Source organism: Bacillus sp. BSL6 (assembly GCF_052928345.1).
Window position 1 is genome coordinate 744,034 of the sequence record NZ_JAVGCW010000001.1, and the last position, 55,821, is coordinate 799,854.

Annotated in this window: 63 protein-coding genes, 1 pseudogene and 2 riboswitches (2 of these 66 cut by a window edge); of the genes and pseudogenes, 42 read left to right on the forward strand and 22 right to left on the reverse strand. The window is 34.9% G+C overall.

Translation table 11 applies throughout. From position 1 onward, the window contains the following. The 3 genes from RCJ96_RS04185 to RCJ96_RS04195 form a co-directional block, all read left to right on the forward strand. A protein-coding gene (locus RCJ96_RS04185; protein ID WP_001254415.1) for a stage V sporulation protein AE crosses the window boundary here: on the forward strand, nucleotides 1-371 show its 3' portion. It extends 199 nt beyond the left edge of the window; only the last 371 of its 570 coding nucleotides appear in the window; its start codon lies off the left edge, out of view; it ends in the stop codon at nucleotides 369-371. Next, complete coding sequence (gene spoVAF / locus RCJ96_RS04190) at nucleotides 358-1,830, forward strand: spore germination protein SpoVAF (RefSeq protein ID WP_000165582.1); 1,473 nt, start codon at nucleotides 358-360, stop codon at nucleotides 1,828-1,830. The genes RCJ96_RS04185 and spoVAF overlap by 14 nt, the downstream gene beginning before the upstream one ends. 96 nt (nucleotides 1,831-1,926) lie before the next feature. Continuing rightward, nucleotides 1,927-2,730, forward strand: a complete 804-nt coding sequence (locus tag RCJ96_RS04195; RefSeq protein ID WP_002022291.1) for a Cof-type HAD-IIB family hydrolase — start codon at nucleotides 1,927-1,929, stop codon at nucleotides 2,728-2,730. A 30-nt stretch (nucleotides 2,731-2,760) separates the two neighbouring features. Here RCJ96_RS04195 and RCJ96_RS04200 read toward each other — a convergent pair whose 3' ends face one another. Then, a complete protein-coding gene (locus RCJ96_RS04200; RefSeq protein ID WP_000850502.1) occupies nucleotides 2,761-3,627 on the reverse strand; it encodes a DUF1002 domain-containing protein in 867 nt (288 codons plus the stop codon). 187 nt (nucleotides 3,628-3,814) lie between these two features. On the opposite strand from RCJ96_RS04200, the gene RCJ96_RS04205 reads away from it, so the two are divergent. From RCJ96_RS04205 to ribT, 3 genes are all read left to right on the forward strand, one after another. Further along, nucleotides 3,815-4,252 (forward strand): peptidylprolyl isomerase, encoded by a 438-nt coding sequence (locus RCJ96_RS04205; protein WP_000853792.1) that lies wholly within the window; start codon nucleotides 3,815-3,817, stop codon nucleotides 4,250-4,252. A 212-nt stretch (nucleotides 4,253-4,464) separates the two neighbouring features. After that, entirely contained in the window at nucleotides 4,465-4,647 is a 183-nt protein-coding gene (locus RCJ96_RS04210) for a hypothetical protein (protein WP_041184137.1), read from the forward strand. Between the two features lie 68 nt (nucleotides 4,648-4,715). Continuing rightward, complete coding sequence (gene ribT / locus RCJ96_RS04215) at nucleotides 4,716-5,084, forward strand: GNAT family N-acetyltransferase RibT (protein ID WP_000908397.1); 369 nt, start codon at nucleotides 4,716-4,718, stop codon at nucleotides 5,082-5,084. 20 nt (nucleotides 5,085-5,104) lie between these two features. Here ribT and RCJ96_RS04220 read toward each other — a convergent pair whose 3' ends face one another. Next, nucleotides 5,105-5,623 carry a DUF309 domain-containing protein gene (locus RCJ96_RS04220; RefSeq protein ID WP_316150463.1) on the reverse strand — a complete coding sequence of 173 codons (519 nt, stop codon included), beginning with the start codon at nucleotides 5,621-5,623 and terminating at the stop codon, nucleotides 5,105-5,107. 99 nt (nucleotides 5,624-5,722) lie between these two features. Then, nucleotides 5,723-5,818, reverse strand: coding sequence for a YjcZ family sporulation protein (locus RCJ96_RS04225; RefSeq protein WP_000510194.1), 96 nt, complete (start codon nucleotides 5,816-5,818; stop codon nucleotides 5,723-5,725). A gap of 169 nt (nucleotides 5,819-5,987) precedes the next feature. Between RCJ96_RS04225 and scpA the strand changes: the two genes are divergently transcribed. From scpA to phnF, 6 genes are all read left to right on the forward strand, one after another. Beyond that, complete coding sequence (gene scpA, locus RCJ96_RS04230; protein WP_001199762.1) at nucleotides 5,988-6,731, forward strand: segregation/condensation protein A; 744 nt, start codon at nucleotides 5,988-5,990, stop codon at nucleotides 6,729-6,731. Nucleotides 6,732-6,889: 158 nt separating this feature from the next. After that, the gene (gene scpB, locus RCJ96_RS04235; protein ID WP_000376224.1) at nucleotides 6,890-7,462 is read left to right on the forward strand and encodes a segregation/condensation protein ScpB; all 573 of its coding nucleotides are present in this window, start codon (nucleotides 6,890-6,892) and stop codon (nucleotides 7,460-7,462) included. 78 nt (nucleotides 7,463-7,540) lie between these two features. Continuing rightward, entirely contained in the window at nucleotides 7,541-8,443 is a 903-nt protein-coding gene (locus tag RCJ96_RS04240) for a ComEC/Rec2 family competence protein (protein ID WP_074606890.1), read from the forward strand. Nucleotides 8,444-8,651: 208 nt separating this feature from the next. Further along, nucleotides 8,652-9,794, forward strand: coding sequence for an N-acetylglucosamine-6-phosphate deacetylase (nagA, locus tag RCJ96_RS04245; RefSeq protein WP_016086448.1), 1,143 nt, complete (start codon nucleotides 8,652-8,654; stop codon nucleotides 9,792-9,794). Between the two features lie 4 nt (nucleotides 9,795-9,798). Beyond that, nucleotides 9,799-10,587: a glucosamine-6-phosphate deaminase gene (gene nagB, locus RCJ96_RS04250; protein WP_001024206.1), complete on the forward strand. Its 789-nt coding sequence runs from the start codon at nucleotides 9,799-9,801 to the stop codon at nucleotides 10,585-10,587. After that, a complete protein-coding gene (gene phnF, locus RCJ96_RS04255; protein WP_002194085.1) occupies nucleotides 10,517-11,248 on the forward strand; it encodes a phosphonate metabolism transcriptional regulator PhnF in 732 nt (243 codons plus the stop codon). Before nagB ends, phnF begins: the two co-directional genes overlap by 71 nt. Nucleotides 11,249-11,318: 70 nt before the next feature. Here phnF and RCJ96_RS04260 read toward each other — a convergent pair whose 3' ends face one another. Next, nucleotides 11,319-12,125, reverse strand: coding sequence for a Cof-type HAD-IIB family hydrolase (locus RCJ96_RS04260; RefSeq protein ID WP_000594235.1), 807 nt, complete (start codon nucleotides 12,123-12,125; stop codon nucleotides 11,319-11,321). A gap of 165 nt (nucleotides 12,126-12,290) precedes the next feature. On the opposite strand from RCJ96_RS04260, the gene glcT reads away from it, so the two are divergent. The 4 genes from glcT (at nucleotide 12,291) to ptsP (ending at nucleotide 17,654) form a co-directional block, all read left to right on the forward strand. Beyond that, nucleotides 12,291-13,139, forward strand: coding sequence for a glucose PTS transporter transcription antiterminator GlcT (gene glcT / locus RCJ96_RS04265; protein WP_000073863.1), 849 nt, complete (start codon nucleotides 12,291-12,293; stop codon nucleotides 13,137-13,139). Nucleotides 13,140-13,478: 339 nt separating this feature from the next. Further along, nucleotides 13,479-15,542, forward strand: coding sequence for a PTS glucose transporter subunit IIABC (gene ptsG, locus RCJ96_RS04270; RefSeq protein WP_044793864.1), 2,064 nt, complete (start codon nucleotides 13,479-13,481; stop codon nucleotides 15,540-15,542). A gap of 136 nt (nucleotides 15,543-15,678) precedes the next feature. Further along, nucleotides 15,679-15,942, forward strand: a complete 264-nt coding sequence (gene ptsH, locus RCJ96_RS04275; RefSeq protein ID WP_000411079.1) for a phosphocarrier protein HPr — start codon at nucleotides 15,679-15,681, stop codon at nucleotides 15,940-15,942. Next, nucleotides 15,942-17,654: a phosphoenolpyruvate--protein phosphotransferase gene (ptsP, locus tag RCJ96_RS04280; protein ID WP_000174221.1), complete on the forward strand. Its 1,713-nt coding sequence runs from the start codon at nucleotides 15,942-15,944 to the stop codon at nucleotides 17,652-17,654. The genes ptsH and ptsP overlap by 1 nt, the downstream gene beginning before the upstream one ends. Before the next feature lie 97 nt (nucleotides 17,655-17,751). Here ptsP and RCJ96_RS04285 read toward each other — a convergent pair whose 3' ends face one another. The 3 genes from RCJ96_RS04285 to RCJ96_RS04295 all read right to left on the reverse strand — a co-directional run bounded on the left by RCJ96_RS04285 (nucleotide 17,752) and on the right by RCJ96_RS04295 (nucleotide 19,391). Beyond that, the gene (locus RCJ96_RS04285; protein WP_000468012.1) at nucleotides 17,752-18,123 is read right to left on the reverse strand and encodes a DUF3915 domain-containing protein; all 372 of its coding nucleotides are present in this window, start codon (nucleotides 18,121-18,123) and stop codon (nucleotides 17,752-17,754) included. Between the two features lie 196 nt (nucleotides 18,124-18,319). Beyond that, complete coding sequence (locus RCJ96_RS04290) at nucleotides 18,320-18,538, reverse strand: hypothetical protein (protein WP_000100487.1); 219 nt, start codon at nucleotides 18,536-18,538, stop codon at nucleotides 18,320-18,322. A gap of 235 nt (nucleotides 18,539-18,773) precedes the next feature. Beyond that, on the reverse strand, nucleotides 18,774-19,391 hold the full coding sequence (locus tag RCJ96_RS04295) for a nitroreductase family protein (protein WP_000180604.1): 618 nt from the start codon (nucleotides 19,389-19,391) through the stop codon (nucleotides 18,774-18,776). A 332-nt stretch (nucleotides 19,392-19,723) separates the two neighbouring features. Between RCJ96_RS04295 and RCJ96_RS04300 the strand changes: the two genes are divergently transcribed. From RCJ96_RS04300 to RCJ96_RS04315, 4 genes are all read left to right on the forward strand, one after another. Beyond that, the gene (locus tag RCJ96_RS04300) at nucleotides 19,724-21,016 is read left to right on the forward strand and encodes a GGDEF domain-containing protein (RefSeq protein ID WP_001023204.1); all 1,293 of its coding nucleotides are present in this window, start codon (nucleotides 19,724-19,726) and stop codon (nucleotides 21,014-21,016) included. A gap of 90 nt (nucleotides 21,017-21,106) precedes the next feature. After that, complete coding sequence (locus RCJ96_RS04305) at nucleotides 21,107-22,243, forward strand: serine hydrolase domain-containing protein (RefSeq protein WP_074606888.1); 1,137 nt, start codon at nucleotides 21,107-21,109, stop codon at nucleotides 22,241-22,243. Nucleotides 22,244-22,247: 4 nt separating this feature from the next. After that, a complete protein-coding gene (locus RCJ96_RS04310) occupies nucleotides 22,248-23,129 on the forward strand; it encodes an NAD(P)-dependent oxidoreductase (RefSeq protein WP_074606886.1) in 882 nt (293 codons plus the stop codon). Nucleotide 23,130: 1 nt separating this feature from the next. Next, on the forward strand, nucleotides 23,131-23,463 hold the full coding sequence (locus RCJ96_RS04315; protein WP_074606885.1) for a DUF3909 family protein: 333 nt from the start codon (nucleotides 23,131-23,133) through the stop codon (nucleotides 23,461-23,463). A 50-nt stretch (nucleotides 23,464-23,513) separates the two neighbouring features. Here the strand turns inward: RCJ96_RS04315 and RCJ96_RS04320 are convergent, their stop codons facing one another. The 6 genes from RCJ96_RS04320 to RCJ96_RS04345 all read right to left on the reverse strand — a co-directional run bounded on the left by RCJ96_RS04320 (nucleotide 23,514) and on the right by RCJ96_RS04345 (nucleotide 28,536). Next, complete coding sequence (locus tag RCJ96_RS04320) at nucleotides 23,514-23,789, reverse strand: hypothetical protein (protein WP_000054668.1); 276 nt, start codon at nucleotides 23,787-23,789, stop codon at nucleotides 23,514-23,516. A 308-nt stretch (nucleotides 23,790-24,097) separates the two neighbouring features. Then, on the reverse strand, nucleotides 24,098-24,610 hold the full coding sequence (locus RCJ96_RS04325; RefSeq protein ID WP_000057309.1) for a 1,2-dihydroxy-3-keto-5-methylthiopentene dioxygenase: 513 nt from the start codon (nucleotides 24,608-24,610) through the stop codon (nucleotides 24,098-24,100). Next, complete coding sequence (locus tag RCJ96_RS04330) at nucleotides 24,588-25,226, reverse strand: methylthioribulose 1-phosphate dehydratase (protein WP_047957113.1); 639 nt, start codon at nucleotides 25,224-25,226, stop codon at nucleotides 24,588-24,590. The genes RCJ96_RS04325 and RCJ96_RS04330 overlap by 23 nt, the downstream gene beginning before the upstream one ends. Beyond that, nucleotides 25,223-25,882, reverse strand: a complete 660-nt coding sequence (mtnX, locus tag RCJ96_RS04335) for a 2-hydroxy-3-keto-5-methylthiopentenyl-1-phosphate phosphatase (RefSeq protein ID WP_316150441.1) — start codon at nucleotides 25,880-25,882, stop codon at nucleotides 25,223-25,225. The genes RCJ96_RS04330 and mtnX overlap by 4 nt, the downstream gene beginning before the upstream one ends. Next, a complete protein-coding gene (mtnW, locus tag RCJ96_RS04340) occupies nucleotides 25,879-27,123 on the reverse strand; it encodes a 2,3-diketo-5-methylthiopentyl-1-phosphate enolase (RefSeq protein ID WP_000014189.1) in 1,245 nt (414 codons plus the stop codon). The genes mtnX and mtnW overlap by 4 nt, the downstream gene beginning before the upstream one ends. Before the next feature lie 64 nt (nucleotides 27,124-27,187). After that, a riboswitch (SAM riboswitch) is annotated at nucleotides 27,188-27,293 on the reverse strand. Nucleotides 27,294-27,357: 64 nt separating this feature from the next. After that, entirely contained in the window at nucleotides 27,358-28,536 is a 1,179-nt protein-coding gene (locus tag RCJ96_RS04345; protein ID WP_316150438.1) for a pyridoxal phosphate-dependent aminotransferase, read from the reverse strand. Nucleotides 28,537-28,550: 14 nt separating this feature from the next. Here RCJ96_RS04345 and RCJ96_RS04350 point away from each other — a divergent pair, with 14 nt between their 5' ends. The 4 genes from RCJ96_RS04350 (at nucleotide 28,551) to RCJ96_RS04365 (ending at nucleotide 32,189) form a co-directional block, all read left to right on the forward strand. Further along, nucleotides 28,551-29,414 carry a carbon-nitrogen family hydrolase gene (locus RCJ96_RS04350; protein WP_316150436.1) on the forward strand — a complete coding sequence of 288 codons (864 nt, stop codon included), beginning with the start codon at nucleotides 28,551-28,553 and terminating at the stop codon, nucleotides 29,412-29,414. A 72-nt stretch (nucleotides 29,415-29,486) separates the two neighbouring features. Then, nucleotides 29,487-29,628, forward strand: a riboswitch (SAM riboswitch). Nucleotides 29,629-29,718: 90 nt separating this feature from the next. Further along, entirely contained in the window at nucleotides 29,719-30,900 is a 1,182-nt protein-coding gene (mtnK, locus tag RCJ96_RS04355) for an S-methyl-5-thioribose kinase (RefSeq protein ID WP_074606881.1), read from the forward strand. Continuing rightward, nucleotides 30,897-31,952 carry an S-methyl-5-thioribose-1-phosphate isomerase gene (gene mtnA, locus RCJ96_RS04360; RefSeq protein ID WP_000109056.1) on the forward strand — a complete coding sequence of 352 codons (1,056 nt, stop codon included), beginning with the start codon at nucleotides 30,897-30,899 and terminating at the stop codon, nucleotides 31,950-31,952. The genes mtnK and mtnA overlap by 4 nt, the downstream gene beginning before the upstream one ends. 75 nt (nucleotides 31,953-32,027) lie before the next feature. After that, the gene (locus tag RCJ96_RS04365; RefSeq protein WP_000393329.1) at nucleotides 32,028-32,189 is read left to right on the forward strand and encodes a YvrJ family protein; all 162 of its coding nucleotides are present in this window, start codon (nucleotides 32,028-32,030) and stop codon (nucleotides 32,187-32,189) included. Nucleotides 32,190-32,219: 30 nt separating this feature from the next. On the opposite strand, the gene RCJ96_RS04370 is transcribed toward RCJ96_RS04365, so the two are convergent. After that, entirely contained in the window at nucleotides 32,220-32,996 is a 777-nt protein-coding gene (locus RCJ96_RS04370; RefSeq protein ID WP_000258436.1) for a 3-hydroxybutyrate dehydrogenase, read from the reverse strand. A gap of 195 nt (nucleotides 32,997-33,191) precedes the next feature. Here RCJ96_RS04370 and RCJ96_RS04375 point away from each other — a divergent pair, with 195 nt between their 5' ends. The 4 genes and pseudogenes from RCJ96_RS04375 (at nucleotide 33,192) to RCJ96_RS04390 (ending at nucleotide 35,331) form a co-directional block, all read left to right on the forward strand. Further along, nucleotides 33,192-33,524 (forward strand): PadR family transcriptional regulator, encoded by a 333-nt coding sequence (locus RCJ96_RS04375; RefSeq protein WP_000107964.1) that lies wholly within the window; start codon nucleotides 33,192-33,194, stop codon nucleotides 33,522-33,524. Further along, the gene (locus tag RCJ96_RS04380) at nucleotides 33,524-34,288 is read left to right on the forward strand and encodes a DUF1129 domain-containing protein (protein WP_316150429.1); all 765 of its coding nucleotides are present in this window, start codon (nucleotides 33,524-33,526) and stop codon (nucleotides 34,286-34,288) included. The genes RCJ96_RS04375 and RCJ96_RS04380 overlap by 1 nt, the downstream gene beginning before the upstream one ends. Nucleotides 34,289-34,304: 16 nt before the next feature. Further along, nucleotides 34,305-35,066 (forward strand): DUF1129 domain-containing protein, encoded by a 762-nt coding sequence (locus RCJ96_RS04385; protein ID WP_074606877.1) that lies wholly within the window; start codon nucleotides 34,305-34,307, stop codon nucleotides 35,064-35,066. Between the two features lie 55 nt (nucleotides 35,067-35,121). Further along, nucleotides 35,122-35,331: pseudogene (locus RCJ96_RS04390) on the forward strand (DNA-binding protein). A 15-nt stretch (nucleotides 35,332-35,346) separates the two neighbouring features. Here the strand turns inward: RCJ96_RS04390 and RCJ96_RS04395 are convergent. Further along, the gene (locus RCJ96_RS04395; RefSeq protein WP_000371613.1) at nucleotides 35,347-35,964 is read right to left on the reverse strand and encodes an ImmA/IrrE family metallo-endopeptidase; all 618 of its coding nucleotides are present in this window, start codon (nucleotides 35,962-35,964) and stop codon (nucleotides 35,347-35,349) included. 160 nt (nucleotides 35,965-36,124) lie between these two features. On the opposite strand from RCJ96_RS04395, the gene RCJ96_RS04400 reads away from it, so the two are divergent. The 3 genes from RCJ96_RS04400 (at nucleotide 36,125) to RCJ96_RS04410 (ending at nucleotide 38,291) form a co-directional block, all read left to right on the forward strand. Further along, on the forward strand, nucleotides 36,125-36,418 hold the full coding sequence (locus RCJ96_RS04400) for a DUF3928 family protein (protein WP_000288327.1): 294 nt from the start codon (nucleotides 36,125-36,127) through the stop codon (nucleotides 36,416-36,418). 108 nt (nucleotides 36,419-36,526) lie between these two features. Beyond that, a complete protein-coding gene (locus tag RCJ96_RS04405) occupies nucleotides 36,527-36,976 on the forward strand; it encodes an NUDIX hydrolase (RefSeq protein WP_000540524.1) in 450 nt (149 codons plus the stop codon). A 139-nt stretch (nucleotides 36,977-37,115) separates the two neighbouring features. Continuing rightward, nucleotides 37,116-38,291, forward strand: coding sequence for an acetyl-CoA C-acetyltransferase (locus RCJ96_RS04410; RefSeq protein ID WP_000552088.1), 1,176 nt, complete (start codon nucleotides 37,116-37,118; stop codon nucleotides 38,289-38,291). Between the two features lie 29 nt (nucleotides 38,292-38,320). Here RCJ96_RS04410 and RCJ96_RS04415 read toward each other — a convergent pair whose 3' ends face one another. Together RCJ96_RS04415 and RCJ96_RS04420 are read right to left on the reverse strand one after the other, a co-directional pair. Further along, complete coding sequence (locus RCJ96_RS04415; protein ID WP_074606873.1) at nucleotides 38,321-39,073, reverse strand: AAA family ATPase; 753 nt, start codon at nucleotides 39,071-39,073, stop codon at nucleotides 38,321-38,323. A gap of 10 nt (nucleotides 39,074-39,083) precedes the next feature. Next, on the reverse strand, nucleotides 39,084-39,353 hold the full coding sequence (locus RCJ96_RS04420; protein ID WP_000059970.1) for a hypothetical protein: 270 nt from the start codon (nucleotides 39,351-39,353) through the stop codon (nucleotides 39,084-39,086). Nucleotides 39,354-39,501: 148 nt separating this feature from the next. Here RCJ96_RS04420 and RCJ96_RS04425 point away from each other — a divergent pair, with 148 nt between their 5' ends. Continuing rightward, a complete protein-coding gene (locus RCJ96_RS04425; protein ID WP_416503931.1) occupies nucleotides 39,502-40,230 on the forward strand; it encodes a DUF4184 family protein in 729 nt (242 codons plus the stop codon). A 36-nt stretch (nucleotides 40,231-40,266) separates the two neighbouring features. Next, the gene (locus RCJ96_RS04430; protein WP_074606869.1) at nucleotides 40,267-41,031 is read left to right on the forward strand and encodes a hypothetical protein; all 765 of its coding nucleotides are present in this window, start codon (nucleotides 40,267-40,269) and stop codon (nucleotides 41,029-41,031) included. 46 nt (nucleotides 41,032-41,077) lie between these two features. Here RCJ96_RS04430 and RCJ96_RS04435 read toward each other — a convergent pair whose 3' ends face one another. Further along, nucleotides 41,078-41,509: a DUF3997 domain-containing protein gene (locus RCJ96_RS04435; RefSeq protein WP_416503930.1), complete on the reverse strand. Its 432-nt coding sequence runs from the start codon at nucleotides 41,507-41,509 to the stop codon at nucleotides 41,078-41,080. Nucleotides 41,510-41,641: 132 nt separating this feature from the next. Between RCJ96_RS04435 and RCJ96_RS04440 the strand changes: the two genes are divergently transcribed. The 3 genes from RCJ96_RS04440 (at nucleotide 41,642) to RCJ96_RS04450 (ending at nucleotide 42,944) form a co-directional block, all read left to right on the forward strand. Then, nucleotides 41,642-42,097, forward strand: a complete 456-nt coding sequence (locus RCJ96_RS04440; protein ID WP_000769088.1) for an RDD family protein — start codon at nucleotides 41,642-41,644, stop codon at nucleotides 42,095-42,097. A gap of 174 nt (nucleotides 42,098-42,271) precedes the next feature. Then, nucleotides 42,272-42,370: a hypothetical protein gene (locus RCJ96_RS04445; protein ID WP_000145657.1), complete on the forward strand. Its 99-nt coding sequence runs from the start codon at nucleotides 42,272-42,274 to the stop codon at nucleotides 42,368-42,370. A 64-nt stretch (nucleotides 42,371-42,434) separates the two neighbouring features. After that, a complete protein-coding gene (locus RCJ96_RS04450) occupies nucleotides 42,435-42,944 on the forward strand; it encodes an SDR family NAD(P)-dependent oxidoreductase (protein WP_000218426.1) in 510 nt (169 codons plus the stop codon). A gap of 55 nt (nucleotides 42,945-42,999) precedes the next feature. Here the strand turns inward: RCJ96_RS04450 and RCJ96_RS04455 are convergent, their stop codons facing one another. After that, complete coding sequence (locus RCJ96_RS04455) at nucleotides 43,000-44,100, reverse strand: ABC transporter ATP-binding protein (RefSeq protein WP_000818923.1); 1,101 nt, start codon at nucleotides 44,098-44,100, stop codon at nucleotides 43,000-43,002. 262 nt (nucleotides 44,101-44,362) lie between these two features. On the opposite strand from RCJ96_RS04455, the gene malL reads away from it, so the two are divergent. Further along, nucleotides 44,363-46,039 (forward strand): oligo-1,6-glucosidase, encoded by a 1,677-nt coding sequence (gene malL, locus RCJ96_RS04460; RefSeq protein ID WP_074606865.1) that lies wholly within the window; start codon nucleotides 44,363-44,365, stop codon nucleotides 46,037-46,039. Between the two features lie 40 nt (nucleotides 46,040-46,079). Here the strand turns inward: malL and RCJ96_RS04465 are convergent, their stop codons facing one another. Next, nucleotides 46,080-47,840, reverse strand: a complete 1,761-nt coding sequence (locus RCJ96_RS04465; RefSeq protein ID WP_074606863.1) for an alpha-glycosidase — start codon at nucleotides 47,838-47,840, stop codon at nucleotides 46,080-46,082. 324 nt (nucleotides 47,841-48,164) lie between these two features. Between RCJ96_RS04465 and RCJ96_RS04470 the strand changes: the two genes are divergently transcribed. From RCJ96_RS04470 to malR, 4 genes are all read left to right on the forward strand, one after another. Continuing rightward, nucleotides 48,165-49,424, forward strand: a complete 1,260-nt coding sequence (locus tag RCJ96_RS04470; protein ID WP_000709918.1) for an extracellular solute-binding protein — start codon at nucleotides 48,165-48,167, stop codon at nucleotides 49,422-49,424. 65 nt (nucleotides 49,425-49,489) lie between these two features. Next, entirely contained in the window at nucleotides 49,490-50,791 is a 1,302-nt protein-coding gene (gene malC / locus RCJ96_RS04475; protein ID WP_416503929.1) for a maltosaccharide ABC transporter permease MalC, read from the forward strand. Beyond that, nucleotides 50,792-51,634 (forward strand): maltosaccharide ABC transporter permease MalD, encoded by an 843-nt coding sequence (gene malD, locus RCJ96_RS04480; protein ID WP_001022608.1) that lies wholly within the window; start codon nucleotides 50,792-50,794, stop codon nucleotides 51,632-51,634. A gap of 280 nt (nucleotides 51,635-51,914) precedes the next feature. Next, nucleotides 51,915-52,946: a maltose operon transcriptional repressor MalR gene (malR, locus tag RCJ96_RS04485; RefSeq protein WP_416503928.1), complete on the forward strand. Its 1,032-nt coding sequence runs from the start codon at nucleotides 51,915-51,917 to the stop codon at nucleotides 52,944-52,946. A 4-nt stretch (nucleotides 52,947-52,950) separates the two neighbouring features. On the opposite strand, the gene RCJ96_RS04490 is transcribed toward malR, so the two are convergent. Beyond that, nucleotides 52,951-54,114: an aminotransferase A gene (locus tag RCJ96_RS04490; protein WP_416503927.1), complete on the reverse strand. Its 1,164-nt coding sequence runs from the start codon at nucleotides 54,112-54,114 to the stop codon at nucleotides 52,951-52,953. Between the two features lie 122 nt (nucleotides 54,115-54,236). Next, the gene (locus RCJ96_RS04495; RefSeq protein ID WP_000929281.1) at nucleotides 54,237-54,437 is read right to left on the reverse strand and encodes a hypothetical protein; all 201 of its coding nucleotides are present in this window, start codon (nucleotides 54,435-54,437) and stop codon (nucleotides 54,237-54,239) included. Nucleotides 54,438-54,746: 309 nt separating this feature from the next. On the opposite strand from RCJ96_RS04495, the gene kinB reads away from it, so the two are divergent. After that, nucleotides 54,747-55,821: the 5' portion of a sporulation sensor histidine kinase KinB gene (gene kinB, locus RCJ96_RS04500; protein WP_446699723.1), read on the forward strand. The gene runs 200 nt beyond the window's last position; the window shows 1,075 of its 1,275 coding nt (coding positions 1-1,075); its start codon is at nucleotides 54,747-54,749; its stop codon lies off the right edge, out of view.

Consider the following 55,821-nt stretch of genomic DNA (forward strand, 5'->3'; position numbering starts at 1 on the left):
TTATTGGAGAAGGATCTGGTGAAAAAGCTTTAAAATATGTAGCCACGCATAAACAAATTGATGTACTTGGGATTTTGGCAGTAGCGTCTAATACACACCATTGGGAATGGGCACGTGTAGATGTAAGTGTAGATCGGAACGGGAATTTAACGGAATATGGTGTTGATAAATTTGGACTTCCAGATGGTGAAATTGGCAGAATTAGCGGAGATACAATTTATTGTTTAGATGATTTGAATGTTCCCGTCATTGTTGGTGTTGGTGATATTGGTAAGATGTGTGGAAACGATGAATGGGAGAGAGGCTCACCAATTACGAAAAAAGCAATTCAGTTAATTTTGGAAAGGAGTGGATTTTATGACGAAGCCTAAAAAAATAGATATTCCGATTTCAACTTTCATAAGTGACAATGAAAATTATTTAAAACAAACGGCTGGATTAGGCGTCACATTTGATGTTGGTATTCGTAAATTTCAAATTTTGAATAAAGAAATTGCAGTGTTATTCGTAAATGGACTTTGTGATACAAATTATATTATTCCTATTTTAGAAGAAGCTGTGGATACGAATGAAATAAGGGATGTTGAAGAAGATACTGTAAAGCTTTTAGAGAATCGTTTAATTCATCAGCAAGTAAGTAAAGTGAAAACGATGGATGAAGTAATGCTTCAAGCGTTATCAGGGCTTATTGTTATATTTGTGGAAGGCGAAACAGAAGCGTTCGTGATAGATGTTCGTAGCTATCCAGGACGAACACCGACAGAGCCAGATACTGAAAAAGTAGTACGCGGTGCGAGGGATGGATTTGTTGAAAATATCGTTGTAAATACAGCGTTAATTCGTAGAAGAATTCGAGATCCACGTCTTCGAAATGAAATTATTCGAGTAGGGGATAGATCGCAAACGGATATTTGTATTACATATGTACAAGATGTTGCAAATCCAGATTTAGTAAAGATTATAAAACAAGAATTAAATAACATCGATGTCGATGGCATTACGATGGCGGATAAAACAGTGGAAGAATTTGTTGTAAAGCAAAGCTATAATCCATTCCCGCTTATTCGATATACAGAAAGACCGGATGTAGCAGCTAATCATTTATTAGAAGGACATGTTCTAGTACTAGTTGATACATCACCGAGTGCTATGATTACGCCAACAACATATTTTCATCATTTACAGCATGCAGAAGAGTTTAGACAAAATCCAGCTGTCGGAACATTTTTACGTTGGGTACGTTTTTTAGGTGTTTTATTCTCCTTGTTTTTATTACCATTTTGGTTAGTGTTTGTATTTGACCCAACTCTTTTACCAGAAAATCTTGCTTTTATTGGACCGACTAAGATGACACATTTACCAATTTTATTACAGGTGATAATGGCAGAAGTAGGACTTGAATTTTTAAGGATGGCAGCCATTCATACTCCAACGCCGTTATCGTCAGCAGCAGGATTAATTTCTGCCATATTAATTGGTCAAATAGCAATCGATGTAGGTTTGTTTGTACCAGAAGTTATTTTGTATGTAGCAGTTTCTATGATCGGTGCTTATGCAACACCGAGCTATGAATTAGGGCTAGGGAATAAGGTTGGAAAATTATTTGTTATTATTTTAACAGGTCTCTTCCATGAGATGGGCTTTGTAATTGGTATGACGATATTGATTTTATTTTTAACGTCTATAAAAAGTTTGCAAACCCCTTATTTATGGCCGTTTTTACCATTTGATTGGGGCGCATTAACAAAAATTCTACTCCGTCCGACGATGTCTAGTTTAAAAGTACGACCAAGTATTGTAAGACCTCAAAATGTAAAAAGACAAAAATAAACGGGATTATACACCCGTTTATTTTTTTAGCAAAAATTTATTGTTTTTTAACAAAAATCAAACATTTTTTGTGTACACTTAGAGTAGATATTGTGTATGGAAGGGGAAGAGGACATGATTAAATTATTTGTAAGTGATTTAGACGACACGCTCGTTTACAATGTAAATCATATGCAAAAAGAAGATGAACGTGCAATTTGTTGGTTAGCTGAAAAAGGGACAAATATTTGTTTTGCCTCAGGCCGCTTTACTCATCGAATTGATGAAGTCGTAAATAGGTTTGAATTCCCATATTACACAACTGGCTTAAATGGAGCGACAATGTTACTTCCGGATGGGAATTTATTTTATGAATCGAGTTTTGAAAATACGGTTGCCCAGGAAATATATCGATATATACATAAAAAAGGACTAGCGGATATTGTTTGTGCAAATGAGCAGCGATATACAAAAAGGAAGAATGAACATCACCATAATTTTGAAGCGTATATGGGCGTGCATATCGCTGAAATTGAAGCGTTAGAAGAGGAATTTGGTAAAACTGTACATCCTGCGAAATTGTTTGTTTTTGGGGAAGAAGAGACAATTGAAGCATTAGATCAAGAATTACGAGATACATTTCAGAACGAAGCGGAAGTTTTTATGTCTGGTAAACGCTATGTTGACATTATGCCAAGGGGAGTAAGTAAAGGGAGTGCTTTAAGACGACTAATGGAACATTTGCAAATTGAAGCAAATGAAGTTGCATGCATTGGAGATTCTTTTAATGATATTTCTATGTTTGAAGTAACCCCGCATTCATTTACTCTGCACCATGCTCATCCATATGTGAAGGAGAAAGCGAATCATATTGTTCGTTCGGTTGAAGAAGCTATTATGAAATTGCCGTTACTTGTATAAAAAAGAAGCTCGCTACTAGCGAGCTTCTTTTTACTTGAATAACGATTTAACAAAATCAATGATACTTGAGAAGAAATCTTTCACTTTATCTAGGAAACTTTGCCCTTCTTCAGATCCTAAAAAGGCAGAAACGTGTTCTTTTGCTTTATTTAACTGACTGCCAACTTGATTCCAATCAATGTTAAGATTTTTCATTTTATCAAATAGAGCAACTAAGTTATCTAACTGTTCATCCGTTAATGTAATACCAAGTTGATCCGCAATTTTTTTAATTAATGAACGTAAATCTTCAGTCGTTTTTGGCTGCTCTTTGGCAATTTCTTCTTTAATTTTCGCAACAAGTTGAACTGCTTTTTCTTCACCAATTTTATCGCCGAGCTGGGATGTTTGCACCATTTCTTCATTGGCTACTTTTTTTACTTCCTCAGGAATTGCTTTGTTTGATGTTGTTTCATAGGCTTTCATTAAACCAGTTAAAGCAGCAGTTCCAGAAACTTTAAATGGTGCAGTAATTTGAATTTCTGCATCTTTCACACCTGCTGTAATAAGTGCGTTTGTGTACATTGCATCTGTTATTGAATTAATGTTTTTTGAACGTACAATGAGACCAGAACCTGGCTTTGTGTATGTGATCATAGAAGAGGAAATTGCTCTCGTACCAATTTGCGCTTTTGGAACAATCCCTTCTAGAAATTTATGTTCTTCCGCATTAGACACAGTAATAATTGTAGCATCTTTTGGTGCTTTCATTTCTTTTAACAGATCTTGTTTTTGTTGTTCAGACAAGTTTTCTCCTAGTGTAACAATTGATTCTCCTTCGATGATGTCTGCAAACGAAGCTGTTGGCATAATAAATACTGCTACAGCTAATAGCAGAGCTAGTAATTTCGTTTTCACGAAAAATCGCTCCCTTTCTCTTTCTAAAATTTTCGGGCAACACAGTTATTATAGTATATATTTCTTATTTGTCACCTAGCTTTTTCCACATTTCAAAAAAGAAGTATGTAGATTGTCGGATTCTTTTTGTTTCTAGTCATGAATGTGGTAATATAGTGCTGAGATAGTTGAAAGGAGACATATACGTATGAAAACTTTAGGATACATAGTAATGGAAAATGGTGAAAAAATCGATTTGGAATTTTTCCCAGAAGAGGCACCAAAAACAGTAGAAAACTTTAAAAAACTAGCAGAGCAAGGATTTTATGATGGTGTGACATTCCACCGCGTTATTCCTGGCTTCGTAAGCCAAGGTGGAGACCCAACAGGAACAGGTGCGGGTGGCCCAGGTTACTCTATCCCATGTGAAACTGATGGAAATCCTCATAGACACCTTGTAGGATCACTTTCTATGGCTCATGCTGGCCGTAACACAGGCGGTAGCCAATTCTTTATCGTTCATGAGCCACAGCCACACTTAGATGGTGTACATACTGTATTCGGTAAAGTAACAAGCGGTATTGAAACAGTATTAAACATGCGTCAAGGTGATGTAATGAAAGAAGTTAAAGTTTGGGAAGAATAAGTGAATGAGAAAAGAGAGCTATTGCTCTCTTTTTTTAATAGGAATGGGTATTTCGTTTACGGTACATGATACAAGTAGTAATGTGATTGTAGTGAAATAAGTCGCTTATGAGAACAAAATATTAACAAATTACATAGAATACATTAGATTACACATTTTAATAAAAGTTGTTTATTACATTCATTTTGCTAGAATTCATCTGCTCTAAGGTGATGAATAGTGAAGTGATAATGAGCGGTGGATGTTTCTTTTCACTTTCATATAACAGTGTTTCTTCTTTTATCTACTTAACAAAAATAGTAATGAAACGTATATTTGACTTTCTTCTTTTCGCTTTGTATGATTATCAAGTTGTTTTAAGCTCTTCTCACTCTGTTGAAAATATTGTAAAATGAATGTGATATGAAAAGAGTGATTGAGGGGATTTAATAGTTTGTAACTTTTGTAAGAAGGGATAAGGGTTATGTTAATTCGTTTTAAAAAAAGTTATGAAAAGATTGCAATGGGGCTTCTTTCATTTATGCCAACTGAAAAAGATGTGAAAACATTACAATTGACTATGAAAGATTATGAAGCAAAGGATGATTGGCAATTGTATTTGTGGAAACAAAACGAAGATTTTGTTGGGATAATGGGGATTGTAAAAAAAGAGAATCAAGTTTTGGAAATTCAGCATTTGAGTGTGAATCCATCTCACCGTCATATGGGTATTGGGACGAAGATGGTTCAAGAGTTAAAGAGTAAATTTCTTGAATTTACAATTTGCGGAAATGAGCAAACAGCAAGTTTTTGCAAAAAGTGTAAAGGGCTTGAACAAAATATACATTCGTGAAAGCAGAGATAAGTAGTTTATTATCTCTGCTTTCTTTTTTGTAATTGTTCGTTTCGTTCAGCGATGACTTCTGTTCGATCACGTAATGTGTGCTTATGTATTATAAATTCATTAGAAGTAGCATTCACGTCTTTCCAAGGAAGGTTTTGTTTCTGACATAATTCTATGCAGTACTTTTCTAATGTTGTATCCGCCAATGGTAAAAATAACGGTGTAAAACTTTCTTCTTTCTGGATAGATTGCAATTTATCTTTGAGTAAGAACAGAAGTTGTGCCTCATCTATTCCTAAACGAAGTAAATGTGCACTGTTTTTTTCTAAAATCGTTATGGCGCTTTTCATCATCTTCTCTGCGCCATTCCAGTTAGAGCGTCTGTGATGGTATAAAGAAACTGCAATTTGAATGAGGCCGACTAAATAATGATCCCGATTTCCTCTCGGTTTTGTTTTCCAATATTCTTCCAGTATTTCGTGGCATTCAAAATAATCATAATCTCCGTGAAAATGAATTAAAAACTGTATGTATTCCGTAGGATACATTTTCTTCGCCCCTATCTAACGGTTATAAGTATAAGTTTATCATAGAAATATGAACAATAAACGACTAGGGAATTTCTCCCTAGTCGTTTATTGTTCATATTAGCAGAAGCAAGCCGCCCCTACAATAATTAGTAAAATAAACAATACAACAAGTAATGCGAACCCACCGCTAAAACCACAATCAACGTGACCCATAGTTTTTTGACCTCCTACATTGTTCTTACTACACTGTTATCATATGAAGTGGTGGGCATGATGACATAGGCATCGGTCTATTTTTAATTAAATTTCTTAAAAAGGTTGGATAGAACATGAGTATGCTCTATACTTATGTTGTTATAGAAAAAATGTGGTGGGATGCTTTGTGCAGTATAATTTTAAAGTAGAGGCTTTTGAAGGGCCTTTAGATTTATTGTTACATTTAATACATCGTTATGAAATTGATATATATAATATTCCTGTAGCGGAAATTACAGAGCAATATTTATCTTATGTTCATACGATGAAAGAACTACAATTAGATGTTGCAAGTGAGTATTTAGTAATGGCTGCAACGTTATTACAAATTAAAAGTAAAATGTTGTTGCCGAAACATGAAGAAGATGTACTTGATAACGGTGATGACTTTATAGATGATCCTCGTCAGGAATTGATGGAGAGATTAATTGAATATAAGAAATATAAGCAAGTTGCTACTGAACTAAAAGAAAGAGAACAAGAAAGAGCACAGCTATATACACGTCCGCCAATTGATTTTACATCGTTGCAACAAGAAGAGGAGACAAGCTTGCCTCTTGATGTTACGTTATATGATATGCTAGCGGCATTTCAAAAATTAATGCGCCGTAAAAAAGCAAAGAAACCTGTGACAACACGTATTACTCGTCAAGAAATACCAATTGAACAGCGTATGACGGATATTTTAAAGCAGTTAGAAATACAAGGTGGTCGTCAAAGTTTTTATGATTTGTTTGTTGATGATGAACGGGAAATAATGGTTGTAACATTTTTAGCGGTTCTTGAGCTTATGAAAAATCAACAAATCGTAATTGAACAAGAACATAATTTTGATGAAATTTTCGTATCAAGCTATACTAAATCTGCATAGAGTTAGTATGGAAAATGGGATAGAAATAGTATATCTCATGCTAGGTTTGAATGTATCGTTTGGAACAAGAGAAAAAATATTGAACCGAACGCATTGATTGTGATTCGGTTTTTTGATGTGTATTTTTATGGAGAAAATAGGAGGAAGGAGCTCGTAAGATGGATAGAACAGAACAGAAATCAATCATTGAAGGGCTTTTATTTGTTTCTGGTGATGAAGGGATTTATCCTGAACAAATAGCAAAAGTCCTTGAAATTGAAGGAAACGAAGTAATCGATATTTTAGAAGAAATGCAAAAAGAATGTGAAGGTGCACACCGCGGTTTGCAAATTGTACAGTATGCAAAAGTGTATCGTTTTGCTACAAAGAAAGAACATGCGTCGTACTATCAAAAACTAATAGATATCCCAACAGCTGCTTCACTCTCTCAGGCCGCTCTAGAAACGTTAGCGATTGTTGCATATCGTCAACCAATTACAAGAACTGAAATGGAAGAGATTAGAGGGGTAAAAACCGATAAGGCGTTACAAACGTTAGTATCACACTTACTTATAAAAGAAATGGGAAGAGCAGAAGGACCTGGGCGTCCGATTTTATATGGAACGACGAAAGAATTTTTGGACACGTTTGGATTAAAAACATTAGATGATTTACCTCCGCTTTCTGAAGAAAACGAACAAATGAATGAAGCGGATTTATTCTTCGGTTCTTTACAAGAGATATCGAAATAAAAGCTTAGCATTTTGCTAAGCTTTTTTTGTATATCAATTATATACCGTGCCATACTAATTGAAAAAAGGAGACGAGTTATGAGAGGTATACGAAGTGTTTTATTATTAGTTTCTGTTTTGTTATGCTTTTCTTTAAATAGTGCATCGGCAAAAAGGTATATGATGTCTATTCATACTGCGTCTCCTTTACATATGCAGCGGCAACATTTTGGTAAAATGAAAGTGAGTTTCTTAAAAGTTGGACAAGGTGATGCAACACTTATTACATTGCCAAATGGACAAACGATGTTAATTGATGGAGGGCCTTATGAAGCTGGTGAGGTTATTATCCAAAAGCTAATTGAAAAAGGAATTAACCATTTAGATGCTATCGTCAGTACTCATCCTGATATGGATCACATTGGGGGACTCATTCCAATTGTAGAGCAAATGCCAGTATCACTTATATTAGATAGTGGAAAAACATATAGTTCTCTTACTTATCATACGTATCGAAATCATATAAAGAAAAGGGGAATCCCTTTCATTTCAGTAAAAGAGGGCCAATACATACCGCTAGATCCGCATGTTTCCATACAAGTATTAAACAATGGGAAGTCCAAAGATGAAAATAATGAATCTTCAATTGTATTAAAGATTCGGTATGGTAAGGCAGATTTTTTACTAATGGGTGATGCTGATGTGCGGACGGAAACGGAAATATTAAAGCGATTTGATGTACATGCAGATGTGTTAAAGGTGGGACATCATGGCTCGTACACTTCAACAAGTGAAAGGTTTATAAAGAAGGTAGAACCACAGTTCGCGATTCTTTCTTATGGTAGCAGAAATCCGTATGGACATCCGCATCAAAGTGTAGTGAGACGATTAAAACAGCATGGTATAATGATGTATGGAACAAATAAGCGTACAGTAGAAATGGAAACAGACGGCGAACATATTACAATTGGGTCTAGCGGATTAATGCCATTACTTAAGTGATTCATACAATAGATGATATTGTTCCTTTTTGGAAAAAATGAATAACATATATTATAATTGCGAGAGACGTACTAAGTTTCCTTTTTGTTAAACAAAGAGGAAATTTCATTAGAATGTATAGACAACTACTCGTGCATATATTAAGATGGAATTAGGCGAATAAGGTAATAATAACAAGTAGGTATTTCATGGGAAAGGATCGATGAAAATGAAAACGCAAGTTGTCATCAATGCCAAAATTTATACAGGTCAAGAAGTAGTGGAAAACGGATTTATTCGTTACGCAGAAACAATTAAAGAAATTGGTTTGATGGCTCAATATGTATCACAAGAAAATGAAGCGGTTTTAGATGCGGCAGGGAAAATTGTGATTCCAGGTATGATTGATGTTCATATTCATGGTGGATACGATATTGATGCGATGGATGCAAATAGCGATGGGTTAGTAACTCTAGGTAAAGAAATGTTAAAAGAAGGAGTTACAACTTACTTCCCAACAACAATGACACAAGCTCCAGAAGCAATCGAAGCAGCACTACATGCTGCGAAGGAAGCGAAAGAAAAAGGAGCGCATTTCGAATATATTCACTTAGAAGGACCGTATGTTTCAAAAAAACGTGCAGGTGCACAACCACTTGAACATATTGTTCCTGCGAATATTGAACAATTTAAACAATGGCAGGAAGCAAGCGGAAATTTAATTAAATTAGTAACATATGCACCTGAAGAAGAAGGTGCGTTAGAGTTTGAGCAGTATCTTGCTGAAACTGGTGTTGTCGGCACAATGGGGCATACAGATGCAATTGATGCGCAACTAAAAAACAGAAACATTACACATGCAACGCATTTATACAATCAAATGCGTGGATTACATCACCGTGAACCAGGAGTTGTTGGTCATGTGTTATTAAATCCAGATGTAATGGTTGAAGTAATTACAGATGGTATTCACATTCACCCGGATATGGTGAAATTAGCATATAAATTAAAAGGACCGAAAAAAGTAAGTGTTATTACTGATGCAATGCGTGCAAAAGGTCTTGAAGATGGATTATATGAGCTTGGCGGACAGCCAGTACATGTAAAAGATGGTAGTGCTCGATTAGAAGATGGAACGTTAGCTGGTAGTATTCTAAAAATGGATCAAGCTTTCCGAAATGTAATTGAATTTACAGGTTGTTCAATCGAAGATGCAGTACTAATGACATCAGTGAACCAAGCAGAAGAGTTTGGATTAAATAATAAAGGTGCATTAGCGGTAGGAAAAGATGCAGACTTTGTTGTGATGAATGAAGATTTACATGTATATGATACGGTTCGTTTAGGAATTCATATGAAGGAAGGGAAGTAATGAAATGAATATTCTTGTTGTAAAAACTCCAGAAGAACTAGCAGAAGCAGGTTATAAATTAATTGAAGAGGTTGTAAAAACAAAAGAAAATCCAACATTAGGAATGGCTACAGGAAGCTCTCCATTAGGTATTTATGCAGAAATGCGAAAAAATAAACTTGATACAAGCCGTGTAACCACTGTAAACTTAGATGAGTACGTAAATTTACCACATGAAGATAAAAACAGCTATCACTATTTCATGCAAGAACAGTTGTTTGATCATCTTCCATTTAAACAAACTTATGTACCAAACGGGATGGCAAGTGATTTAGAGGAAGAGTGCAAACGTTACGAGGGCATTCTAGCTGCTAACCCAGTTGACCTACAGATTCTTGGAATCGGTGAAAACGGTCACATCGGATTTAACGAACCAGGAACACCGTTTAATTCTCCAACAAACATTGTTGAATTAACAGAATCTACACGCCAAGCAAACCTTCGCTTCTTCGAAAAAGAAGAAGATGTGCCAACTCATGCAATTACAATGGGAATTGGAAGCATTATGAAAGCGAAACAAATTCTACTTGTTGCTATGGGTTCTAAAAAGGCAGAAGCTGTTAAAGAATTATTGCAAGGTGCATATAGTGAAGCGTGTCCTGCTACAGTTTTACAACGTCATCCGAATGTAACCGTAATCGCTGATCAAGAAGCTCTATCTTTATGCAGTGAGGCGATTGCTGATGAACATCGACAAGTATTCACCATTTCCGATCTATTATCAGATTCAAGAGTGGGTGAAACAGCTAATTGAGGACGGCGAATGGAAGCCGGGAGATAAAATCCCATCTGAGAATGAACTTTGCGATAAGTTCGAAGTAAGTCGTATGACAATCAGACAGGCGATTAATAATTTAGTGGAACAAGGTTATTTATATCGGAAACGTGGAATCGGTACGTTTGTCCAACTTCCGAAAGTGGAACAAAAACTGCAAGGAATGACAGGATTCACGGAAGATATGATTTCTCGTGGGATGAACCCAAGTAGTCAATTATTAAGTTTCCGCCTAGTTCCAGCTACTGCGAAAATAGCAGACCGGCTGAGAATACAGGAGGGAGAGTCGGTTTATGAAGTGAGGCGTATTCGCTTAGCTGACGATGAACCGATTGCTTTTGAGACGACATATTTGTCGCCAGCTCTTGTAAAAGATATTAACGAAGAAATATTGCAACAATCTTTATATGAACATTTAGAGAAAAAACTGGGCTTCAAACTTGTTAGCGCTACTCAATCAATTGAAGCTTCAATTGCAACGGATAATGAAGCGGAACATCTGCATATTCCTAAAAAGGCGCCAGTGCTTGTCATGCGTCAATGGTCATATTCAGAAGGTGAAGTACCGTTAGAGTATGTGAAATGTATTTATCGTGGAGATCGTTATAAGTTTATTACAAACATCGCACGTAACAAATAATATATTTCAGTTTGTGAAGTACAGTAAATGTCAAATTGTTTAACATGTAAAGAAAAAATACGACTCATCCTTACAAGGAGTGAGTCGTATTTTTATTATGAGCAATTACGTGGTTAACAGCATCTTTAACTGTATTTACTACATAGTGAGCGTGTTCTTTTACTGCGTCATCTGCTTGAGCCATAGCAAAACTGTGAGGAGTTAAAGCAAACATTGGAATATCATTATAAGAATCCCCTATGCAAGCAACTTCCTCTGGTTGTAATTGAAACTCTTTTAATAAAACAGAAATAGCAGAACCTTTACTAATATTAGGTGGCATTACATCTAAACATTGTTCTGCTGAAATGAACGTACTAACTTTTCCATGAAATTTTTCATCAATTTTTTTCTGAAGGAGTTGTAAGCTCTCCTTTGTTCCACCGACAGAAATTTTATTCGGGAAAATTGTATCATCTATTTTCTGTAATAAATTTGGTTCTTCGACAGAAGTCATCGTTACTTGTTGCTCAAGTTCGTGAATAAACGGTGTTTTTTCTTCAATGTAGTAATTATGTTCATCACTAACATAACGGAAATAAGGATCTTCATTCGTCATGTGTAACAATTCAGGAAGAATGCTGGAATCAAAAGTTGCAGATAATAGCTGCTTATTTTCATTTGTATATACAAAAACACCATTCACACTAATGCGGTGGAAATTTGTATTTACAGCTTTCATTAAGTCTGCAATTTCATTATCAAGTCGGCCAGAAGCGAAACAAAGAATCACATTTTGTTCAGCAAGACTACGAAGTGCTACAATATCCTGTTCGTCAATTAAACCTCCGTGTTGCATCATTGTACCGTCGATATCACTTACAAACATTTTAATCATGTTGTTATCTCCTTTCTATGTACAGTTGCTCTTACATTATACGCATCATATATAAACATGTCTAAAAAATGAATTTTTATGAAATGGTAGATGTTTTACATTGACGACAAAGAAGAATATTCTGTAACATAAAAGCAGGCTATTTAAGTACGAGGGTGGTGTTATATGAGTAATTATCTAGAAATTAAAAAAGTTTTAAATAATAATGTCATCATTGCTAGCCATCCTGAACATGAGGAAGTAGTAGTGATTGGTAAAGGAATTGGATTTGGAAAAAAAGCGAAAGATGTATTGGAGCAAGAACAAATTGAAAAAATGTTTGTTCTAAAAAATGAACGTGATCGTGAACAATACAAACTGCTAGTTCCACATGTGAGTGAAAAATTAATTGAATTAATGAATGATATTATGTTCTATATTCAAGAAAAAGCAAAATCTCCATTGAATGAACATATTCATATCGCTTTAACAGATCATATTTCTTTTGCAATTAAGCGTTTAAAACAAGGGTTTACAATTGATAATCCTTTTTTAGTTGAAACGAAAATGCTCTATCCAGAGGAATATAAAATTGCTGAAGGTGTTGTAAACCTTTTAAATTCTCGTTTGCAAATTACATTGCCAGAAGGAGAAATCGGGTTTATTGCACTCCATATTTACAGTTCACTTACAAATTCAGATTTATCTTCAGTTAATCAAAACTCCCGTCTCATTGCACAGCTTGTATCTTTAATTGAGACGAACTTACAAATTACATTAGACCAAGAAAGTATTCACTATTTACGCCTTATTCGTCATCTTCAATATGCTATTGAGAGGGTGAAAAAAGGAGAAAAAGTAGAGGAATCGCAAAGTTTTGCTGATTTATTAAAGGCGGAATATCCTGTCTGTTATAATTTAGCTTGGAAGTTAGTTAAGGTTATGCAAAAAGAATTGCAACTTCCTGTTTATGAAGCAGAGAGTATATATTTAACGATGCACCTGCAGCGCTTAGTGAAGGCAGAGCATGTGTAAAAAGACATATATTTTTGTCGAAAATGAAAACGTTAAAAAAAATCATTGAATCGCTTACAATAGTTATGTATAATAACTATTGCAAAGTTATACAAATTTCGACAAACACATTAAGGGATAAAACGAAAACGTTTGCCTTAATTATAGTGAACTTATACGTAAACCTATTTTTGACACGTGTTACTGATTCGATCAGGCATGAGTGGAGAAAAGTAAGGAATGTAAGCTAGAGAAAGGGATATACTACCCTTTGTATAGCTATCGTTCTATCTTTTTTTCCTCATGCCTTTTTGGCGTTTGTCGGAAGGTATCAATATAGATAAGAGAGGAAGGGTTTCCATGTTTAAGAAGATCTTTGGTGTTCTTCAAAAAGTCGGAAAAGCGCTTATGCTTCCAGTAGCGATTTTACCGGCAGCAGGTATTTTACTTGGATTTGGTAATGCATTTCAAAATCCACAGTTAACAAATGTTATTCCTGCTTTAAAAGCAGATTGGTTCGTAATGGTAGCAAAAATTATGGAACAATCTGGTGATATTATTTTCGCTAACCTTGCATTACTATTCGCAGTTGGGGTAGCAATTGGCTTAGCTGGTGGAGACGGAGTAGCTGGTTTAGCAGCATTCGTTGGCTACTTAATTATGAACAAAACGATGAGTGTGTTCTTAGAAGTAGATAAGCTAGTGAAAGTAACAAGTTCTGGAGCAGACCCAGTAAAAATTGGATTTGCAGATCCGGCGTATGCAAACGTATTAGGAATTCCAACGCTACAAACTGGAGTGTTTGGTGGTATTATCGTCGGGATAGTAGCGGCATATTGCTATAATAAATACTTCAACATTGAATTACCATCATACTTAGGTTTCTTTGCAGGTAAGCGTTTCGTACCGATCGCAACTGCAACATTCTCTTTAATAGTAGGTATTATCATGTGCTTCGTTTGGCCATACATTCAAGGTGGCTTAAACACGTTCTCACATCAAATGATTGATGCAAATAGAACGTTAGCAGCATTTATTTTCGGTTTAATTGAACGTTCATTAATTCCATTTGGATTACATCACATTTTCTATTCACCGTTCTGGTTCGAATTCGGTCAGTATACAAATGCGGCTGGCGAATTAATTCGTGGTGACCAAAAAATCTTTATGGCACAGTTAAAAGACGGTGTAGAATTAACAGCAGGTACATTTACAACTGGTAAGTATCCGTTCATGATGTTCGGTCTTCCAGCAGCAGCTTTAGCAATGTACCATGAAGCACGTCCAGAAAATAAAAAATTAGCAGCTGGTATTTTAGGTTCTGCTGCATTAACATCTTTCTTAACAGGTATTACAGAGCCACTTGAATTTTCATTCTTATTCGTAGCACCAGTATTATTCGGAATTCACGCTGTATTCGCTGGTCTATCATTTATGACAATGCAAATTTTAGGTGTTAAAATTGGTATGACATTCTCTGGTGGTTTAATCGACTTCCTATTATTCGGTGTACTACCAGGCCGTACGGCATGGTGGTGGGTAATTATTGTTGGTCTTGTACTAGCGGTTATTTACTACTTCGGATTCCGATTTGCAATCCGTAAATGGGATTTAAAAACACCTGGCCGTGAAGTTGCAAATGCGAATGAAGGTGCAGGAAAAGCAGAAGCTGGTGAACTTCCTCGTGAAGTATTAGTAGCACTTGGTGGTAAAGAAAACATTGCTTCTTTAGACGCTTGTATTACTCGTTTACGTGTTCAAGTTAACGAACAAAAGAATGTAAATAAAGATCGCTTGAAAGAACTTGGAGCAGCTGGTGTACTTGAAGTTGGAAATAACATTCAAGCTATTTTTGGACCGAAATCTGACACATTAAAATCACAAATTCATGATATTATGTCAGGTCGTACACCTCATGTTGAAAAAGCAGAGCCTGTAAAAGTAGAAGAAGCTCCTCAAAAAGTTGATGAAAACGAAACAATCGTTTCACCAATTGAAGGGAAAATCCTACCAATTACAGAGGTACCGGATCAAGTATTCTCAGGAAAAATGATGGGAGATGGATTTGCAATTGAGCCAACAGAAGGAACAGTAGTTTCTCCAGTTAATGGTGAAATTGTCAACGTATTCCCTACAAAGCATGCAATTGGTATTCAATCTGAAGGTGGAAAAGAAATTTTAATCCACTTCGGTATTGATACTGTAAAATTAAATGGTGAAGGTTTTGAAGCACTTGTAGCGCAAGGTGACAAAGTGAAACAAGGACAACCATTATTAAAAGTAGATCTTGCATTTGTAAAAGAAAATGCACCATCTATAATTACACCAATTGTATTTACGAATTTACAACAAGGGCAGCAAGTCGAATTGAAAAAAGATGGAAATGTTAAGAAGGGCGAAAACGCTATTATTGACATTCAGTAGGAATTTGACGCAAAATGTTTATAATTATAATAGGTGATGTGGTTGACCGAACATCGCCTATTATATACAATAGATGATGTAGTACTCACGTCTATACAACTAAAAAAATACTGTAATTTAAAGGAGATAAATTATCATGGAAAAAATCTTTAAAGTAACTAGCGACTCAGGAATTCATGCTCGTCCAGCAACTCTACTTGTAAACACTGCAAGCAAATTTGGTTCTGACATTAACTTAGAGTATAACGGAAAGAACGTTAACTTAAAATCAATCATGGGCGTTATGTCTTTAGGTATTCAACAAGGCGCGGAAATTAAAATCACTGCAAATGGTGATGATGCAGCTCAAGCACTAGCAGCTATCGAAGAAACTATGAAAAACGAAGGATTAGGAGAATAATGACTCTTAACATTCAAGGGATCGCTGCATCAAGTGGGATTGCTATTGCAAAGGCTTTCAGACTTGAAAATCCTGAATTTAACATCGAAAAGAAATCAATTACAAACGAAGCTGCAGAAATTGCACGCTTAGAAGCTGCGCTTGAGAAAGCAAAAACTGAATTAGAAGCAATTAAGGACCACGCTTTTGCTGAGCTAGGTGCTGACAAAGCTGCGATCTTTGAAGCACATTTATTAGTGTTAAATGATCCAGAACTAGTAAACCCAGTAAAAGATAAAGTAAATAGCGAAAAAGTAAATGCTGAATTTGCAATGGATGAAGTTGCATCAATGTTTATTTCTATGTTTGAAAACATGGATAACGAATATATGAAAGAACGTGCTGCGGACATCCGTGACGTAACAAAACGTGTTCTTGCACATTTACTAGGCATTAACTTCTCAAATCCAGGTACAATTTCTGAAGAAGTAATCATTATTGCTGAAGATTTAACACCATCTGATACAGCGCAGTTAAACCGTAAGTATGCAAAAGGTTTTACAACTGATATCGGTGGACGTACATCTCACTCTGCAATTATGGCTCGTTCTATGGAAATTCCAGCTGTTGTTGGTACAAAAGTTGTTATGGAGAAAATCCAAAACGGCGATATCGTAATCATCGATGGTTTAGATGGAGAAGTAATTGTTAATCCATCAGAAGAAACTCTTCGCTCGTTTGAAGAAAAGAAAGCGAAATTTGAAGAGCAAAAAGCTGAATGGGCAAAACTAAAAGACCAAGCTACTGTAACAAGTGATGGACATCACGTTGAGCTTGTTGCAAATATCGGAACACCAAATGATGTACAAGGTATTATCGATAATGGCGGAGAAGGCGTTGGTTTATACCGTACAGAATTCTTATACATGGGCCGTGACAATCTTCCAACAGAAGAAGAGCAGTTCGAAGCATATAAAGCAGTTCTTGAAGGTGTAAAAGAAGGTCAACCTGTTGTTGTTCGTACACTTGACATCGGTGGAGATAAAGAGCTTCCATACTTACATTTACCAAAAGAAATGAACCCATTCTTAGGATACCGTGCAATTCGCTTATGTCTTGATGAGCAAGATGTGTTCCGTACACAACTTCGTGCATTACTTCGTGCTAGCGTATACGGTAACTTAAAAATTATGTTCCCAATGATTGCAACTCTTGATGAGTTCCGTCAAGCGAAAGCGATCTTATTAGAAGAGAAAGCAAAACTTGTAGAAGCGGGTACAACTGTTTCTGATTCTATTGAAGTTGGTATGATGGTTGAAATCCCAGCTTCAGCAGTATTAGCAGATCAATTCGCAAAAGAAGTTGATTTCTTCTCTATCGGAACAAACGACTTAATTCAATACACAATGGCTGCAGACCGTATGAACGAACAAGTATCTTACTTATACCAACCATATAACCCATCTATTTTACGTCTTGTAAAAATGGTTATCGATGCTGCTCATAAAGAAGGCAAATGGGCTGGTATGTGTGGTGAGATGGCGGGCGATTCACTTGCTATCCCATTATTATTAGGATTAGGTTTAGATGAGTTCAGTATGAGTGCAACATCTATTCTTCCTGCAAGAACACAACTAAGCAAGTTGTCAAAAGCAGAAATGGAAACATTAGCAGAAAAAGCATTAATGATGTCAACTGCTGAAGAAGTTGTTGAACTAGTTAAAAGCATATAATCAATAAAAAAACCTGAGTCGATTTGAAATCGGTCTCAGGTTTTTTCTATGAGAAAAGTAAATCTTATTTTCTTACTATAGAGGATAAGGAACAGAATTAGATAGCGATAGCAACGATATCAGTTGGGCAGACACGTAAAATACCAGTAAAAGTATTACGGTTTTGATTGTGCTTATCATCTTTGTTGTTATCTTTATTGTCTTTGTCATTGTTATTACGAGCTAAAGCAGAGAAAAGAGCAACACCGTTAGCGAAACCTTCAAAAATTACATTGTTGAAAGTGCCGTTACCTCTAATGCTTAAAAGAGAAAGCTCTGTTCCAACTGAAATGCTAGCAAGTACGTTACATACAGCTGGTTGTTGTGGTCTAACTACTTCTTTCTCTTTCTCTTTCTCATGATGTCTGCACTCTCTTTCATGATGATGACAGTCTCTAAAGTTATCACAGCATCCAAATGATCCAAACATAATCCTCATCACCCCCTTCACACTTATAATCTATGTAAGTTCGGTAGTGAGTGACTGGACAGAGAGTGGAATTTTTTCTAGGGGATTTTCTCATTTTAAATGACTAGCTGGGTGTTTATTACGGAATGATGTTTAAAATAGGATAGATATCACAAAAAAGTGTAAAGACCACCGAAATGAATGAAATAGGTAGCCTTTACACTTTTTTGCTTTTATATAAAACGATGATATATACAGGAAGAGCTAAGAGTAGCGGTACAATGGATCGTGCAGTATGTTTTTCTGATTCTAATTGGAATGCTTCTTCTTTTGGAAATTGTAATACTGAAATATTTGCAGCATCGCCAATAAAATATAGAAGCAGTACAGTTACTATGTAACATAAAAGTGCAATAAAGCTTCCGTATGAACTCAATGAAAATCCCTCTCTTGTTATCTATTTGTTATCATTGTATCATAATTGTAACAAAAAAACACGATTATATTTCGATGTTTTAACAAGATTCGACACGAAACGTCATTTTTGTGTATGAAAACAGCATAAAATTTAATGTTTTTTTATATGTAGTTGTCGAATAATACATTGTAATATTACGGATGTGTGACAGAACATAAAAAAACGAAGGTAATGAAATTACCTTCGTTTTTTATTATTTTGCCCATTCACTTACTTGTTCTACGCTCATTCGTGGTGCAGGATGGCCTTTTAAAGTTGATTCCCCAATTGTAATAAGCATAATTGGTACGTAGCGAGATGAAACATTGAATTCTTCTGTAAGTGCTTGTGGGTTGAAACCACCAATCGCACAAGTATCCCAGCCAGTTGCTTTAGCTGCAAGCATAAGTTGCATTGCTGCTAAAGATGCATTTGAAAAGGCTGCATCTCTTGGGAATTGCTCACGAGCATATGCAGACTCAATATTTTTAGCTAAGCGTTCTTTTGCTTCTTCTTTCATAAATCCTTGTTCTACAATTGGACCATAAACGGGTTCAACGTTTTTATAAGCTTCTAAATCACCTAAAATAGCGACTACAGCAGAAGCATCAAGAATTTGTTGTTGGTTATAAGCAATTGGATGTAATCGTTTCTGTACATCTTCACCTTGGAATACAAGGAATTTCCAATGCTGTAAATTCCAAGCGGAAGGTGCTTGAGCAGCTCCCTTTAAAATCTCGTGTAACTCTGTAGATGAAATTTCTTTCTCTGGGTTGAATGCACGTGTAGATGTGCGTTCATATAAAACATTAAAAAAGTTTTCGTTTGTCATTATATATCCTCCAAATTACATATCAAATTATGAAAAAAATACATGTAATATATTCTACTTACATTTTGTAAGTTATCGAATTTAAGAATATAATATCTTTATTTTAATTGTCAAGTTTTCAAGCGGAAGCTAGGGCATTCATACAAACGATACAATTCCTATAATCATACACTAAAAAAGGAATTTATAGAGTGAAAAAGCAAAGATAACATTCTCAATTAGCTTGTTAACATGTATCCCTCACTCATTAAAGTTTTTAGAGAACAGTTTTTTATAAAATGTTTGTGAGGAATTCTGTAGAACAAGATATATGAAGTGAGTGAAGACTAGTGATGAACATACTACATTTTTTATTAGAGAATACGGTTTTCCAAAATGTATTACAAGATCTTCAGTTAAATGTCCTTTATATAGAAAATGGATGCACACATCAACAAACGATAGAAAATATCCATCCAAAATGTATGTTTATAGCAAATAGTTTTGAAGAAGGAGAAGTATTATTTCAGAGGACTAAACCACATATTGTAATTATGTATGTAACAGATTTTTCTCAAATAAAATATATAAAGAATATGTATAATCCACAGAGTACATTTATTGTCATTTGGGATCAACAAATAACAAGCGAGTTTGCAGAGGTGCTTACGTTAGGAATACGTAATATTGTGATAGCCCCTGTGACTCCGCAAATGGTGTTAGAGGAAGTAAATAAAAGTTTATATCAGCTTTCTTTAGTGCGGCAAGTAAGTTTGCAACAAGAACTACTTCAAACGATGTTTGATTTTCGAAATGATCTATTATTTATAGTAGAAGACGATGAGATTGTTGATTGTAATACAAATTTTTTAGAGTTTTTCGGATATGAAAATTTGTTTGCTTATCGTGAGCAACATTTAGTATTTGCTGAACATCTTATTAGAGAAAATGGATACTATTCAACAACTCATGATATAACATGGTTAGATGATACATTATCATATGATAGAAGAATTAAGATGTCCAACTATGAAGGGGAAGTGTCAACTTTTTTATTGCGTGCGACACCATTGCCAGAAGATTTATCAAGATTTATTGTGAAGTGTACAGAGATTACCGAATTAGATGAAATCTATCAAGAACAAGAAAGACTTGCTATGATAGATTCGTTAACAGAGATTTATAATCGTTTGAAATTCCAACAAATACTCGAGGCAGAATGGGATAATGCGATGCGTAATAATGAAAATATAGCACTTATTTTATTTGATATAGATAATTTTAAAGCAGTAAATGACACGTATGGCCATGATTTTGGTGACTTAGCATTAATTGAGCTTGCAGAGCTCATGAAATCTAAAGTGGAGCAGCAACATGTATTTGCTAGGTGGGGAGGAGAAGAATTTATTATTTTAGTAACGAATACAGTAGAAAAAGAAGCATTTCAAGTTGCGGAATCATTACGATTTTTCATTGAAACAAAGCAATTCTCAGGAATTTCGAAATTAACAGCGAGCTTTGGAGTTGCATTATATGAAAAAGGGATTACAAGAGAAGAATTAATGCAACGAGCGGATATTGCATTATATGAAGCGAAAAAAAATGGGAAAAATCAAGTGTGTGTATATAGAAAAGAAAAAAAGTGATTTTTCGCAACAAATTGTTGCGATTTTTTTTTATTACTTGATAATAGAGTGTAGGGGGGATTTTGAACGAAGGAATTATGGAGGAACAAAATGATAAAAAAAATAATGATGATAGTTTCAATATGTGCTTTAGTTTGTGGAGGAGTATACTATTTTCTCTATAATTCTAATATAAAGGAAAATAAAGAATTAACAACTAAGGTGAATCCTGCTGTTGAATCAGAAGTACAAGAGAATATAGAAGAAGAAAAAGAAAAGCAAATTGATTACGCTAGCATATCTCAAGAATTAGATCAATATTTAGTCGGAAAGCAATTCAATGGAACAGTTTTGGTAACAGATAAAGAGCATGTTATATTGAATAAAGGATATGGGTATGCTGATGTTCAAAATAAAATAGAAAATATGCCTCACACAAAATATCGTATCGGTTCTATTACAAAAACAGTTGTGGCTACATCTATTTTACAACTGCAGGATCAAGGTAAGCTAAATATTCAAGATAATGTAAATAAATATATTCCTTCATTTCCGGAGAATAAAAATATTACGTTATATCATTTATTAACGCATACCTCTGGTTTACCTGAACACGCAAAAGGCAATGTTAATGCTGCTTCCCGTTTACAGTTAATTAATTGGATTGGACGTCAAAATTTAGAATTTCCTGCAGGAACAGGTTGGAGATATACAGATTATAATTATATGGTGCTTGCCTATATAATAGAACATATATCGAAAAAACCTTTAGGAGATTATATAAAAGAAAATATATTTACAAAAGCAGATATGCATGAATCTGGTATGGGAAATATGGTACCTGGAGATAAAAATTTTACAAAGGGTTATGTGAAAAAAAATCAAGAGCTTGTACCAGCGCAGAAGGTAGGCATGGATTGGCTATATGGTTGTGGTGAGATGTATACGACAGTTGGAGATATGAAGAAATTAGACGAAGCAATTATAAATGGAAAACTTCTTTCTGAACAAAGTATACAAGCGATGTTTTCACCTTCAACAGAACGAAAATATGCATTTAGTTTTTACATATATCCGGATTATTTTCATAATCATGGTGTACTATCTGGTTGGAACACTTTCAATAATTTTAATAAAGAAAAAGGGACTTTTGTTATTTTATTTTCAAATGTGAAAAATAGTATGGATGATGACTTCAATAAAGATTTCCGAAAGATGGTAAGTGATTTATTAGAACAAAGGGGATGAGAAAATGAAACATAAAAATGTATCAATTGGTTTCATTGGTATTGGTGTAATGGGAAAAAGTATGGTGCGTCATTTCATGCAAGACGGTCATACAGTATATGTATATAATAGAACAAAATCGAAAACAGACTCTTTAGTGCAAGATGGTGCAAATTGGTGTGATACACCGAAAGACTTAGTAAAGCAAGTGGATGTTGTAATGACTATGGTAGGATATCCACATGATGTAGAAGAAGTGTATTTTGGGATAGATGGGATTTTGGAGAATGCAAATGAAGGTACAATTACAATTGATTTCACGACATCTACACCAACATTGGCAAAACGTATTAATGAAGCGGGTAAAAGTAAGAATATATATACGTTAGATGCGCCTGTATCTGGAGGAGACGTCGGTGCGAAAGAGGCAAGACTCGCAATTATGGTCGGTGGCGAGAAAGAAATATATGAAAAATGTTTACCGTTATTTGAAAAACTAGGAACAAATATTCAGTTGCAAGGACCAGCTGGAAGTGGACAACATACAAAAATGTGCAATCAAATTGCAATTGCTTCTAATATGATTGGAGTATGTGAAGCGGTTGCTTATGCGAAAAAAGCTGGACTAGATCCAGATAAAGTGTTAGAGAGCATTTCAACGGGTGCAGCAGGTAGCTGGTCATTAAGCAATTTAGCCCCTCGCATGTTAAAGGGAGATTTTGAACCGGGGTTTTATGTAAAGCATTTTATGAAAGATATGAAGATTGCTTTAGATGAGGCTGAAAAATTACAATTACCAGTACCAGGTTTAAGTTTGGCGAAGGAATTGTATGAAGAGCTAATAAAAGATGGAGAAGAGAATAGCGGAACACAAGTGTTATACAAAAAATACATAGGGGGTAAGTAAGATGGATCTTCAAAAATTTGATGAGATGATTGATGCTGTACAACGAGCAACTTGTGTACAAATTAATGAAAAACAAATAGAAGCTTTTAAACAAAAATATGATTTTGAACCGAAATTCGAATATGGAAGAGATGAAAAAGGGCATTACGTTATTCGAACTTCAAAAAAGATGCTAGAAGAAATGGAATTTTATTTGGCATTGAAATATGATCGAGATGGAGTTGATCTTTACATGGAAGCGGAGATTGATAGTATATATCATGTATCTGTTAGCTATAGTGAAGACGCTTTGCACCTACAAGAATTGTTTCAATTTCTAGAAGAAAATAAATAAAAGTCCTCATTTGAGGGCTTTTATTTATTTAAGTATATTTAATTTTATAATTATAAGCTAGAAGCACGGCGGCATCGTTCAATTGGGAATGGAATAACTTGCGCGATGTGATTAGGACCAAATTGTTTTGTACGAGCATGGCGTATTATATAAAATGCACACAGAATTGAAACAGGAATAGCACCGAACAAACCAAAAAATAAAGCGCTTACACAAGATGCAACAAAACCTAAAACACCAACTTCTAATTCTTCCATAATAGCTCCTAGAATAATAGGAAGTGCTCCACACGTAACCCCTAGTATAAGTGCGATAAGTAAACTCATGATTATCCCCCTCTGTTTGCGATATTTTTTCCTTCTTAGTTAATTGTAGTATATCATATACAAAACAGAATTTTCAGAAAAAAGTCAAAAAAAGTTCAATAAATGTTCAAAAAATGTTAAGAAATACACTTGGAAAACAGAAGGATAAGATCGTTTTTGAAAGGAGGGACGCATATGTTTGAGAAAATAAAAAATCAGGCTTATTTCATTTTTTTTGAAATAAGCCTGCTCCATAGGAGGATGTATATATGTAGAGTGAATAAAAGGTTGGAAAAGGGGGTCCAAGACCTTTTATTCAACTAACTACCTTAATAGATTGGAACCCAACCTTCAGTTGTAACAAAAATACGAATAGCTACAACTTGACGATCATCTTGCAAGGTAAAATAATGTCTTGCATTTTCAGGAACAGATATGAGATCGCCTGGCTCAAGTTCAACGTCAAAGAATGTCCCATCTTTTCCTTCAATGGCAAAGATGCCATGACCACTAACAATAAAGCGAACTTCATCATCAGTATGATGGTGTTCTTTTTGGAAATTAATTAATAGTTCGTCAAGGTTAGGTGTGCTATTTGAAAGTGAAATTACATCATGTGCTTTATAACCTCGGCGTGCTGAAACATCAGCAATTTCTTTTGAAAACACAGCTAATATTTCAGCCTTGTTTTCATCTGTTAACGAATAATTTTCATTTAAATGAGGAGGAAGTTTAGAAATATTCCATTTCTCATATAAAACACCTTCCTCTTGTAGAAATTTAGATACTTCCACTTCATTTTCAATGCGAGTATTTACTTCATGAATACGAATTTGCGCCATTAGAAACGCCTCCTTGAATTGATAGTAGTTTTATATGAAATTGGAATAAAAACTCATAAGCTTCTAATCTTTTCTTTGCATCAAAGCTATCTCGGCCCCATACGGTAATACCATGGTTACGGATTAATACTGCCCCCGAATCTCCCTGTATATGCTTGCGGAAGTTTTCTCCAAGCGTTGGGATATGAGCGTGGTTTTCGATAATAGGAATGTGAATTGTTGCACCTTCTTCCCAAATATCGAGAGCTTTAATAATTTCTTGATTTTGAAGTGTGACAGCATCACTATATAAATTTGTGATGACATTGTTATCAGTTGTATGAACATGAAGGACGCACCCAGCATTCGTATTGTTATAAATATGTGTATGCAAGATTGTTTCTGCTGAGGGACGTAATTCAGTCTCTAATACGGGAATCCCTAGATGATCTACTAGTAGAAAGTCATCTGGAGTCGTTTTGGTTTTATCTTTACCACTTGCTGTAATGAGAAAAGTGAGTGGTTCATGACTAACCTTTATAGAAATATTACCACTCGTTGCTGGAAACCAATTTCGTGTTGTTAATTCTTTTTTTATCTCGCTTAAGTCATACCATTGACGAAAAAGTTGTTTCATAATTTCACCTCCAACAAATGTTTTAATTCAGTTTGAACATCGTGAAACGTTTCAAATGGTGTATAAGAAATATGATTTTCTTCGCATTTTGTAATAAGGAAATCACGAGCGAACACTTTATCCGCTTGTTTTGCAGCTTGTAAATCGGTAATTGAATCTCCAATTACAATATGGAAGTCATTCGTATCACTCAATTTACGGATGAGTGATGATTTACATAATCCGCAATGATTTTGACAAAGACGATCACAAGGATGAGGCCAATTCACCGTAATGTATTCATTTGAAAAATCTGTTTCATTACAGTAAATTTGCTCTTTTGGAATGAGTCCTTGTAAGAGTGGATAGACGAAGAAATCCATTCCACCTGATATAACATAAAAGGAAATATTGTTTTCATTTACAAATTGTATAAATTCATGAAAACCATTACGAATTTCAGCAGTCTCTATTAAAAAATGAATAATTTCATCGTGCAGATTAGTAGGTATGAATTGAAATAATTGAGAAACACCTTCTTGAATAGATAGCTCTTGTGATAAAATTCTATTCTTTACTTCTTCAGCTTCTGTTGGTGCGAATTTCTCCATAATGGACATAATGTTATCATTATTTGTAATCGTGCCATCGAAATCACAAAATACTTGAATACTCATAATTTCACCTCATGAGAGGGATTTCCCCATATTTGTAGTGCACTATGCAAATTTATATCATCTACTTCATGGAGTGGTTTATTTTGCAAAGTAGCATCAATGGCAGTACGGAAAGCTTTACCGCCGCCTTGCGCTCCATTTGGATGTCCATGTATCCCACCGCCAGCATTAATAACAACATCTTTACCGAAATCTCGTATAATAAAGGGAACGAAGCCAGGATGAATACCAGCAGACGGAACAGAAAAGCTCTTCTTGAAAAACACATCGTCTTCAGTTAAATATTTTGAGATAGCAAGAGCTTCCTCTTTTTCTAGCGCAACACTTCCGTATGGAGATGGGAATAATGAAAAATCAGCCCCAGCATAACGTAGCAGCTTTCCGAGTAATAATGGAGATGAAATTCCATATAACTTGGATGCTGAATAAGCGCCACTTACAGCAGGGTGTGCCATAATAGGAACTGGGATTTCATCATCTTCTGCAAGTGATTGTAGTACATCTAGTCCGTAAGCAAATACGTTAAATAATAAAATATCAGCTCCAGCTTGCACTGCACGTTTTGCATTTTCTTTTAAATCAAAAGTTCGTCCTGTTACATTTACGGCGTATAACGTTTTATGTCCGTACGTTTCATATACGGATTGTAAAACTTCTTTTCCAGATACAATGCGTTTCGTAAGTGGTGTTAATGCATTTTCAAATAATATTTCATCATCTTTTACGATATCTACACCACCAATTGCTTGATCGCGTAATTGCGTTTTTAAATACCCAATATTTCGTCCAATCATTCCTTTAAAAATACTCATTAAAAGGGGACGATCATGCACTTGTAAAAGATTTCGAATACCATCTATCCCGAATTTTGGACCAGGAAAATGTTTTTTTAACCCATCTGAAAAAGTTAAGTCAATTAATTTTACTTCGCCATCAAGTGATAGCTTTCCAAATGTAGTTGTCAAAATTGCTGGTAAATCTGGACTGAAGTTTAATAATGGATATTCGATTTTAATAATTCCGCGTTTTACTTTTTTACGTAAATACGAGTTGGTATGTTCATGCTCAGCTAATTCCTCAACATGAATGACGTTGCCTTTATGCTGCTTTAACTGTTCTTGCAATAAATGCGGCAAATGAGTCCAAGAGCCAATTGTTAAACCGAGTGCAATTTGCTCAGCTTTTTTTTCTAAGTTATGTGAATCATCATGGATTAAATATGTCGCTATAATTCCGCTCATTGTTATAACCTCCTAGTTAAATAAAAAAAACTCTCAGCTAAGGAGAGGTTTTTTTACAACCAGCTCCTTATCTGTCAGCGTAATGCTGCGAGAATTAGCACCGTGTCTACAATTGTAGATCGGTTGCCGGGTTTCGTCGGGCTCGTCCCTCCACCTGCTCTTGATAAGAAGTATTTAGAAATGTTTAAATTTTTAAGATAACTGAATTTTGTCAGATATTTTTCATGTTGTCAATTACTTTTTAAAAAAATTTAATTTATCAATTCGATTAATGGCTTCTCGTAATCTATCTTCTGTATGCAAGAGACCAACACGGACGTACCCTTCGCCATGTTCACCAAATCCAACACCAGGAGCAACTGCAACGTGTGCTTTTTCTAGTAAAATATTGGAAAATCTCTCAGAAGTATATCCTTTTGGAACGGGAAGCCATGCAAAGAATGACCCTGTTGGAATGCCTACATTCCAACCAATTGAATGACAAGCTGAAATAAGAGCGTTTCTTCGAGATTCGTAACTATTTACAAGGTCTATGACGCAAGACTGTGAACCTAATAGTGCTTCGCGGGCAGCATCTTGAATGGCACCAAAAATACTAACATACATATGATCTTGTAATAAGTTAATTGTTTCAATGACACTTTCATTCCCTACCGCAAAAGCGATGCGCCAGCCAGCCATATTGAAAGTTTTCGATAATGTGTAAATTTCGATTCCTGTATCTTTGGCACCATCTGCTTGTAAGAAACTAACAGGTTTTTGACCATCGAATCCAATCGCACCGTAAGCAAAATCATGAACGACTAATATATTATGTTTATTAGCAAAATGAATGGTTTCATCAAAGAAATCTTTTGATGCAGTAGCACCGGTCGGATTATTTGGATAGTTTAAAAACATTAATTTTGCACGCTCGGAAATAGAGTCATCGATTTTCGTATAATCTGGTAAAAAATTATTTTCTGCAATAAGCGGCATTGTTTCAAATTGTGCTTTCGCTAAAGCAACTCCTGATAAATAATCTGGATAGCCTGGATCGGGAACGAGAATCGTATCACCAGGGTTTGTAAAACAAACTGGTAATTCTACTAATCCAGCCTTTCCACCAAACAAAATAGCAACTTCAGTTTTTGGATTTACTACTACATCATATTCACGTTGATAGAATGTTGCCACGGCTTCTTTTAAACTTTCATGTCCGCGAAATGGCGGATATTTATGATGAATGGTCTTTTCTGCAGCATCTTGTAAAGCTTTTACGATATGCTGCGGTGTTGGTTGATCTGGATTACCTTGACCTAGATTAATAACATCGTGACCAGCTGCAACGACTTTATTAACTTTTGCAACAAGTGAAGCAAAAAATTGTGTTGGCAATGATGTTACTATCTCAGAAGGTTGAAATAATTTCATACTTTCCACCTCTTTTGAAAGTTGTTACAATTCTAGTGACAAATGATATAATCTTTCCAGTATTTTGTAAAGAAAAAAATGAGAATGGGGCTGAAAAAATGAAAGTCGCATGTATTCAAATGGATATTGTCTTTGGAGATGTAGAAAAAAATATTGAGAATGCTAAAAATAAAATAAGCGAAGCAATGAAGGAAAGACCAGATGTTATCGTCTTACCAGAACTATGGACAACAGGTTATGATTTAACGAGACTTTCTGAAATTGCAGATAGGGATGGATTGGAAACGAAAGAAAAGTTGATAGAATGGTCGAAACAATATGGTGTACATATTGTTGGTGGTTCTATAGCAAAGCAAACAGAACAAGGTGTTACAAATACAATGTATGTTGTAACGAATAAAGGAGAACTAGTTAATGAATATAGTAAAGTACATTTATTTCAGCTTATGGATGAACATAAATATTTAATCGCTGGAAATAGTACAGGTGAATTTAAGTTAGATGATGTAGAGTGTGCTGGCACAATTTGTTATGACATTCGTTTTCCAGAGTGGATGCGTGTTCATACTGCTAAAGGTGCAAAAGTTTTATTTGTTGTAGCTGAATGGCCATTAGTTCGTTTAGCACATTGGCGTTTGCTATTACAAGCAAGAGCGGTTGAAAATCAGTGTTATGTTGTTGCATGTAATAGGGCAGGAAAAGATCCAAATAATGAGTTTGCTGGTCATTCTTTAATTGTCGACCCTTGGGGCGAAGTTGTTGTAGAAGCGAATGAAAAAGAATCAATTTTATTTGGAGAGCTTACATTCGAGAAAATTGAAGAAGTACGTAAAGGAATTCCAGTTTTTGCAGATCGTCGTCCAGAATTATACAAATAAAATGTTGACAAGTGATTTTTATTCTTGGTATAGTCTTCAACATAAAGTTAAAAATTCTAAAAAATTATACAACTCTTATCAAGAGCAGGTGGAGGGATTTGGCCCGATGAAGCCCAGCAACCGACCGTAATACCATTGTGAAATGGGGCGTTTATGACGCCAAAAGGCACGGTGCTAATTCCAGCAGAAAGTAAAACTTTCTGGCAGATAAGAGGGGAGAAGATAAACTTCAAACCTCTTTCTTAGTGGAAAGAGGTTTTTCTACGTCAGAAAAACCTCTGAATGAAAAAAGGGGGAGAAGACGATGGGATATTATGCATTAACTGAAATAACAGCTATACAATATGCGAAAGAACACGGTTATTTTGAAAAGAAAGCAAATGTAGTTTGTCATGAAATTGGAGATGGAAATTTAAATTACGTGTTCAAATTAGATGATGGAGAGAAGTCAATTATAATAAAACAAGCACTACCATATGCGAAAGTAGTTGGTGAGAGCTGGCCGTTGTCTATAAAAAGAGCAACGATTGAAAGTAAAGCATTACAAATTTTCGCGAAGTATGTACCTGAATATGTGCCGGTAGTGTACAGTCATGATGAAGAGTTAGCAGTAACAGTTATAGAAGACTTATCAAGGCTAACCATTACAAGAACAGGATTAATAGATGGAGAGGAGTATCCACTTTTATCTCAACATATTGGTCGTTTTCTAGCACATGTTTTGTTTTATACTTCAGATTTCGGGTTAGAGTCAGAAGAAAAAAGGGTACTAGAAGGTACATTTGTAAATCCAGACCTTTGCAAAATAACAGAAGATTTAGTGTTTACAGATCCGTTTGGGCATTACGATACGAATGATTATGAGCCGGAGTTACAATTGGCTGTAGATGAACTATGGAGTGATAAAACTTTAAAACTAAAAGTAGCGCAATATAAATATAAATTTTTAACGAGAAAAGAGGCACTCATTCATGGAGATTTACATACTGGAAGTATTTTTTCATCACCTTCTGAAACGAAAGTGATTGACCCAGAATTTGCAACGTACGGTCCATTTGGATTTGACATCGGGCAATTTATTGCAAATCTATTATTAAATGCTCTATCTAGAGAAGAAGAACAGAGAGGTGTATTATTTTTTCATGTAGAGAAGACATGGAGTTATTTTGTAGAAACTTTTACGAAGTTATGGATTGGAGAAGGTGTAGAAGCATATACGAAAGAAAAGCAATGGCTACCAATTATTTTGCAAAACATTTTTACGGATGCCGTCGGGTTTGCAGGATGTGAGCTTATCCGTAGAACAATTGGCTTAGCACATGTAGCTGATTTAGATGAAATAACAAATAAAGAAACGAGAATTCAAGCTAAGAAACAAGCGTTATCCTTAGGGAAAGAACTAATAAAATATGAGTCTAAGAACGCCGATATTCAACTGTTCCGAACATTATTTCAACAGACAGTTTCTGGAGGGATAAAAGCATGAGTACAGTTGTTACGATTCCGAGGTCTGTCAGTTGGAAAGGTGATGCCATTGCAGTATTAAATCAAACAAAGTTGCCGCATAGCACAGAATACAAAACATTAACGACGATTGAAGAGGTATGGAAAAGTATTGTCATGCTAGAAGTAAGAGGAGCACCTGCAATTGGAATTGTAGCTGCATTTGGCTTGGCGCTTGCATCAAAAAAATATACTACTTTACATATTGAAGAATTTCAAAAGAAGTTTAATAGAGATTGTAATTATTTAGGGACGTCACGCCCGACAGCAGTCAATTTATTTTGGGCAATCGATCGTATGAGAGAATCTATTCAAGAAATTACTACAATAAAAGAAGCGCAAAAAATATTAGAAGAAGAAGCGCTTCGTATTCAGCAAGAAGATGAAGCGGTATGCCGGAGTATTGGAGAACATGCATTAACATGCTTTAAAGACGGTGATAACATTTTAACAATTTGTAACGCTGGCAGTATTGCAACTGCTAGATATGGTACTGCATTAGCACCGTTTTATATTGGGAAAGAAAAGGGTGTACGGTTACATGCGTATGCGTGTGAAACGAGACCGGTTTTACAAGGCGGACGTTTAACGACCTGGGAATTAAAACAGGCAGGTATTGATGTAACACTTATTACAGATAATACGGCAGCTCATGCTATTCAAACGAAAGAAATCAACGCAATTATTGTAGGAGCGGACCGAATTGTCGCAAATGGGGATACAGCAAATAAAATCGGAACGATGAATTTAGCTATATTAGCAAAGTATTTCGATATCCCGTTCTACGTTGCAGCTCCACTATCGACATTTGATATTACGAAACAAACAGGTGCAGAAATTGTTATTGAAGAAAGAGATGAAACAGAAGTTACGAAAATTTTTGGGAAACAGGTGGCACCAGTTGGAACTACTGTTTATAATCCTGCATTTGATGTAACACCAAATAAATTAATTACAGGTATTATTACTGAGAAAGGTATTATATGCGGAGATTATAAGCGAGAAATTGCATCATTGTTTGAAAAAACAAGCTAATACTTAATAGCTTGTTTTTTTTATGCCTAAATGTGTTCTTTTCTCTTATTTATATAATGAAAGGAGGAGAAAAAGATGGAAGAGTGGATCAAGATGATAGGTAATGTAGGGTTTCCTATTGTTGTAACATTATATTTACTTCATCGAATTGAAAGTAAATTAGATGGGGTAATTGTTGCAATAGAGAAGTTGCCAAGGCAATTACTAAAGTACGATGATCCTCGCGATAAAAAATAAAGTTTGCTCTTCGTGAGCAAACTTTATTTTTTATTGAGCGGTATAACCACCATCGATAACGACAGCTTGGCCAGTTATACCTTTAGCTTTTTCGCTCGCTAAAAACATCGCATAATCAGCAATCTCTTGTACTTGTAATAAGCGTTTTTGTGGGACAAGTGGATAAATGACATCCTCTAAAACATTTTCGAGTGGTACATTTCGTGTAGTGGCCAAGTCTTGTAATTGATTCCGTACGAGAGGGGTATCGACATAACCGGGACAAAGTGCATTAACAGTAATTCCGTGAGTAGCCCCTTCTAAAGCGGCAACTTTTGTTAATCCAATTACACCATGTTTTGCGCTATTATAAGCAGCTTTTCCAGCGAATCCAACGAGGCCATTAATGGAAGCTACATTAATAATTCGGCCATATTTTTGCTTTTTCATAATGGGAAAGGCATGCTTAATGGCGATAAAAGGAGCGATTTGCATAATTTTAATTAGTAGCTCGAATTTTTCGGTTGGAAAATCTTCAATTGGTGAAACGTGTTGCATTCCTGCGTTATTAATTAATATGTCTAATGAACCGAAATGATTAACAGTTTGGGAAATGGATGCTTCTATTTCTTCTTCGGATGTAACATCACATTTTAAGCCGATAGCTTGAAAGCCCTCTTTTTGTAGTTGTTCAGCAGCTTCTTTTGCACGCTCTTCAAGACGATCGGTAATAACAACTTTTGCACCTTCTTTTGCAAAAGCGTTTCCCATTTCATATCCAATACCACTTGCAGCACCTGTTAAAAAAACAACTCGATTTGTAACCATGATGAAAAACATCCCTTCATAATAAAGTTCTCATATTGCTCTATTTAGAGAGTGGATAAGAAAAATCCTGCAAAGGTTTGGAAAAATATTGCTAGCTATCTTGTTTTGCAAAATAGTCTTTGCTATACTATTTTGTAAAGCAAGATACTTACGCTTATCTATCTTGTAAAACAAGATAGTAGGAGGATTTGAATTATGTCGACAAGTCAAATGCTGAAAGGGATTTTAGAAGGATGCTTACTTGCTATTATTTCTGAAGGTGAAATATACGGTTATGAAATGAGTGAGAAGCTAGCAAAGTATGGCTTTACAATGGCGAGTGAGGGAAGTATTTATCCGTTATTAATACGAATGCAAAAGGAAGGATTCATAAAAAGTGTAATGAAGGAATCCCCATCTGGTCCAAAACGGAAGTATTACACGTTAACAGAAGATGGCGAAGATGCACTGGATGAATTTATGGATCGCTGGGAAGCGATGCAAAGTAGTGTGGAACGTCTACTTGAAGGAAAGGGGAGAAGAAGATAATGCTATCAAATGAAGCACGAAAGTTTTTATTAGATATGAGGTTGTTTTTGACTGCAAAGAGTGTGAAAGAAAGCGATATTGAAAGCTTTATTGAAGACGCAGAACTTCATTTAATAGAAGGTGAGAGTGATGGGAAAAGTGTAGAAGAAATTTTCGGAAGCTCACCGAAAGAATACGCAAATGAACTTGTAAAAGTGATGGAAAGAGATAGACAGGAAACGTGGAAGCAAATTGGTTTTACAGTAATGAATATCGTATCGTTTTGGATTATTGCTTCTATTCTAATAGTGAATAACGGACTATTACAGATGTCACTTATTCAGTGCGTTGGATATAGTTTGTCATTAATTTTAGTTGTGATAGGTCCTAATTTTCTACTTCGCAAAATGACTTTCGTAACAAGTTTTACAAAAATATGGTTTGCTATGTGGTCGTTAGTCATAATCGCACCAATGTTTCTAATAGGGGCTGTAACGATATTAGATGTGATTTATCCTACAAAAATGTTTATATTCACCCAAATGCAAAGTTATATATTAGCTGGTGGTATTTTCATCATTACAGTAGCAATAAATATATATTTTAATGGATGGTTTAAAAACTTATATTTAATCATCCCGCTTTCGATTATGTTACTGTTTAAAACATTTACATCAGAAGACCTTGTTCCAATGTTATTTCAAATTATATGTTTATACGGAAGTTTATTTATTTTAATTTTCCTTGAAATTATGATGAAGACGAATAGAAGAGAAACGGTTTAATAAGGGAGGGATGATCATGAAGATTTCTAAAGAAGGAGAAAAGTTTTTAATCGATACGAAAGTGTATTTAATAACAAAAGGAATGAAAGAAGAAGATGTGGATGCCTTTCTAGAAGATGCAGAGTTTCATTTAATTGAAGGTGAGAAAGAGGGAAAGACGGTAAGTGATATATTTGGTAATTCGCCAAAAGAGTATGCGGAAGAATTAGCGAAAGAGATGGAGAAGGATAAAGGCGGGAGTATAAAAAGTATCTTAGGAATGATAATTGGTATTGGCGGGTATTGGTTACTTACAAATATTTTATTTGGAAATCCGAATCAACAATTTACGTTAACAAATGTACAGTTAATTGGTTATCCTATTGTTTTAATTATTACGATTATTGGAACGATTGTTGCGTTTAGAATGTCTTCTTTTAAAAGTAAATTAGTAGAGTTTGGAATTATTTATGTAATAGTGATGATACCTATTTTATTATTAGTGTTATTAATGTTTATGAATAAATGGTATGGGACGCCAATTTTACAATTGTCGACAATGCAGACATATATATTAGCAGTAACTATATTTTTATTACTTCTTATTGGTGAAGTATATGTTCTTGGTTGGATGGGTGTTGCGGTACTTATTGTTCCTCTTGCGATTATGTTCTTATTTAAAGACTTAGAAGAAAGAAATGTATTTTGGGGAATTGCAAAGATCTTACTTATGTATGGAAGTATATATGGATTAATGAGATGGTCTTTAAAAATTGAAGAGAGAAAAAGTGTAAATTAGTTGAATTCTAATTTTTATTAAGAGGAGAACTAATATGCAAAGTATATTTTAAGGTATATTGTCTATTGTATTTTTAGGTTTAGCGATTTTCAGGTTATGTTTTGTTCTTCGGTTTAATAGGTAAAGGGCTGCTCTGGATATGAAAAAATTATTTCCAAAGAAATATTATATAGAGATTTTTAGAGTAATTGTATTTATGTTTAGTTGTATATTTGCATCCGTTGCAGCCGGAATTTGGTTTATTGATTGGAATCTATTGTTTTAAACAGTAACAAAATTGTTACTGTTTTTTTCTTTGCAATAAAGAGCTTTGTAAAGAGAGTGCTTTTTGTTCGCTCGTTAATAGAGACTGAATATGGACATTTTCAGGGCGAGGGACGATCGGATACATAAGATTTGTTGGAGAAGGATGGTGCTCCGAGCCAGTTGGGGAATGAGGATCTGCGTGAGTAAGTTTTCCGTGAACACGTCTTGTAAATAAAATATGACCAATTTCATGAGCGAGCGTATATATATTTTTCATAGGAGCAGCCGAGTTTGTTAAAACGATATACCCTGTAAGTTGCTGTTGTTTTGCTAAAGAGTAGGCACAGGCAATTACTGCTGTTTCTTTAAAATAATCACTGCCAATATAACAAATGTAAAGGTCGCATTCAGGAGCTTCATTTACACAAGTTTGAAAAAAGGATGCTAATTTTTCCTGACTTTGAATAGAATCTTTATAACTAATTTCACGGTCAGAAAAACGGAAGAGTTCATTTAAAACAATTACTTCTTGAATTTGAAATGTAATCGGGTGCCAAATTGACTCTGCAACTGCTAAATCTTTTGCAATACGGTCATCAGAAATATCGGCGCCTGGAGTAATGCAAATACATATATTGACGTATGGATCCATAAGGAACACCTCAACTGAAAAAATTCTTCCTATAATATATGTTGGGAAAAGATCCTACGTATGGATAAACGCCTTGTTTATTACAAGTCGAAAAAATTTCATAGTTCTATAACATGGTTTGGCCGTCTTTTTGATATAGTAAAGGAAAGGGGGAGAATATATGTATACATTAAAAATCGTTTCAGACAGAGAAGCTCTTTATCAATTTGCAAGTTATGTAAGAGTTGTACAAGGAGTGGAAGATGTATATGTAGAGGTGGGAGAACCTTTATACGAACATCCATTAATGAAATTTTATGTACATATTAAGCTTGAGGAAACATATGAGCAACATAAAGCGTTACAAGAAATAGCAAGATTAGTAGAATTAGGGCGTTTTACATATGTCCATTATCGTAATGATGAAATAGAAGAAGCTTTTGAAGCTGTAAAATATGAAAGTTTTAAGAAATAAAGGTGAAAAAAGGAGGCGAAAGCTTCCTTTTTTTCTTTAAAATTACATCAACAAAAGGAGAAAAATTTTGTTATGATAAGGGAGGGTGAGGAAAGGAGAGTTTACATATTGGGGTATATTGAAGAGTTACGCAAAGTCGTTGGTACAAGGCCGCTTATTCTAGTAGGATCAGCAATTATTATCTTAAATGATAATCAAGAAGTATTGCTTCAATATCGTTCAGATACATATGATTGGGGTGTACCTGGTGGAGCGATGGAGCTAGGAGAAACGACAGAAGAAACTGCTCGCAGAGAACTATTTGAAGAGACGGGACTAAATGCGAAAATTATGCAATTTATCGGGGTTCTTTCGGGAAAAGAAGTGTACTTCCAATATCCAAATGGAGATGAAATTTTTAATGTCATTCATCTGTATCAGGGACATCATGTGAGCGGGGAGTTAAGGCTTGACCATGAAGGATTACAGCTTCAATATTTTCCGGTAGATAAGTTACCGAATTTGAATAAAACAACAGAGAAAATTTTACAAAAATTTCTATATGCATTAACAGAATAGAAGGTTAATTCCTTCTATTTTTATTATATTAAATATTTTGATTTTTTAGTATGTTTATAGTATGATAGGTGTAGACATACATCTTATGGAATTTCACCTAAAAACTGACTAGGGTACATAAGAGAGGGGCAAGTGCAAAATGCATAATGTTGTTATTACAGCTGCAGTTCGTTCGCCAATTGGAACTTTTGGGGGAGCGCTAAAAAATGTAACGCCAGTAGAATTAGCTGTTCCTGTACTTCAGGAAGCTGTAAAACGAGGCGGGGTAGAACCACACGAAGTGGATGAAGTGATTTTAGGTCATTGTATTCAAAGAACTGATGAAGCAAATACGGCGAGAACGGCTGCATTAGCGGCAGGATTTCCTGACACAGTTACGGGCTATACAATCCAACGCCAATGTTCTTCAGGTATGCAAGCAATTATGTCGGCTGCAATGCAAATTCAATTAGGTGTAAGTGAAGTTGTCGTTGCAGGTGGAGTAGAAGCAATGAGTTCAAGCCCTTATGCATTGAAACAACACCGCTGGGGACAACGCCTACAACACGGAGAAATTCGTGATACGGTGTGGGAAGTATTAGAAGATCCGATTCATCATATTATGATGGGGGAAACAGCGGAAAATTTAGTTGAACAATATGAAATTACAAGAGAGGAACAAGATGAAGTTGCGCTTCGCAGTCATACATTGGCACTGAAGGCAATCGAGTCTGGATACTTTGACGATCAAATTGTTCCTATTACAATAAAAGAACGTAGAAAAGAAGTGGTATTTTCGAAGGATGAACATCCACGTGCTGACATTACAGCAGAAAAATTAGCAGGATTAAAACCAGCTTTCCGTAAAGGCGGATCTGTAACGGCAGGGAATGCATCTGGCCTGAATGACGGAAGTGCGGTTCTAGTATTAATGAGCGAAGAAAAAGCGAAAGAAAAAGGCTTACAACCGTTAGCTAGAATTGTTGGATATTCAGTAGCTGGAGTAGATCCGAAAATTATGGGTATTGGACCAGCACCAGCAATTCGTAAAGGATTAGAAAAAGTAGATTGGTCATTAGAAGATGCAGATTTACTTGAAATTAATGAGGCTTTCGCTGCACAATACTTAGCTGTAGAAAAAGAATTAGGTTTAGATCGTGAAAAAGTAAATGTAAACGGTAGTGGTGTAGGACTTGGACATCCAATCGGTTGTACAGGAGCTCGTATTACTGTAAGTTTAATTCATGAATTGAAAAGACGCGGGTTAGAAAAAGGAATTGCCTCTTTATGCGTCGGTGGCGGTATTGGGGTAGCATTATTTATAGAAGCACTATAAAAAAGAAGCAGCAATCGCTGCTTCTTTTTTTATGATTCAAATAAATGATGAAATAATCGATCACGATTTTCAAAGAAAAGTTTCGTCGTTTGGTAATGCTCAGTTTCTTCTAATGTGGATTCATGAATCCCTTCTTGTGTTAAAGAATATATAGTAGATTCAGGATAAGCCATTAAAATAGGAGAATGCGTTGCGATAACAAATTGTGAACCTTGTTCCGCTAGTTCATGCATTCGAATGAGCATAGAAAGTTGTCTCATTGGTGATAGAGCGGCCTCGGGCTCATCTAAAATGTATAAGCCTTGTCCTGAAAAACGATTCATAAATAAGGAGAAAAATGACTCACCGTGTGATTGGGCGTGTAGTGAAGTACCACCATATGAGTCAATAATTGGATTTCCACGTGCTTCTGAATCGGCATCCATTTCATCAATATAAGAAGCAACGTTATAGAATGATTCGGCACGAAGAAAGAAACCATCATTTGGTGTATTGAAACTTTTGGAAATTCGAAGGTATTCATGTAAAGATGAATGGGAATCGTTTGTACTAAAACGGAAGTTTTTCGTTCCACCTTCTGCATTAAATCCTAACGCAATTGCAATCGCTTCGAGTAATGTTGACTTCCCTGTTCCGTTTTCTCCAATAATGAATGTTACATTTGGATGGAAAGCTAGTGATTGTAATGTTCGAATAGCGGGTAAACAGTAAGGATATGCGGAGAAACTAGGGATATTTTCTTTTTTTAATGTGACATTTTTTAAAAAGGGTACGTCAATCAATATAGAAACCTCAATTCATAACGGATTTTGATTCTAAAAAAGCAGCAAATACAAGGGTAAGACAACTTGCAAATAGTATTGTATATTGAAGTGCGCCAAAGCCAAGACCTTCCCAGCCGAAAGTCATTCTCTTCCATATGAAAATAAAAAGAATGCTTATAAAACCAACGAGAGCAGGTATATATTTTATAATTTTGTAGTGCTTCCATAGATAGAAGCCAATGTATGTACTTAAAAACAAGGTAAACAGAACAAGAAAAAAGACAAGTGTTAATGACACGTGAATCCCTCCTTATTTTCTGAATATTTTATGTGGATTATATCATTTAAACTATCATATTCCAATGTGAAAATAAACATTGCATGTAGATTATTCATGTCGTTATGATAGTATGTAATCTATTGTAATTATAAAAAGGAGTCAAAACATGCCGTTTACATTTGCACATCCAGCAGCAGTGCTTCCTTTTGCAAAAAAGTATTCTCAACATATTTCAGTAACGGCTCTTATATTAGGTAGTATGGCGCCTGACTTTGAATATTTCCTACACTTTAGACCGTATGGTGTAATTGGGCATACGTGGCTTGGATTCTTATATTTTAATTTACCACTCGTATTTTTATTAGCATACATATATCACTACATTTTAAAAAAGCCGTTTATAACACATTTACCTAAACCATTTGCTGGCTACTATACATATGCAGTAGATGAGAGGTGGGGGCTTTACACAAAGAAAGATTTCTTTGTATTTTGTTATTCAGCATTATTCGGTATGTTAACGCATGTTGTTTGGGATGCATTCACTCATAAGACAGGCTATTTTGTTATGAAAATACCATTATTGCAAAGAGAATGGTACGGTATCTCTGTTTATAAATATATGCAACATGGAAGTACATGTATTGGTTTTCTGTTATTAGTATACGTTTTATGGAAGTGTAGAAATGAAATGGGTAAAGACCTTATTTTAGCTTCGGAAAAAATAAAATATTGGATTTCGGTAATTGTTGTAGCAACTATTATATTTATCGTGCACGCGTTCGTAGATCCCTATTTTCATATTTTCCAAATAGGGGGTATAATAGTATCTGGACTGACAAGTTCGTTTTGTGGACTTTTCATTGTTTCTATAGTTTACAAAGCAAAGGACTAATTAATATTAATGAATGATAGTGTTAGGAGAAATTATATGATGAAAGCATGGAAAAGTATTTTTGTTTTATGTAGTTTTCTTCTTATGTTAAGTGGTTGCTTCCATCAAGAAGAAAAGAAAGCTGAACCGAAGAAGAAAGAATCTATTCCTGAAACAAAAGAATATGGTGGGCGTGAGCTGAAAAAAGTAGGACAAAAAGTGAAAGAAACAGGATGGGGTACTTTTAAATTAGAACAAATTCATTCTGTGAATCAAACATTTGAAGTAGCACCAATGAAAATTCACGTACAAGATGTGAAAGTAATCTCTTTATCGCAGATGAGTAAAGATGCAAAAAATACATTAAAAGTATATACGGCATTAACTCCTGAAGAAGTAAAGCGTAGATTAGGAGATAAAGTCAGTCAAGAAGATGCGGAGTTATATGCATCGCTAAGTGGTACAGAGATTAGTGATACGATTCGTTACGTTGAAATTACATATAAGGTGGAAAATAGCGGGAATAAAAATATACAATTTTTCTCTATGAATGATGTTGCGATTAATGATAAACAACATTTTAAAGTAGCAACGCAAAACTTTTTATATGATGAAGATACGCTCGTTGGTACAAAAAATGTATCAAGGGAAGACTATAAGCCTGGTGAAACAAGAGATGGTATTATCGGCCTAATACTTGATGATGGAAAAGAAAAGGTAAAGGATATTAAATTTACAACAGATAATGTAATCGCAGCAAATACAGAAACGCAAGATGTTGAAAAAGAGCCACAAACTTTTAACATCTCACTTTCTGAGTAAGTTGTTTTTAAATATATGCAACAAAAAACAGTCAGCGCTCAAACTATTATGCTGACTGTTTTTTCTGTTCTTTTATGTATGAATCTACACTTTGAAAAGGCACCTTAATTTTAAACGCATCTTTTTGTTCATGAAATTGTTTTTCATTATAGGGGCCAAAACGTTTATTATGCTTTACGTCAATAATCCAATAATGCTCGCTTTTTTTATTTGCAATTGCTGCGTCAGGATTATTAGGATCTGACTTTTCCTCAGTTTGTTTTGCAATAATGTATTTATCATCCCAGGCTATGTCTGTAATTTTTGCAGGAATGTATTGTGTGGCATATACAGCATCTTGCGTGGGGAAAAGTTCAAATGCATTTCCAGAAGTACGTATGAGTTCGTATTCATCGTTAATCGTATATGTTATATGATTTGTATTTCCAGCACAACCGGCTAATAGGAGTGCGACGAATAGGATTATCCATTTTTTCAATATGGGAACCTCCTTTACAATGCTGTTGTAACACATTGTACAAGAAAAGTAAGAGAAACGCTAGTTTACAATGTTTTTTAGAAGTGGTACGATGAGACGGGTAAAGAAGGATATGAAGGAGTCGACATAAAAATGAAGTTAAAGATGCATCGTCCAGCGCTTGTAATGAACCGCATAGGTGCTTCCCTAATTGACATGTTTTTAATCTCGGTTATGTATGGTGCAGTAGTAGCTGTTATGACTGGAAATTATAGTGCTATTTTTAATCGCTTTAATATTAGTTTTGGCGATTATAGATATGATCTTGCAGTAGTTTTTATATTAATGGCGATATATTTTATTTTGCTACCCTTTATTTGGAACGGTGTAACACTTGGTAAAAAGGTAACGAGAATAAAATTAATTTCATTGAAGAGTGAAAAGTTAACATTACAAACATTAACGATTCGATTTTTTGTATTGTTATTACCGAACATATTACTGCTTGGAATTCCGATATTATGTAACGTATATATGATGTTATTCCGCAAAGATAATTGTGGTTTTCAGGATTTAATTACAAAAACGAAAGTGATAAGTCTTGTATAACAAAAAGAGACCTTTTTATATAAAAAGGTCTCTTTTTGTTATACAAATATATTTTAATGGATATATAATAGGGAAAAAGTTAATCTATATCATTTTCGGATTTAATAGATTGAAAATTAAGAAAATGTTATAATGATTAAAATAATATGTTTATATAATAAGGGGGAAATTGAAATGACTGGAGGTAGCGTAATCTTTTGGGGGATTTTAATTTTCATCGGTTTAGTTTTCGATCAGCGTAATAGTAAGAAAAAAGAAGGAGTAAAAAAGTAACCGTTTACAAATGAATAAGCAACTTTTCTTGCTTGCAGACTAATCTCATAAAGGAGTATACTGAATGACGGTAAGACTTATAGAAGGGGTAATGAAAATGAAGCTTGCAGGAAAAGTTGCTATCGTAACTGGCGGTGGCATCGGTATTGGACGTAATACAGCTCTTTTGTTGGCTAAACAAGGCGCAAAAGTAATTGTGACGGACATTGATCAAGAAAGTGGACAAGCAACAGTGGAGGAAATTACGAATCTAGGCGGAGAAGCACTTTTTGTATCCTATAATATGGAAAAACAAGGAGATTGGCAACGCGTAATCAGCATTACTTTGAATGCATTCAGTCGCATTGATATGCTTTTTCAAAATGCTGGTTTATATAAAATAGATTCTATATTTTCACGCCAACAAGAGAACGATTCCAATGTACTTTGTATTAATGACGTATGGATAGAGATAAAACAATTAACGTCATCTTTTATGAAACAGCAAGAAGAAGTGGTGCTAAGTGACTTACCGATTTTCGGTATTATTAGCACGAAAGGACAATCATTTCATACAGTAGAAGCCCTCGTATAATAGTGAAAACCGCCCTCAATATATGTGGACGGTTTTTTTGTATGAAAATTATTTTTTAACGAATGCGTTGTTCGTTTTGACTATCAAAGAAATGCGCTTTATTCATATCAAATGCTAGTTTAATTTGGTCACCAGGTGAGAATGTATGTCTTGCATCAACACGTGCTGCAAAATCTTGATTTCCAAGTTTCATATATAAAATAGATTCAGCACCTAATAACTCGGCAACTTCAATTTTTGTTGTGAAGGCAGTAGATTGTGAAGCTTCTAAAAATAATAGTTCATCATGAATGTCCTCAGGACGAATACCTAAAACAATGTCTTTATTTACATAGCCTTGTTCACGTAATATCTTCATTTTTCCTTCAGTTACTTTAATTTTTGCAGCATTGTCTATAACGAAATCGGTTTCAGTTAATTTACCACGGAAGAAATTCATCGCTGGAGAGCCGATAAATCCACCAACAAAAATGTTTTCAGGTGTTTCATATACTTCTTTTGGAGTACCGATTTGTTGAATTTTTCCGTCTTTCATAACAACAAGACGAGAAGCCATTGTCATCGCTTCAGTTTGATCATGCGTTACATAAATTGTTGTCGTACCAAGGCGGTGGTGTAACTTAGAAATTTCTGAGCGCATTGCAACGCGTAATTTAGCATCTAAGTTAGATAAAGGCTCATCCATTAAGAACACTTTCGCGTCTCGAACGATTGCTCTCCCTAACGCAACACGTTGGCGTTGTCCACCGGATAAAGCTTTCGGTTTTCTATCTAAATATTGTTCCAGTCCTAAAATTTTTGCTGCATCTTTCACACGACGATCAATTTCATCTTTTGGTATTTTTCTAAGTTTTAATCCAAATGCCATATTATCATACACACTCATATGTGGATATAGGGCATAGTTTTGGAAGACCATTGCGATATCGCGGTCTTTTGGAGGGACATCATTCATTAGCTTACCATCAATTGAAAACTCTCCTTTTGAAATATCTTCAAGTCCAGCCACCATTCGTAATGTTGTAGATTTTCCGCATCCAGAAGGACCGACAAATACGATAAATTCTTTATCTTGAATGTGTAAATTGAAGTCTGTTACAGCTGTTACGTTATTATCATATATTTTATAAATGTTTTCTAATTTCAGTTCTGCCATGGTATTTCCCCCTAGAAATAATTATGCAAACGTTTTCTTTGAGTTCATTATAAACGAATAGATTCAAAAAATAAACAAAAAAATAAAACGTTTTCATGAATTGGAAGAATATTAGTGAATTTCGTATGTTTTCTTAGAAAAATAAGAATAAAAGTTGTAAGCGCTATTTTAAATTAAGATAGAATCTGTTATCATTCATTAATGAAAACGTTTGCGCCTTAAAAAAGAGAAAATCGAATTATGAATGAAATGGGGTAGCATAATGGAAAAACAGTGGTGGAAAGAAAGTGTAGTATATCAAATTTATCCTCGTAGCTTTATGGATAGCAACGGTGATGGCATCGGGGATCTTCGCGGTATTATTTCAAAGTTAGATTACTTAAAAGAATTAGGGATTGATGTAATTTGGTTATCACCAGTCTATGAATCTCCAAATGATGATAATGGTTATGATATAAGTGATTATTGTAAAATTATGAATGAGTTCGGAACAATGGAAGATTGGGATGAGCTATTACATGAAATGCATGAACGTAATATGAAACTTATGATGGACTTAGTTGTTAATCATACTTCTGATGAACATAATTGGTTTATTGAATCACGTAAATCAAAAGATAATAAATATAGAGATTACTATATATGGCGCCCTGGAAAAGAAGGAAAAGAGCCGAATAACTGGGGAGCAGCGTTTAGCGGATCTGCATGGCAGTATGATGAAATGACAGATGAATATTATTTACATTTGTTTTCTAAAAAACAGCCAGATTTAAATTGGGATAATGAAAAGGTAAGACAAGATGTTTATGAAATGATGAAGTTTTGGTTAGAAAAAGGAATTGATGGCTTCCGTATGGATGTTATTAATTTTATTTCTAAAGAAGAGGGATTACCAGCTGTTGAAACAGAAGAAGAGGGGTATGTTTCAGGTCATAAGCATTTTATGAACGGTCCAAACATTCATAAATATTTACATGAAATGAATGAAGAAGTATTGTCTCATTATGATATTATGACGGTTGGTGAAATGCCTGGTGTAACGACAGAAGAAGCAAAATTGTATACCGGGGAAGAACGAAAAGAACTGCAGATGGTATTCCAATTTGAACATATGGATTTAGATTCAGGAGAAGGCGGAAAATGGGATGTAAAACCATGTTCACTTCTTACTTTAAAAGAGAATTTAACAAAGTGGCAAAAAGCATTAGAACATACAGGCTGGAATAGTCTGTATTGGAATAACCATGATCAGCCTCGCGTTGTATCTCGTTTTGGTAATGATGGAATGTATCGCATTGAATCTGCGAAAATGTTAGCGACGGTGCTTCATATGATGAAAGGAACACCATATATTTATCAAGGAGAAGAAATTGGAATGACAAACGTCCGATTTGAGTCGATTGATGAATATCGAGATATTGAAACATTAAATATGTATAAAGAAAAAGTGATAGACCGTGGTGAAGATATAGAAAAAGTAATGGAATCTATTTATATAAAGGGTCGTGATAATGCTAGAACTCCGATGCAGTGGGATGATCAGAATCACGCTGGATTTACAACAGGTGAACCTTGGATTACGGTAAACCCTAATTACAAAGAAATTAATGTGAAACAAGCGATCCAAAATAAAGATTCAATTTTTTATTATTATAAAAAATTAATTGAGTTACGCAAAAATAACGAAATAGTAGTGTATGGATCATATGATTTAATATTGGAGAATAATCCATCTATTTTTGCATACGTAAGAACGTATGGAGAAGAAAAACTGCTTGTCATTGCAAACTTTACTGCGGAAGAATGTGTATTTGAATTGCCTGAGAACATTAGTTATAGTGAAGCAGAGTTATTTATACACAATTACGACGTAGAGAATGGACCGATAGATAACATGACATTACGTCCGTATGAAGCAATCGTGTTCAAATTGAAATAAGAAAAATCCTTATACCACTTTGGTATAAGGATTTTTTTTGTTACCATTTTAATATGGAGAATCCATATGGAGGAAGTGTAACTTGTAATACACTTGCTTCCGCTGAAAATTCTTCGTTTGTATAAATATTAATGATTTTCTTTCCAGTAACATGGAGAGGCAGTGAAGCTGTAATAGCACTATTAGTCGGATTTAAAACGAAAAAGATAGTTTCATCTTCATATGTTTTTGTATAAGAAATATAATTATGTTCATCATTTGCTTCAATGAATTGGAAAGTACCATGTCCTCCAAATGCTTTATATTGCTTTCGTAACGAAATTAATGTTTGTACATGTGTAAATAATAGATGATCTTGTTCTTTCGTATCCCAAACCATACATTTGCGGCAATCAGGGTCCATACCGCCATCCATACCAATTTCGTCTCCATAATAAATACAAGGAGAGCCGATGAAAGAAAGGTGGAATACATAAAGTAACTTTAACTTATTTTTATCTCCGTTACATGTTGTCAATATTCTTGGTGTATCATGGCTGTCTAATAAATGAAATGCTGCTTCATTTACATTCATAGAGTAGGAATGTAGAGATTCTATAATTTGTTTCATAAATTCATTTGCCTTAATGGAGTTGTTAGCAAAGTAAGACAGTAGAGCGTTTGTAACAGGGTAGCTCATTACAGCATCAAATTGATCTCCTTGTAGCCAAGGAAGTGCATCGTGCCAAATTTCTCCTAAAATATATACTTCAGAATTTAATGCTTTTATCTCCCTTCGGAATTCTCTCCAAAAGTTATGGTCGACTTCATTTGCTACATCAAGGCGCCACCCGTCTATATTGAATTCTTTTACCCAATAACGCCCTACTTCAAGTAGGTATTCTTTTACATCCGGGTGTGCAGTGTTTAATTTCGGCATATACGGTGTAAACGCGAAAGTATCATAATTCGGAAGTGGCTCAGTTCTAATTGGGAACTCATGAATATGAAACCATTCTTTATATGCTGACTGTTCACCATTTTCTAGTACGTCTTGAAATTTATCGAAAAAGTATCCACTGTGATTGAATACGGCATCGAGCATTACTTTTATACCATGTGTATGACATGCTTCAACAAGTTCTTTGAATGTTTCTTTTGTGCCAAATTGCGGATCGATTTCCATGTAGTCAATTGTGTCATATTTATGGTTTGAATGTGCTTTGAAAATAGGTGTGAAATATATTCCCGAAATTCCAAGCTTAACAAGGTAATCGAGGTTTTGAATAATACCAGCAAAATCTCCGCCGAAAAAATTAGTTGGAGTTGGTTCAGCGCTTCCCCAAGGAAGGGTGTTTTCTGGATTCAACGTATGATCTCCATTAGCGAACCGTTCTGGGAAAATTTGATACCAAACAGTATCTTTAATCCAGGAAGGTGCTTTGAATACATCATTTGCATGAATAAATGGAAAACAAAAAAAGTTACCAACGTCATCATTTGGAATGCTGGAAAAAAATCCGCGTTCTGCATAAATAAGCGTTTCTGTCTCTGCTTTTAATTCAAATCCATAACGTAAGCGCTTAAATTTTGGCTCGATGGAAATGGACCAATAATCAAATAATGCAGTAGAACCAGTTTTTTTCATCGGTGCACTTGAAGAAATCCACTTCCCGTCTGTCCATTCATAAGGATCACCATAAATAAGATTGGTGCTTTGAACATCGTCTCTTTTCGTACGTATTCGGATATGAATCGTTTTTTCATCGTAAGCGTATGCGTAATTATCTTTTGGCCTATGATAGATGGCGTCTTTAAGCATATAAAAAATCCCCCTTTACTATCTCTATGCATATTGTTCCCTTAAGTATAATAATAAAGCATATGTTGCAAACGATTGCCTTTTGCATAGCTTTAATATTGCTTATAAGAGTAGTATTCATTTCGTATAAAGTCAATGTACAAAGAGTGTAGTAATAATATTTTTAAAATTAATATTTGCAAAATGAATAAAAGAATGTATAATGATAGACAAATAGCGCAAACGTTTTCATAGATTAAGATATTGTTTGCGCTTCTATTAAACTATTCAATGCAAACGTTTTCAATTAGTAGGGTACATATACAATTCAGGGAGGTTTTTGGGATGAAGAAAGCATTATCATTATTAACGGTTTCAGCATTATCAATTGGTATGTTATCTGCATGTGGACCGAAAGATTCAGGGAAAAAAGAAGAAAGTAAAGCAAAGAAAGATTATGATCTACTCGTTTGGGAAGATGATAAAAAAGGTGTTGGTTTAGAACCAGCAGTGAAAAGCTTTGAGGAAAAATATAAAGTAAAAGTAAAAGTTGTTGAAATGCAAATGACAGATCAAGTGAAGAAGTTACGCCTTGATGGACCAGCGGGGACGGGACCAGATGTTGTAACATTGCCACATGATCAAATCGGAAATGCAGTAACAGAAGGTTTACTTTCTGAAGTGAAAGCTGATGATGCTGTAAAGAGTAAATTTACTGATTCATCAATAGAAGCACAGACATATAACGGAAAATTATATGGTTTACCAAAAGCAATTGAGACACCAGTCTTTATTTACAATAAAAAACTAATGCCAAAAGCACCAGAAACGATGGACGAGCTGTTTAACTTCTCAAAAGAATTTACGAAAGATGGCAAGTACGGATTTTTAGCATTAGGAGATAACTTCTACTTTGCTAATGCATTCATGGCAGGTATGGGTGGTTATGTGTTTGGTGAAAAAGATGGAAAGCCAAATGCAAGTGATGTTGGATTAAATAATAGCGGAGCAGTACAAGGTGCTGAGTATCTTCAAAAATGGTACAAAGAAAAGTTATTCCCGAAAGGTATTATCGGTGAATCTGGTGGACCTGCTGCTGATGGGCTATTTAATGAAGGAAAAGCAGCATCTATCATGAACGGCCCTTGGGCGTTCCAAGCAATGGAAAAGAACGGAATTGATTATGGCGTTGCTCCAATGCCGAAATTACCAAATGGTCAACCAATGAAAACATTTGTTGGGGTTAAAGGATGGCATGTAACAAGTTTCTCTAAACAAAATGATTTAGCTACAAAGTTCACTGAATGGGTAACGAATGAAGAAAACGCAAAAATTCGATTTGAGAAGACGAAAGAAATTCCTCCAGTAAAAGCAGTAATGGAAGATCCAATTATTAAAGATAACGAAGCTGCAAAAGCAGTTGCAACACAATCTGAAAATGGAATTCCAATGCCAAACATTCCAGAAATGCAAGAAGTATGGAAACCAGCTGGAGATGCGCTTCAATTAGTTGTTACGGATAAAGAGGCACCAAAAGCAGCACTTGATAATGCAGTGAAGCAAATTAAAGGTAATATTGAGGCAAATCATAGTAAGAAAAAATAAGGTGAAATTCGTGCCTCAAATATGAGGGGCACGAATTCTCTCCCAAGAAAAAAGGGGGAAGGAACATGCAATCATCTATGGAACCAGCAAACGGCTTAAACGGTTCAAAACATAGGAAAATGGCAACCATGTTATCAATCATTCCAGGCGTGGGCCAAATGTATAATAAACAATTTGTAAAAGGTCTTATTTTTCTAGTATTAACAGGTTCATTTATTGTAGCCTTTGCTGATTTATTAAATATGGGATTATGGGGAATTGTAACGCTTGGTACAGAAGTTCCACGTGACCATTCTGTCTTTCTATTAGTAGAAGGAATTTTGGCACTCATTGTCATCGTGTTTGGACTCGGAATATATGCATTTAATTTATATGATGCATACCAAAACGGAAAGAAACGGGATATAGGAACACCGTTAAACTCTGTAAAAGAACAATACCGTAATTTATTAGACCAAGGTTTTCCGTATTTAATGGTTTCACCAGGGTTTTTATTACTTATCTTTGTCGTTGTATTTCCAATCATTTTCGTAATTTTAATTGGATTTACGAACTATGATTTATATCATTCTCCTCCAGCTAAATTAGTAGATTGGGTAGGATTTAAAAACTTTATTGATATCTTTACATTACCGATGTGGAGAGAAACGTTTTTAAGTGTATTTTCTTGGACTGTCATCTGGACATTCGTTGCAACGACATTACAAGTTGCGCTTGGTATTTTCTTAGCGATTATCGTAAATCAGCCTGGTATTAAAGGGAAGGCGATTATTCGAACAATCTTCATTTTACCGTGGGCGGTCCCAGCATTCGTATCTATTCTTGTTTTCTCTGGTATGTTTAATGAAACATTTGGAGCGATTAACAATCAAGTATTAGCTTTATTCGGAATTGAAAAGATTGCTTGGATGACAGATCCATTTTGGGCGAAGATTGCTTTAATTATGATTCAAACGTGGCTTGGATTCCCGTTCGTCTTTGCAATGACAACAGGTATACTGCAATCGATTCCAGGAGAATTATACGAAGCGGCTACAGTAGATGGAGCTACAGCTTGGCAACAGTTTCGTAAAATTACATTGCCACTTGTTCTATATGCAACAGCGCCAATATTAATTACGCAATATACGTTTAACTTTAATAACTTTAGTATCATCTATCTATTTAACGGCGGAGGTCCTGCTGTAGCTGGACAAGACGCAGGTGGAACAGATATTTTAATTTCATGGATTTATAAGTTAACGATGACTTCCGCGCAGTACGGAAAAGCAGCAGCTCTTACAATGATCTTATCGTTAATCGTTATTACAGTTGCGTTATGGCAATTTAAGAGAACAAAATCATTCCAAGAAGAGGATATGATGTAAATGAATATTAAAAGACAAAAGATGTTACGTCTCTCATTAAGTTATCTCGTTATTTTCGTAATGTGTGCCATCATTTTCTATCCATTATTATGGATTATTGGCTCATCGTTTAATCCGGGTGATAGTTTATCTGGATCAAGTATTATTCCGCAAAATGCAACGCTAGATCATTATCGTAAGTTATTAGATTTAGAGAATAGTAATTATTTACTATGGTATAAAAACACATTAAAAGTAAGTGTTTTAACGATGATTTTTTCAGTGTTAGCAATTAGTTTTACTGCTTATGCATTTTCGAGATACCGTTTTGTTGGAAGAAAAAATGGATTATTAACATTTTTAATTTTGCAAATGATTCCAAACTTTGCAGCGTTAATCGCTTTATACGTATTAGCACAGTTAACAGGATTAATTGATACGCACCTTGCATTAATTTTAATTTATGTAGGCGGGGCAATTCCAATGAATACGTGGCTTATGAAAGGGTATTTTGATACGATCCCGAAAGAATTGGATGAGTCAGCTCGTATGGATGGAGCAGGACATTTCCGTATTTTTTGGCAAATCATTATGCCACTTGCAAAGCCAATCGTAGCAGTTGTAGCGTTATTTACTTTCATCGGCCCATTTACAGATTTTATTTTAGCGAGTATTATTTTGCGCACACCAGAAAATTATACGTTAGCAGTTGGATTATATGAAATGGTGGCGAAGAAATTTGGGAATGAATTTACAACGTTCGCAGCGGGTTCCGTATTGATTGCAATCCCAATTTCAATTTTATTCCTATCACTACAAAAATACTTTATCTCTGGTTTAACTGCTGGAGGTACGAAAGGATGAAAAATGGGACATTATGTCCCATTTTTCTTTTCATCTCCCTATAAAACATTTTATAGGGAGATGAAAAGAGATTTGACATCCCATATGAAAAGAAGTGAAATAAATAGTATATTATAGTATAGGAAAAAAGAGCTCTATCCCTTACAATACATGGAGAGGGAGAATATGATAGGTTTTACAAGATAGAATCAATGAAAGTTTATGACTTCCCCTATTACTTGCAATGGGTGCAAGATGAAAATATATAAAATGGCAGAGAAGTGAAAGGAGGGGGATTTTTATGACAGTTACAATTAAAGATGTGGCGAAGAAAGCGAATGTAGCACCATCTACCGTTTCTCGTGTAATTGCTGATAATCCAAGTATAAGTGAAAAAACAAAGCGTCGTGTTCGGAAAGTAATGAGTGAACTAGGGTATCATCCTAATTTAAACGCAAGAAACCTAGCTAACCAAACAACAAAAACACTTGGCCTTGTTATGCCAAGTTCTGCAAGTAAAGCTTTTCAAAATCCGTTTTTCCCAGAAGTTATAAGAGGGATTAGTTCGTTTGCACATGTGGAAGGGTATGCACTTTATATGTCGACAGGTGAAACGGAAGATGAAATTTTTAATGGTGTTGTAAAGATGGTGCAGGGGCGCCAAATTGGTGGCATTATTCTTTTATATTCAAGAGAGAATGATCGGATTATTCAATATTTACATAAACAAAATTTCCCGTTCGTATTAATCGGGAAACCATATGATCGTAAAGAAGAAATTACATATGTAGATAATGACAATTATACAGCTGCAAGAGAAGTAGCAGAATATTTGATTTCATTAGGTCATAAACAAATCGCGTTCATCGGTGGTGGATCAGATTTACTTGTAACGAGAGATCGTTTGGCTGGTATGAGTGATGCTTTAAAATTAGCAGATATTGTATTACCAAAAGAGTATATTTTACATTTTGATTTCTCAAGAGAAAGTGGTCAACAAGCCGTGGAGGAATTAATGGGATTAAAGCAACCACCGACAGCAATTATGGCAACGGATGACTTGATTGGACTTGGCGTGCTAAGTGCACTTTCTAAAAAAGGATTCGTTGTACCAAAGGATGTTTCAATTGTAAGCTTTAATAATGCTTTATTATCAGAAATTGCGAGTCCGCCACTTTCGACAGTTGATGTGAATATATACCAGCTAGGATATGAGGCAGCAAAAGCTTTAGTTGATAAAGTTGAGAATGCGGAGTCTACTGCAAAGTGTATCATTATTCCGCATAAATTACTGAAGCGTCAAACTTGCGATCATTCTGCAAAAAAAAGCTAAGAGTTTAACTCTTAGCTTTTTTTTGTAGAAAGGCTTCTAAACGGTCACAGCCTTCTTTTAAAGTTTCAATACTATACGCATAGGACAAGCGAAGGTAGCCTTCCCCGTATTCAGAGAATGCTGTTCCGGGAACGACGGCAAGTCCAGCTTCTTTCACAAGATCAAGTGCAAAATCAAATGATGAAGATGTTAAATGACCAACATATGGGAATAAGTAAAATGCACCTGTTGGTTTTTCAACTGTTAAGCCCATTTGAATGAGTCTATTATATACATAATCACGGCGTTTTTTGTATTGATGACGCATCATTTTTGGTGCATCTTTAGCAGCTGTTAATGCTTCAATTGCAGCATATTGAGCGATTGAAGTAGCGCACGTTACGTTGTATTGATGAACTTTTAATATATGCCCAGCTAAATAGTTTGGTGCGAATAATAGACCGATACGCCAGCCAGTCATAGAATGCGATTTTGATAAACCGTTAATGACGATAGTCTTTTCGCGCATTTCTGGGAAATGAGCGATCGATGTATGTGTTTGTTCATATACAAGTTCGCTATAAATTTCATCAGAAAGGACGAAAATATTTTTATCTTTTAAAACATTTACAATATCCTGTAGTTCTTCTTTTGATAAAGTTACACCAGTTGGATTAGAAGGATACGGCAGTACGACGCATCTTGTTTTTTCTGTAATGGCATTTTTTAGTGCATCGGCTGTTAAACGGAAGCCAGTTTCACGAACATCGATAAAAATAGGGGTTGCACCGCATAATCGAATAATCGGCTCGTACCCTGGATAAATAGGGGCAGGTAAAATGACTTCTGTTCCTGGCTCTAAAATCGTTCGAAATGCAACATCAATTGCTTCACTAGCACCGATTGTAACGATGGTTTCGTTTTCAGGTGAATAATGTAAATCGTAGTTATCTTTTACAAAGTTACAAGCTGCCTTGCGTAATTCTAGTAAACCAGCGTTATGTGTGTAGCTCGTATAATTTTCTGTAATAGCCCGTTTTGCCGCTTCTTTCACGAGAGAAGGTGTAGGAAAATCAGGTTGTCCAATTGTTAAAGAGATAAGATTATCATAGTTTTGAATCATGTTAGAGAATTGACGGATTCCAGAAATTTGGATGTCCTTCACTCTAGGGTTAATGAATTGTTCCATTGTATCTCCCTTTCTTCCGTTTGAAAATTAAGTTCATTTTAACATATTTTCTATCATTTCGCTTGCGTATATGGTATGTAGAAAGAGAGGGATAATAGAAAAAAAGCCGCTGTCAGCGACTTTTAATATCCGTACTCCCAATCTATTTCATCTTCATTCCAAAGTACAGAGGATACTTTGCCAAGGTGAACAACTGATTCATTCACAGCGCATGTGCAATTTTCATCTCCTGTTTTATGCTGCAACTCTTCATATACTGATTTTTCAACATTCTCTAGAACGACCAAATTTTCTTCTTTTAAAACAAGCGTAGTACCCGCCATATTTATCTTCCTCCTACTAAAATAATGATCACTTATTTGTAAACATAGATAGTATGGATTATATGCTGTATTTTGCTATAGTTGTCCGTCTTATGAAGTATTTTTTATTTTCTTTGTAATCCGTATTCATTGTATACTGCCCGGCAGAAATTTGGTACAGGGTTTACATTCATTTCAAAAATCTGTAACAATTATTATGCGTTGTTAACAAAGAATTAACAAATATGTTAAGAAAAATCAAAATCTTACAACAAATACGTCTGTAAAATGATATAATCATATCAAAATACATATAGGGGATGAGAGGCTATGGAGCTTATCCGTGATTTAATGATCCAAATTGCCATCATAATTTTGCCACTATTTTTACATGAAGCGATACGTTTAAATCGTTACCAAGAAATGCCTCCGAAGCCGAACCGCTACTTTATTATGTTTTTATCTAGCATTACACTCGTTCTCTCTATGACATACTCTATTTGTTTTGGGGACGTTTGCGGGTATAACTTTCACCCAATCCCGATTGTTAGTGGTTTTCTATATGGTGGGATTGTTGGTTTAATCCCGGCCGTTATTTTTGTTGCATATGAATGGACGCTAAAGGGCATAAACCTTCTTCCAGTCATAGAAGTAATATTTCTCTTGATAGTTCCATTATTTTTATCAAAGAAATGGTCTCTATTTTCAAGGGATAAGAAGCTAATTTTAGCATTTATGATTTCATCATTGTACGTACTTGTTTCTTTAGTGATTGGTATGATTAACGTTCTGTTAGAAACGGGCTTTACACCATATGTTTCGCACTTATATAGCGGATATATATTTGCTTCGCTTATTATGGTTATGACAATGGTATTTCAGGTGTACTTAACAGAATATCTAAATGAAAATGCAATACTACGTACAGAGATGCAAAAGTCAGAGAAACTTAATATTGTAAGTGAGTTAGCAGCAAGTGTTGCACATGAAGTTCGAAATCCGCTCACCGTTGTTCGTGGTTTTATTCAATTGCTAGAAAGTACAGAAGATGTGAAGAATAAGGATTATATGCGTCTCGTATTAGCTGAATTGGACCGGGCAGAACAAATTATTTCAGATTATTTGAATTTAGCAAGGCCACAAATTGAGAAGAAAGAACATATTTGCTTATCAGCTCAATTAATAGAAATGACAACTCTTATGTCATCATTTGCAGCGATGCAAGGTGTATATTTACAAGTTGAGATTTCTGAAAGTCTTTATACGATCGGTGATAAGACAAAATTGAAGCAAGCTATTATGAATGTTGTTAAAAATGGTATTGAAGCAATACAAGGAAATAAAGGGTATTTAAAAGTAACAGCTATGCAAAAAGATGAAACGATTGTAATAAGAGTTAAAGATA

What these genes read in the sequence shown, in the direction of transcription:
- spoVAF (WP_000165582.1), top strand. Translation starts at nt 358, where the DNA reads ATGACGAAGCCTAAAAAAATAGATATTCCGATTTCAACTTTCATAAGT.
- RCJ96_RS04195 (WP_002022291.1), top strand. Translation starts at nt 1,927, where the DNA reads ATGGAAGGGGAAGAGGACATGATTAAATTATTTGTAAGTGATTTAGAC.
- RCJ96_RS04205 (WP_000853792.1), top strand. Translation starts at nt 3,815, where the DNA reads ATGAAAACTTTAGGATACATAGTAATGGAAAATGGTGAAAAAATCGAT.
- RCJ96_RS04210 (WP_041184137.1), top strand. Translation starts at nt 4,465, where the DNA reads ATGAATAGTGAAGTGATAATGAGCGGTGGATGTTTCTTTTCACTTTCA.
- ribT (WP_000908397.1), top strand. Translation starts at nt 4,716, where the DNA reads ATGTTAATTCGTTTTAAAAAAAGTTATGAAAAGATTGCAATGGGGCTT.
- RCJ96_RS04220 (WP_316150463.1), bottom strand. Translation starts at nt 5,623, where the DNA reads ATGTATCCTACGGAATACATACAGTTTTTAATTCATTTTCACGGAGAT.
- RCJ96_RS04225 (WP_000510194.1), bottom strand. Translation starts at nt 5,818, where the DNA reads ATGGGTCACGTTGATTGTGGTTTTAGCGGTGGGTTCGCATTACTTGTT.
- scpB (WP_000376224.1), top strand. Translation starts at nt 6,890, where the DNA reads ATGGATAGAACAGAACAGAAATCAATCATTGAAGGGCTTTTATTTGTT.
- RCJ96_RS04240 (WP_074606890.1), top strand. Translation starts at nt 7,541, where the DNA reads ATGAGAGGTATACGAAGTGTTTTATTATTAGTTTCTGTTTTGTTATGC.
- nagA (WP_016086448.1), top strand. Translation starts at nt 8,652, where the DNA reads ATGAAAACGCAAGTTGTCATCAATGCCAAAATTTATACAGGTCAAGAA.
- nagB (WP_001024206.1), top strand. Translation starts at nt 9,799, where the DNA reads ATGAATATTCTTGTTGTAAAAACTCCAGAAGAACTAGCAGAAGCAGGT.
- phnF (WP_002194085.1), top strand. Translation starts at nt 10,517, where the DNA reads ATGAACATCGACAAGTATTCACCATTTCCGATCTATTATCAGATTCAA.
- RCJ96_RS04260 (WP_000594235.1), bottom strand. Translation starts at nt 12,125, where the DNA reads ATGATTAAAATGTTTGTAAGTGATATCGACGGTACAATGATGCAACAC.
- glcT (WP_000073863.1), top strand. Translation starts at nt 12,291, where the DNA reads ATGAGTAATTATCTAGAAATTAAAAAAGTTTTAAATAATAATGTCATC.
- ptsG (WP_044793864.1), top strand. Translation starts at nt 13,479, where the DNA reads ATGTTTAAGAAGATCTTTGGTGTTCTTCAAAAAGTCGGAAAAGCGCTT.
- ptsH (WP_000411079.1), top strand. Translation starts at nt 15,679, where the DNA reads ATGGAAAAAATCTTTAAAGTAACTAGCGACTCAGGAATTCATGCTCGT.
- ptsP (WP_000174221.1), top strand. Translation starts at nt 15,942, where the DNA reads ATGACTCTTAACATTCAAGGGATCGCTGCATCAAGTGGGATTGCTATT.
- RCJ96_RS04285 (WP_000468012.1), bottom strand. Translation starts at nt 18,123, where the DNA reads ATGTTTGGATCATTTGGATGCTGTGATAACTTTAGAGACTGTCATCAT.
- RCJ96_RS04295 (WP_000180604.1), bottom strand. Translation starts at nt 19,391, where the DNA reads ATGACAAACGAAAACTTTTTTAATGTTTTATATGAACGCACATCTACA.
- RCJ96_RS04300 (WP_001023204.1), top strand. Translation starts at nt 19,724, where the DNA reads ATGAACATACTACATTTTTTATTAGAGAATACGGTTTTCCAAAATGTA.
- RCJ96_RS04305 (WP_074606888.1), top strand. Translation starts at nt 21,107, where the DNA reads ATGATAAAAAAAATAATGATGATAGTTTCAATATGTGCTTTAGTTTGT.
- RCJ96_RS04310 (WP_074606886.1), top strand. Translation starts at nt 22,248, where the DNA reads ATGAAACATAAAAATGTATCAATTGGTTTCATTGGTATTGGTGTAATG.
- RCJ96_RS04315 (WP_074606885.1), top strand. Translation starts at nt 23,131, where the DNA reads ATGGATCTTCAAAAATTTGATGAGATGATTGATGCTGTACAACGAGCA.
- RCJ96_RS04320 (WP_000054668.1), bottom strand. Translation starts at nt 23,789, where the DNA reads ATGAGTTTACTTATCGCACTTATACTAGGGGTTACGTGTGGAGCACTT.
- RCJ96_RS04325 (WP_000057309.1), bottom strand. Translation starts at nt 24,610, where the DNA reads ATGGCGCAAATTCGTATTCATGAAGTAAATACTCGCATTGAAAATGAA.
- RCJ96_RS04330 (WP_047957113.1), bottom strand. Translation starts at nt 25,226, where the DNA reads ATGAAACAACTTTTTCGTCAATGGTATGACTTAAGCGAGATAAAAAAA.
- mtnX (WP_316150441.1), bottom strand. Translation starts at nt 25,882, where the DNA reads ATGAGTATTCAAGTATTTTGTGATTTCGATGGCACGATTACAAATAAT.
- mtnW (WP_000014189.1), bottom strand. Translation starts at nt 27,123, where the DNA reads ATGAGCGGAATTATAGCGACATATTTAATCCATGATGATTCACATAAC.
- RCJ96_RS04345 (WP_316150438.1), bottom strand. Translation starts at nt 28,536, where the DNA reads ATGAAATTATTTCAACCTTCTGAGATAGTAACATCATTGCCAACACAA.
- mtnK (WP_074606881.1), top strand. Translation starts at nt 29,719, where the DNA reads ATGGGATATTATGCATTAACTGAAATAACAGCTATACAATATGCGAAA.
- mtnA (WP_000109056.1), top strand. Translation starts at nt 30,897, where the DNA reads ATGAGTACAGTTGTTACGATTCCGAGGTCTGTCAGTTGGAAAGGTGAT.
- RCJ96_RS04365 (WP_000393329.1), top strand. Translation starts at nt 32,028, where the DNA reads ATGGAAGAGTGGATCAAGATGATAGGTAATGTAGGGTTTCCTATTGTT.
- RCJ96_RS04370 (WP_000258436.1), bottom strand. Translation starts at nt 32,996, where the DNA reads ATGGTTACAAATCGAGTTGTTTTTTTAACAGGTGCTGCAAGTGGTATT.
- RCJ96_RS04375 (WP_000107964.1), top strand. Translation starts at nt 33,192, where the DNA reads ATGTCGACAAGTCAAATGCTGAAAGGGATTTTAGAAGGATGCTTACTT.
- RCJ96_RS04380 (WP_316150429.1), top strand. Translation starts at nt 33,524, where the DNA reads ATGCTATCAAATGAAGCACGAAAGTTTTTATTAGATATGAGGTTGTTT.
- RCJ96_RS04385 (WP_074606877.1), top strand. Translation starts at nt 34,305, where the DNA reads ATGAAGATTTCTAAAGAAGGAGAAAAGTTTTTAATCGATACGAAAGTG.
- RCJ96_RS04395 (WP_000371613.1), bottom strand. Translation starts at nt 35,964, where the DNA reads ATGGATCCATACGTCAATATATGTATTTGCATTACTCCAGGCGCCGAT.
- RCJ96_RS04400 (WP_000288327.1), top strand. Translation starts at nt 36,125, where the DNA reads ATGTATACATTAAAAATCGTTTCAGACAGAGAAGCTCTTTATCAATTT.
- RCJ96_RS04410 (WP_000552088.1), top strand. Translation starts at nt 37,116, where the DNA reads ATGCATAATGTTGTTATTACAGCTGCAGTTCGTTCGCCAATTGGAACT.
- RCJ96_RS04425 (WP_416503931.1), top strand. Translation starts at nt 39,502, where the DNA reads ATGCCGTTTACATTTGCACATCCAGCAGCAGTGCTTCCTTTTGCAAAA.
- RCJ96_RS04430 (WP_074606869.1), top strand. Translation starts at nt 40,267, where the DNA reads ATGATGAAAGCATGGAAAAGTATTTTTGTTTTATGTAGTTTTCTTCTT.
- RCJ96_RS04440 (WP_000769088.1), top strand. Translation starts at nt 41,642, where the DNA reads ATGAAGTTAAAGATGCATCGTCCAGCGCTTGTAATGAACCGCATAGGT.
- RCJ96_RS04445 (WP_000145657.1), top strand. Translation starts at nt 42,272, where the DNA reads ATGACTGGAGGTAGCGTAATCTTTTGGGGGATTTTAATTTTCATCGGT.
- RCJ96_RS04450 (WP_000218426.1), top strand. Translation starts at nt 42,435, where the DNA reads ATGACGGTAAGACTTATAGAAGGGGTAATGAAAATGAAGCTTGCAGGA.
- RCJ96_RS04455 (WP_000818923.1), bottom strand. Translation starts at nt 44,100, where the DNA reads ATGGCAGAACTGAAATTAGAAAACATTTATAAAATATATGATAATAAC.
- malL (WP_074606865.1), top strand. Translation starts at nt 44,363, where the DNA reads ATGGAAAAACAGTGGTGGAAAGAAAGTGTAGTATATCAAATTTATCCT.
- RCJ96_RS04465 (WP_074606863.1), bottom strand. Translation starts at nt 47,840, where the DNA reads ATGCTTAAAGACGCCATCTATCATAGGCCAAAAGATAATTACGCATAC.
- RCJ96_RS04470 (WP_000709918.1), top strand. Translation starts at nt 48,165, where the DNA reads ATGAAGAAAGCATTATCATTATTAACGGTTTCAGCATTATCAATTGGT.
- malC (WP_416503929.1), top strand. Translation starts at nt 49,490, where the DNA reads ATGCAATCATCTATGGAACCAGCAAACGGCTTAAACGGTTCAAAACAT.
- malD (WP_001022608.1), top strand. Translation starts at nt 50,792, where the DNA reads ATGAATATTAAAAGACAAAAGATGTTACGTCTCTCATTAAGTTATCTC.
- malR (WP_416503928.1), top strand. Translation starts at nt 51,915, where the DNA reads ATGACAGTTACAATTAAAGATGTGGCGAAGAAAGCGAATGTAGCACCA.
- RCJ96_RS04490 (WP_416503927.1), bottom strand. Translation starts at nt 54,114, where the DNA reads ATGGAACAATTCATTAACCCTAGAGTGAAGGACATCCAAATTTCTGGA.
- RCJ96_RS04495 (WP_000929281.1), bottom strand. Translation starts at nt 54,437, where the DNA reads ATGGCGGGTACTACGCTTGTTTTAAAAGAAGAAAATTTGGTCGTTCTA.